Origin of the sequence: Burkholderia sp. AU16741 (genome assembly GCF_002223345.1) — a bacterium.
Lineage (GTDB): Bacteria > Pseudomonadota > Gammaproteobacteria > Burkholderiales > Burkholderiaceae > Burkholderia > Burkholderia sola.
In genome coordinates this window covers 1-54,344 of sequence record NZ_NKEZ01000012.1, presented here as the reverse complement: position 1 = coordinate 54,344, position 54,344 = coordinate 1, and the positions used below count along the sequence as shown (strand labels likewise).

Below are 54,344 nucleotides of genomic sequence, written 5' to 3'. Positions count from 1 at the left end.
CTGCAGTGGATTCGGCGAGGGGGGGACGCCACACATGCTGCCGCAGATCTTGCACTGACCCAGCGACAGATATACCGACTTTACAAGTCGATCAAAATCAAGATGGGTCGCGACGATATTCGCGCCTGTGCTCGCATGGCGTCCGACGCTGGTCTGATCGATCAAGTTGATTGATAAGACATAAAGGCGGCTAAAATCATGAAAAACAGTGATATAGCCATTACCTCTTACCGTCCGTTACGCTTCGTTCCGTGAGGTTTCGAGCGAATACGGAGCGGCGGAATGCCGAAAGGAAAGAGAGCCTGGATAGTGACGGCCCAGGGGTTGGCGGGCCTGCTGTTAGCGGTCGTTACGCCGATGGCGAGTCCGATCGACGTTGCGCAGGGGGCGCCAAGGCCCGAGTGGTCTATTGCGACGGCTTACCCAGCTGACACCGTTTCAGGGCAGGCGGCCGAGGATTTCGCGCGCCTGCTGAACGAGGCGGGCAAGGACGCTGCCCGTGCCGTTCCCCATTTCACCGATAAACATGGGGTTGCTGGGGTTCAGGATCGCATCAGCCGACAACCATTCGGTGTGCTTTTCGCCGGCGACTTGGCTTCCCGCGACGCAATCTTGGCGTTGTCGATTCGGCCATATGAGGTGAATTCCATTGCCGAGGCGCGCGAGATGTCGCGAGCGGCTAAACCGGCCTACCGGGCTGCCCTCGCACACCGAGATCTTGTCCTCCTTGCGGTGATACCGTGGCCACCGACTGGAATCTGGTCGCGAACAGCAATCGGTTCGCCGTCGGACTTGGTTGGCATGAGGATCCGCACATACGATGAATCGTCTCGGCGGGTGATGCAAATGCTTGGCGCCGACGTGGTTTTTCTGCCGATTCAGGAAGCACTCGACCAAATAAAAGCCGGCGGAGTTGATGCGGTAATGTCGTCCGGTGATGGTGCTGCCGGTCGAGCATATGCCGAAGTTTTGCCAAATTTCACCGCTCTCGGTTACGCGTATCCGGTTTCGTTTCTCGTTGCCAATAGGCACTTTCTCGACGGACTACCGCAGCACCAACGCGCCGTAATCTTCGCTGCCGGCCTGCAGACTGAAAAACACGCATGGGAGCGGTTGCCTGAGCGTGTGCGCCAGAACTACCAAGGCATGGCCGCTAGCGGTGTAACCGTTCGTGATCCCGCGCCCCGAGAACTTCTCGATGCGATTTCTCGCGCCGCTAAGGACGATAGTCGCAACTCGTTGTTGAGCGACTATGAAACGGCGCAGATGTTGACGCAGTTCCGGGCGTGCAAACCGCGGGCATGCCGAGCTTGTGCGGCTGTTGCTGATACAGAGGTAACCCGATGAATTCAGCGAGAAAGAGTGCGATCACCCTGATCGTGGTCGCTGTAGGTTATGTCCTCGCCGTCATTGTTGGGACGGGTGGAGCTTCAAATTCGTCTTCGATGACCACGCTCACCGTCGAAAACGGCGGTTCTCGATGCGAGTACGACAACGTGTACATCGGTGATGGTGCATTGCGTATTCATAAGCACTGCAGTCGATTTGATCAAGAGGGGCAGTCCAATGCGCAAGATTGATTTGAACATCGACCTTGGAGAGGGGAGCGGCAATGACCTTGCATTGCTCGACTACGCGACGTCAGTGAACATTGCGTGCGGTTGGCATGCGGGCGATCCGTTGACGATGAGGACCGTCGTAAAAGCGGCCCTGAAGCGCGGAATCGCGGTGGGTGCGCATCCGGGCTACCCGGATCGAGAGCACTTCGGCCGCCGATCGATGGAACTGACATACGAAGAGATTTACGCGGGCGTGCAGTATCAGATCGGTGCACTGGATGGAATTGTGCGAGCGTTCGGGGGACGTGTGGCACACGTAAAGCCCCACGGGGCGCTATACAACGACGCGGAAAAGAGCGTCGCGGTCTGCCGAGCAATCGTTTGCTCCGTGCGCGACCTGGATCCGTCGCTTGTGATTTATGGGTTGGCGGGTGGCCAGCTTGTTCGCCTCGCCCGCGAGCTCGGCATGCACGCCTGTGACGAGGCCTTCGCGGATCGTGGCTATGCGGCCGATGGACGCTTGCTGCCGAGGGCCGAACCCGGCGCAGTCATCCATGACGTCAACGAAGTGACTCGCCGAGTGAGTGATTTGATAGAAACGGGTACGGTGCGAGCGCGTGATGGGAATCGAATCAGGCTATCGCCTCAGACCTTATGCCTGCATGGTGATGGCGAGCACGCGATCATTTTTGCGCAGACAGTGCACGCGGCACTGCGCGGCGCGCCTCCCAGGCAAGTCAACTAGCTGTCACTATCCAGAAGTTTCTGGAGACGCTTCGCAACAGTTTCAAGCTCATTGACGGTCAAAAGATTTGGCAACGAGATTTGCTGTAGCACCTTCGCCAGTTGCTCCGTGCTTAGCGGGGCTGGCTTCGCGGGCTCGCCCGATTTACGGGCCAGAGAGGCGCTAAGTTGAGCAACTAGCTCACCATTCAAAGAGCGGCCGCTTTCCTGGGCCGCCTCTTTGAGCTGAAGGTAGACGGACCACGGGAGTCGGAATTGGGAGCGGTAAGTGTCATCCATAGGTGGAGTATTTGACACTACGCAGACACCATCGTATAGTGACGCAAAACATCACTCGGAGTGACTAATTTCATGGAGGATGTAGTGCGGTCGCAATGTCGATTGCCGGTAGAGGTCGACCGATGGCTCAAGTCACGGGCTAAGGTCGAGGGGCGATCCAAGAATGCGCAACTCGTGAGCGAACTGAAAAAGTTGATGGCCGCCGATTTGGCGAAAACAGAGACGGCGAACGACTCCGAGAACGGAGGGAGTGCTTGAAGCGGTTGATGTCGGTGTTGGCGCACTGACATCAACCTGACCATTACGCAGTAACTGTGAGGAAAACAGGAATGGCTACGTCCATTGTAGCGCATTGGTCCCGTCGCGCGACCAAGGTAAACCTGCACGCGTTCGCTGTTGCGGCCGCACTGCTCGCGCCCGCCGCGCCGGCGCACGCTGACGGCTGGGGCTGTCAGGTAATGCTGTGTCTCTCTGACCCCCGCGGCCCCGAGCACGAGGGCGAATGTGTGCCTCCCATCGAAAAGCTCTGGGACGAACTCAGCCATGGCCACCCGTTCCCGACCTGCAACCTGATGGAAAGCTGGGACGCTCTGCCCGAGGAGTTTCGTCGCGCCATTCCGGACGATGTTATTCAACTGGTGAAGTCGACCACGATCACCGGGGGCAACAGTGGTGCGAGCGGCTCATTCTGCCCGTATGACCTGATGTACTACAGCAACCTCTACGGGCCAGCTTGCCGCGCCCACAGCGTTATACAGGTCAAGCTCAACGGTCAGGTCTTTACGCGTGTCTGGTGGAACATCGTCGGCGGCCTCGGCACGAAATCCAGTTCGCGCACCGAATACTTCGGCGGCGGCTCGACCACCCCCTTCTACGATCCCGCCGAAAGCGCGAAGCGCTGGATCGACGACCAAGAGAACAACCGTAGCGGCATTGGGAACAACGGCTCGCCGTCGCCCTGGTTCGGGCTCGGCAACCTTCACTGACTGATCCTCCTGGAGGACCAAGCCATGTCACTGACCACCGCAGAACAACAAGCACTCCTAAATGCGTCGTTCGAAGGCGCGGATGCCGTCGATGCGCTGACCGAAGTCCTGCGTCTGGCGCACCCAAATGCGTTTCATACGCAGGATTCGCTGAGCATGCGTCGCTTTTTCGATCAACCGAAGAATGACCTGCCGCATCGGGGCTATGTGCGCGCGTGTGTGACCGGATCGGAGAAGCGATAAGCATGGCGCGCCTCTACATCGCCGAGAAGCCGTCTCTTGCGAAGGACGTGATGGCAGTGCTCGACGACCGCCCGTTGCGCAATGGTGCGGCCTACAAGGTTGGCGACGACTTCTTCGTGCCGCTGAAGGGTCACATCTTGGCCCAGGCGATGCCCGATTTCTATCTTCCTGACGATGTCCCGCTCAACAGGAATGGGAAAAAAATCTGGCGCGCGAGCGATCTGCCAGTTATCCCTTCGACGTGGGTTCTGGAGCCGCAAGAGGAGCATGCGCCGATTCTGGAAGCCATCCGCCAGCTGCTGACCAACGTGGACGAGGTTGTGCATCTGGGCGACCCGGATGCCGAGGGCCAGCTGTTGGTCGACGAGGTACTGGAATACTTGGGCAACACGTTGCCGGTCAAGCGGCTGCTGGTGAACAACAACAACCCGAACGAGATCCGCAATGCGCTCGCGAATCTGCGCGACAACGACGAGCCGGAATTCCGTGCTTGGTATCGCTGGGCGCTTGCGCGTAGCCGATACGACTGGCTGTTCGGTTTGAACTTCACGCGAGCCGCAACCTGTCGCGCGCAATCGCTTGGCTTCGATGCGTTGCTGAGTGTCGGCAGTGTGCAAACCCCCGTGCTGCAGATCGTGTTCGAGCGCGACGACAAGATCGAACGCTTCACGGCGACGTCGTACTTCCTGTTGTCTGCGCAGCTGCAGCACGCGAAGGGAGCCTTTATCGCGAAGTGGCGGGCCGCTGACGATCAACGAGGCCTGGACGCGGACCGACGGCTAGTCGATTCCGACGTCGCCGCCGCGCTCGCGCAAAGCCTGACAAATGCCCCGGCGTCGGTGAGCGCATTCGAGCGCAAGCCGGCGCGCGATTTGGCGCCGCTCCCGCTGTCGCTGAACGAGCTGACGGTCGAGGCGTGCCGTCGCTTCGGTTGCACGGCGGCCGAAGTGCTGGAGGCCGCCCAGGAGCTTTACGACCGCTACAAGCTTACGACCTATCCGCGTACCGAGAACCGCTACCTGGCCGAAGCGCAGCACGGCGAGGCGCCCGACGTGCTGGCTGCGCTCGCCGCGAACCGCACGGATCTCGCCCCGCTCGTCGATCGCGCGGATCCGACGCTGCGCTCGCGCGCATTCGATGACAAGAAGATGGAGGGCAACCCACACCACGGCATCGTGCCGACGGCCCGCCGAGCGGACCTGAGCACGCTGACGCCGCTCCAGCACCAGGTCTATGACCTGATCGTCCGCTACTACCTCGTGCAGTTCTATCCGGCCGCGACGTTTATGCAGACGTCGATCGAAGTTGAATCCGCCGGCAATCGCCTGATCGCGGGCGGTCGCACGCCCGTTTCCAGCGGTTGGCTTGCGGTGCTGAAGCCGTCCGAGCCTGAACCGGGCGACGACGTGCAGATGTTGCCGGAGCTGGCGGTGGGTGACCAGCTGCTGGTGATCGACGTTGACCTGCAGGCGAAAGAAACGCGGCCGCCCGCGCGGTTTGATGAGGCCGCGTTGATCGACGCCATGATCGACCTGCACAAATACACGGACGATCCGGCCGCCAAGGCGCGCCTCAAAGCGGGCAAGGGGATCGGTACGAGCGCGACACGCGCCGAAATCATCGCAGAGCATCGCGAACGCGGCTTCCTGGTGCCTGTGAAGGGTTCAAAGACTCGCTTCATGACCAGCCCGACCGCCCGCGCGCTGCTCGCCGCATTGCCGGAGCCGGTCAAGGATCCGACGGTAGCCGGCATGTTCAAGATCGCGCTCGACGCAGTGGCCGCCGGCGAAATGACGTTCGACGCGTTCATGCAGCGCAGCGAAAAGATGGTTACGCGGATTGTCGGAGTGATCGCGGAGGCGCCCATGCAACTGCCGGGCGCGAAGCCGTGCCCGGTGTGCAAGACCGGCCACTTGCGTCGGATCAACGGAAATGACGGCCCCTTTTGGGGGTGCTCGAACTACAAGGCCGAGCAGCCATGCAAGGCGTCATATCCCGATGCGAACGGCACACCGAACCTCGCGCCGAAGCGCAAGAAACCGCGAGGCGGTTTCGCGATGGGCGGCTGGATCTAACAACAGAGAGAGGGCATGCAATGAACAGGATTTTCGGATTGATTCGAGCAAGCGTGCGAGCGCTGCTGATCTTCATCGTCGTGACGGCGATGTTTGGCGTCGTGTACTGGCTGATCGAACGGCGCTCGATCAACGACCTGGTCGGCGCTGGCCTGGTGGCGTGCGGTTGGTTTGCGATCGCATTCTTGATGTGGAAGCGCGGTTGGCCGCGCGATGACGCGGAGTGGTGAGATATGGGCACGAATACAAAGTGCATTCATCGGGTCGGCAGCGCCATATGGATCACGTTGACCTTGCTTCTCGAACTCGGCTGGGGCGCATTGGTGTATGCCTTGCCGCAGTTAGTGCCGGACGTGCAAGTCTCGCTGCTCATGGCCCTTGGAATCACCGGGATGCTTCTTATGGTGACGCTCGCTGGCGCCATCGCGATTCCATTTCTCGTGTTGATCGCGGTGGACGAAGGGATTGCACGGCTGTGCACGGCACCGGAAAAGGAGCGCGCATGATGCCCGTCGACTTCGCGATGCTGGCGCAACAGTGTGCGCCGTCCGTGCATCCGACCACCCTGCAGGCGGTCGTCAAGACGGAATCTGGTTTCAATCCGTATGCGATCGGCGTGGTTGGGGGCCGTCTCGCGCGTCAGCCGCGTTCGCGCGATGAGGCGGTGGCAACCGCGCGTGCGCTCGAGGCGGCTGGCTGGAATTACAGCATGGGACTCGCGCAAGTCAACCGCGCAAACCTTCGCTTCTACGGGCTCACGTCCGAAACCGTGTTCGACCCATGCGCGAATTTGCGCGCAGGCGGCGCCATCCTCGCCGGCTGCTACACGCGTGCAATGGCCGGTGGCCGCGTGCCGCAAGACGCAGTGCGCGCGGCGCTCAGCTGCTACTACAGCGGCAACTTCACGCGCGGCTTCAAACGGGATTTTGGCGGCACGAGTTACGTGCAGCGCGTGGCCGCGAACGCAACGAGCGTCGGCGCCAGTGGGACGGTCGTGCCACCGATCGCAGTCGTACCGGACGGTGTGGCCCCAGCTTCGCGTGGCGCAGCGCGGCCGGCGCGCCTGCGACGGGCCGACGATTCATCTACAACCGGGGCCGATCGTGGCCGCGAGACAGACCATCACCCCGCCTGGGACGCCCTGGGCGATTTTTAACGGAGCATCCGATGAAGATGAGTTTCCCTAAAGCCACACTGAATCGAGTCGCGGCAACGCTGCGTCCGAGTGTCGTAGTGCCGGCGCTGGTCGACGGAGCTGCACCGCAACGCGTGAGTGCCGCCCGCCGCGTTGCGGCCGGCGTTGTCATGTCGGTAGCCGCGCACGCTGCATACGCCGGAGGCGGCCTGAATGCCGGCACGCAAGCCGTCAGTACCTTCACAACCTGGTTTTATAGCCTTGCTGGTATCGGTGCTGGCGCCTACCTGGTTTGGCAAGGTGTGCAGTGCTGGAGCAACAAAGCGGACTGGATTCACGATTTCGGCGGCGGCATCGCGAAGGTGGCGGGTGTCGGCTCCGCTCTCGTGCTGGCTGGCTGGGCTTTTGGTCTGTTCGGCTGATCGCCATGGAAGATGAACGCACGCTGTATCCGTCCTATGCGGGCCTGAACCGTGTCGCGATGATCGGGGGCGTCCCGATGTTTCCGGCGCTGATCATCGGGTGCACCTCGCTGATCGCCAGCATGATCGGCGGCTTCGTGCTCGGTCCAGGCGGCCTGTTGATCGGCTCGGCCGGCGTGCCGATCTTCATGTTCTTCCGGTTCGTCTGCGAAACGGACGACCAGGCGCTGCGCCTGTTCTGGCTGGAGTTCCGCTGCTGGTTCGATCGCCGACGCGTGTCGGTATTCGGCAAAACCTACACGCTTGCGCCGATGCGTTATGGCCGTGACGTCGGCGTCTACACACGCTCGTTCGCGCGTGGCAAGGATCTGGAGCGCTTCGAGGCGCTGCGTCAAAGCCTGCTTACGCAGGTACAGGAGGATAACGATGAGTAACCGCCATACCATCCCGCACGCCGGCGGTGCCGTGAGTGTGTGGCCGGTCGAGCTGGGCCACACGATGGTCATAGGCACCACCGGCGCGGGTAAGAGTACCAGCGCCGCGCTTTACGACATGCTGCGCCTGACCGAGACGGAGTTTGGCCTCGTTAAGGGGCAGCCCGATACCGGGGCAGCAGGAGACGAAGCATGCGCGTAACGAACGATCTGAACCGACTCGTCGCAGGCGCGGAGGATAAGCTGCCGCGTATTGGTCGCCCGGTGTCGGTGACCACGACGAGCATCGACAACGGCGGTGCGATGATGGTGCTGCGCGTGAACGGCGTGCCGTTCGAATCGGTCAGCCGCGGCGAGATCGAGGCGCGCTACGACAGTTGGAATCGCCAGCTGGCCGCGATGACGCTGGAAAAGGGCAATCGCCTGTCGCTGTGGAGCACGTTCCGCCGGCGTCGCGTGTCGTTTGGCGACGAGTACCGCTTCTACAACCCATTCATCCAGCAAGCCGTCGACAAGTACCTACAGCGTTTCCGTAAGCACCATCATTACGAGAACAGCTTCTACATTAGCGCGATCCTGCAGGGCGACGACCTGGACGAGTCGGTGCGTGAGCTCGAGGAACTGGGCGAGTCGTTGACGAAGTCGCTGATCGCCTACGATCCGCAGCCGCTCGAAACATACGAGCACAACGGAATCCTGTTCTCGGAACCGTATCAGTTCATCGGCGAGCTGGTGAACGGCATCGACGAGCGCGTGCCGGTTACGCAGGCAACAGGGCGAGATCTGATTCCGACGTCGCATCTGCATTTTCATTACGACACGGTCGAGATCCGCACGGACCGCTCGACTCGCTTTGCGACCTGCTACGACCTGAAGGATTTCCCGAAGGCTGGATGGGGGCAAACGAATCCGTTGCTGACATTGCCGGTCGAGTTCACGTTCACGCAGAGCTTTGGCTGCCTGAGCACCGCCGAAGCGATGGACGCGATTCAGGCGCAGATCAACAACCTGGAGTCCGTCGAAGACAAGGCCACGCATCAGATCAGCGAGCTGAAGGAAGCACTCGCGCTGATCGCCGGCCGCGATCTCGCGTTTGGCGACTATCACGGTGCGCTCATCGTATATGGTGATACGGCGGAAGCGGCGATCAGCAACGGTGCGTATGTGACCAGCCGGGCGCTGAACGATTGCGGCTTCAAGTTCGTGAAGGCAACTGCCTCGGCACCGTACACGTATATGAGCCAGGTTCCCGGATTCAAGACGAAACCGCGGCCAATGCCGAAGTCGACCCGTAACCTCGCGTCGTCGTTTTCGATGCATACGTATTCGGCGGGCAAGGCTCGCGGCAATCCGCTCGGTGACGGCTCGGCACTCATGCCGGTGCAGACGGTTGCGAAGAGCTTGTTCAGCTTGAACTGCCACGCGTCGCGCCTCGACGAGAACAGCGTCGGCGAGAAGGTTGCCGGCCACACCCTGATTCTCGGCTCGACCGGCACCGGTAAGACGACGCTCGAGACGATGCTGCTCGCCTTTCTCGAGCGGTTCGACCCGAAGATCTTCGCGCTCGACCTCGACCAAGGCCTGCGGATCTTCCTCGAGGAGATGGGCGCCATCTACTACACGCTGCGCGAAGGTGAGCCGACCGGTCTTGCGCCGCTCGGCCTGCCCGATACGAAGCGCAACCGCGCGCATCTTTACGACCTGGTCGGTGCATGCTGCCGCGACGAGAACGGCAAGCTGAGCGCGGACGACCAGCGCCAGATCAAGCATGCGGTCGACACGGTCATGTCGCTGGACAACATCGAACACAAGACCTTCAGCCGCTTGATGGAGTCGATCCCGGATACCGGCGAAGAAAACAGCCTGTGGCTGCGTTTGAGCCAGTGGTGCCACGCAACTAACGGTCGATTCGCGTGGGCGCTGGACAACGAACCGAGCGCGCTGACCAACATCGCCGATGTGCGTCGAATTGGCTTTGACGTGACGGACTTCCTGAAGAAGGGCTATGCCGCCACGGAGCCGGTGCTCGCACACCTGCTGTACTTGAAAGAGCAGATGCAGCGCAAGGGCGGCCTGCTTGCGACGGTGATCGCGGAGTTCTGGCTGCCGGCCAGCTATCCGACCACGCAGGAGCTGATCCGCAAGTCGTTGAAGACCGGCCGGAAGGCGGACGAATTCCTGATCCTGGATTCGCAATCGCCGGAGGACGCGATTCAGTGTCCGGTGTTCGCCGAGATTCGAGACCTCACGGCCACGAAGATCTACCTGCCGAACCCGGATGCAACGCCGGACGGTTACAAGCTTCTGAACCTGACCGATCGTGAGTTCCGGACACTCAAGGCCCTGTCGAAGGAATCGCGCACGTTCCTGATCAAGCAGAGCAACCAGTCGGCGTTCGCGACGCTGGACCTGGCCGGCATGAACGACGAGATTGCGGTCCTATCCAGCAGTCTCGACAACGTCGCGATCTGGGAAGAATGCACGCGTGACGCGCATGGTGATACGGATCTGCGCATGCAGCTGTTCCAGGCACGTCGCAAGGGCAAGCGGGACCGCAAGCCCGAGGCCGAGGCCGCGCCGGCGGCGGAGGTCGAGTGACGATGAAACGCGATCAATTGGAGATGCTGGAGCTGCGACGCGTGTCGGCGATCGGGCCGGCGACTAGCGAGCAACTGCAGCAGTGGGCATCTGAACACGATCGGGTGTGGGATCGAAGAGTTCGCAACGGCCGAATCCTGATTGCGATTCGATTAGTCAGTCTCGTTGGGCTCGGGGTGGCCTCGGCGTGGCCATGGAAAAACTGGACTGGCCTCTTGGGTCCGGTCTTTTGCGGCTTGGTAGCAACGGTCCTGTGGCGGGCTTACAAGTCCCCGGCCAATGAACGTCCGTTCAATCCGTATCTGCCGATTGAAGTTACGCCCGCCGATCTTCAGGACCGCAACGCCGATTTCCCGGTTGCGCTGGCTTATCTCGACGCGATCCGCCATCAGCGCCGCTCGATCGTACCGCACGACCTCGACGTGCTGGAGATGGTTCGGCAGCAACAGCAGTCCCACGAAGGAGCATGACGATGAAACTCCCAATCAAGCGTCTGATTTTTACCGCTGCGCTTGGAGTTGCCACGGCCGCGCATGCGACCGGCCTTCCGGTTGTCGATGATGGTGGAAGAGCGCAAGTGGCGGCGGCGATCGAGCAGGTGAAAGCGTTGCAGGCTCAGCTGCCGGCGAACCTCGGGGCGCTGCCGTCGACCTACGCGGCAGCGGGCAAGGCCGCGTCGGCGCCCGATCAAGTAATGGTACAGCGGCGCACTGAGCGCCCGCGATATAACCGGAGAACAGGACAATGAAAACCATCCGAAAATTTATCTGCGCTGCAGCGATCGCCGCATTCTGCTCGACCCAGGCCGCGCACGCGCAGGGCATCCCCGTGCTCGATGCGTCGACTCTCGCGCAGGCGATCATTACCGTGCAGCAACTCAAGCAGCAATACATCACCATCACGAGCCAGTATCAGTCGATGATTGGCAATCGCGGCCTGGGCGACATCCTCAACAATCCGTCGCTGCGCAACTATCTGCCCGATGAATGGCAGTCGGTCTACGACGCAGTGAAGAACGGGCAGCTGAATGGCATCAGTGGCGCGGCCGACAGCATCCTGCGCCAGGAGGGATTGACTGCGTACACGCCAGGCCAGACCCGGTTGAATAACACGCTGGCCGCGAACAAGGCGATGGTGGAGCGCGCGTATCAGGCGTCGATCGACCGGCTGAACAACATCCAGCAGCTGATGCAGCAATCGAACTTGACGCAGGATCCGGCGGCGAAGGCGGATCTGCAGAACCGCTGGTCGGCGGAGATTTCGTCGATCAACGCGGACAAGATGCGTCTCGATCTGGCGGCAAAGCTGCAGGACGCCGAGAAGGAGTTTGCGCAGCAGGCCGCGCATCGTGACATGCAGCGTCGCCTGCATGACGAACCGATCGACCAGTAAGCCAGGAGCGCGGCCATGCAACTGACAATCTTTACCGATATGTTCAATGCGTTCGACAAGGACGTGCTGAACACGATCAGCACTGGCTCGGCCAAGATGATCTCGTTGATCAGTCCGCTGGTCGCTGCTGGCTTCAGCCTCTACGTGCTTCTCATTCTGGTGTCGTACTGGCGAGGCCACGAGAATCAGCCAATCGTGGATTTCCTGCTGAAGATGGCAGCGTGGGCCGCCGTGCTCACGGCGGGGATGAACATCAGCTACTACAGCGAATACGTAGTGCCGTTCTTCAACGGACTGGGCGACGATCTCAGCCGCGCCTTGATGGGGGGGAACGATCTCAGCAACGGCCTCGACACGCTGTTGAGTCTCTACTTCGACGCAATCAAGAGTTTGTACGAAGGACTCAGCATTACCGACATCGGCCTCTATATCGAGGTATCCGTGCTCGCGGCGTGCATCATTTTGGTTGGTGTTCCGTTCCTTGCTATCGCCGCCGCATACATTATCCTCGCGAAATTTGCGCTGGGATTACTGCTCGCGCTCGGCCCGGCCTTCGTTGTCGCGGCGCTGTTCCCGGCTACACGGCAGTTCTTTCAGAACTGGGTGGGACAGTGCTTGAACTACGGCATTCTCGTCGCCTTGTTCGGGGCACTCGGCGCAATCGAAGTGCGGTTCATGACATCGGTGCTGCCGACGAGCTTCAGCGCGAAGGACGTCATGCTGACCTACGCCATTGAGGGAAAGATCGTCGGCGCCGGCTTGGTGTTCATTGTCGTCTCTTTGAGCATGCCGTCTCTGGCCTCGCAACTGGCTGGTGGCGTTGGCATCTCGTCGATGGTCGGTAAGATCGGCAACGCGGCCAGTGCCGCCATGAAGGCGATGAAGTTGATGGGCGGAGGCCGAGGTGGAGCGTCGGCGCCTAGCAACTCGCTTGGCCGCGCATGATCTTGACAACTACCAGGAGAGGGTAATGAGGGCACTTCGATTCGTGACAGCAGCAACGATGGTCATCGTGACGCTGACGCAATTCGGTTGCGGAAAGAAAGACGGCGAGGAGTTTGTTGGCAACTGGGAGAAGCTCAGCGGCCGCGGCTCGCCCCAGATGGTGATCAGCCGTAATGGTGATGGGAACGACTTCTACGTCGCAAGCAAAGTGCCGAATCTCGCCGCAGAGAGCGCGAAAGATGCGTTCAGGTTGCAGCGCTCATCGGCTCTTTATGCGGACGGGAAACTGATGGTGATGGCCGGCGTGCCCGTAGCGCTGACGATCGATAAGTCATCGGGGCACCTCGTGGCCCCTGGTGCCGAATACCAGAAGAAGGGCAATTAACAACGGCTTGTCCGCCAGCTTGTGCGTTTCCGGTACGAGCTGGCGAACCAACCATAGGAGCGAAACATGAAATTCATCGTCGTGCTTTGCAGCGCCGTCCTGCTTGCGGCGTGCTCGTCGGTGCCAAAGCCGACGCAACCGAGCGGGCCGTGGATGCCCGTGAACCATACGACACTGGGGAACGCACAATGAAGTGGCCAAAGAAGAAATCGACTGAGGTGCAGGGCATGCCGGCCGCGGTTGTGGCCGATGGCAATTATGCGGCGATGCTGCAGAACCTCGCGACCAAACTTGCCGAAGCCGATCCGCGCGAAATGGCGCGCACGTATTTCAAGCAGGCGCTCGCATTCGAGAAGTCGAAGCAAAGCATGCAGGAAAACATGACGAAGATCGCATGGCGCGTCGCGGGCGGTGCCATGTTCGTCGCGCTCGCTTCGATTCTTGGTTCTGCAGCATTAGTACAACTAAAGAGACCAACTCCGCCCGTGATCATCAAAGACAACACCGCGACGGGCGACGTGCAAGTGATCGACGTTGCGCGTAGTGGCTCGGTGACGTTCGGCGAACTCGAAGTGCGCAAGGCGCTGCGGGACTACGTGAAACTGCGTGAAGGCTACGACTGGTACACGATCCAGGATGCGTACGACACCGTGACGCTGATGAACTCGCCGCGCGAGCAGACGCTGTACGCAGCGCTTTACGGCCGCAAAAACTCGCCGTTGAACGTGCTTCAGGACAAGTACCGGGTGATTGCTCAACCTGGTGCGATTACGTTCGTCGGGACCACTGCGCAGGTCTTCTTCTCGAAGAAAACCATTTCGCTGTCGACGCAGGGTGGTGCTGCGCCTCAACCGCCCAAGACCGAATACTGGGTCGCGACGATCACGTACGAGGTGGGTGATCTGCCGACCAAGAGCAATGAACAAGTGCTGAACCCGATCGGATTCCGCGTCACCAGTTACTCGGTCGACCGCGACTGGACACGTAATGCACCGGACGGCGCAGCAATGATTCCGTCGGCCGCGACGTCGCCAGAATCGGCGCCGGCGAACACGCAAGGAGGGGCCAGCCGATGAATGCTCAATTCCGGAAAGCGGTAGCTATGACGTCGGTTGCCGCCGCCACTGCGTTTGCGATGGCTCAGTCGGCCGTCGCCCAGGTCGTGCCGGGTGCGTGCGGTAGCGACCCGCACATCGTTTGCGCGGTGTATGACCCGACCGAGAGCTATCAGATCGCCTATCGCCCAGGTGAAGCGACTGTCATCGAGTTCGAAAAGGGCGAAAAACTCGACGGCGGTGGCATGGGTGACGGCAAAGCGTGGACTGCTGGCCCCGCCGGCAACGGCTTTTTCTTCAAACCGAAAGCCGTGAAAGCGGGCACGAACCTGATTCTGCTGACGAACAAGCGTCGTTACGTGCTGAAGCTGGTTCCGGTAGCCAAGCACGACGAGGCGGTTTGGTCGTTGACATTCAATTACCCGGATACGCGTGCGACGGCGTCGGCGGCCGCTGCAGCGCGTTCGATCGAAGCGCGCGCGCTGCTCGAGCAGACCGGCAACGCGGCGTCGACCAGCAATTCCGACTATGACATGCAGGGCGACACGGCGCTGGCCCCGACTGCTCTGTGGGATGACGGTCGATTCACGTATTTCGAATTCAAGACCAGCCGTGACCTCCCGAAGATCTATCGCGTGTATGACGACGGCTCTGAAGGTCTGGTCAATCCTGATGACGTGCGCGGACCGGTGCTAGTCGTCCACGACACGGCTCGCCGATTCAACCTGCGCCTGAATGATGCCGTGCTGGGCATCCGCAACAACGCATATCGACCAGACGGCCAGCTGAATCCGTCGGGTACCACGATTCCCGGCACGGCGCGGCTCGTGAAACACAAGGAGGCGAGCGGTGAATAACGACATGAACCAGAATGCCGTTCCGGCGCCGGTGGAACCCACCGGTATCGGTGAGCGTGGTGTGCCGGGCGTGGGGCGCACGAAGCGCAAGAGCCCGTTTCGGCTGCTGCCGATTGTGATCGGACTCGTGCTGATTCTCATCTTCGGCGCGGTCGCGGTCGGTGTTGCGATAAAGCGCTGGACGGCGCAGCAACATGCGGAGTCGGAGGCCGCGAAGGTTGAGGCGGCGAAGGACAAGCCGTCCGACGATCGCCATGATTTCGCGGGCGACCAGGCGAGGATCAGAAAGCAGCAGGCCGAGGAGGCTGCGGCCGCTGCCGCAGCGAGCGAAGCACTCGCGAAGCCCGCGCATGCCGATGCTGCCAGCGCCGCGTCTGTACCGGCGACCACTGCGGCCGGTGGCACAGGGGCGGCGGTGCCGGCCAGTGCAGTCGAGACGCCCGCGATGCGCAAACTCGATGGCGACGTAGTGCTGAAGTTCGACGACCAGAAGACGCCCGGTGGTACGAATGCCCTCGGTGGCGGCGGTTCGAAGGTCGAATACGCAAAGGATGGCCTGGACGCGAAGTTTCGGGCGTCGAAGCTCGACACGGTCAAGGCTGAGCTTATGCCGTCCCGTGACATGCTGCTGATCGCGGGGACCACGATCCCATGTGTACAGAACTCGAAGATCGTCACCGACTATCCAGGTATGACGACGTGCGCCGTGTCGAAGGACGTGTATTCGGCGAACGGCAAGGTGCTGCTGATCGAGCGCGGTTCGGAAGTGCTGGGCGAGCAGAGACAGGCGTTGATGCAAGGTCAGGCCCGGATCTTCGTGATCTGGACGCGCCTGACGACACCGGCAGGTGTGAAGGTTCAACTCGACTCGCCGGCGGCGGATGCACTGGGCGGCAGCGGCTTGCCTGCCTATGTCGACACGCACTTCTGGACTCGTTTTGGTGGGGCATTGATGGTCAGTCTGATCGGCGACGCCGGCCAGGCTCTGTCGAGTCTCGCCTCGAACTCGGGTAGCGGCGATAACCGAATCCAGTTCAACAACACGTCGAGCGCTGGCGAATCGGTGGCGGCCGAAACGCTGAAGAACACGATCAACGTGCCGCCGACCGCTTACTCGAAGTACGGATCGGTGACGACGATTTTCGTTGCGCGCGACGTCGACTTCTCCGACGTGTATGAGCTGGCCACGCCCTGACTCGGACCGACATCCCTTCATCGGAGTGCTCATGAACATGCGATATGACGACAGCGTCACGGTACGCAGTCACCTCAAGACTCTCGGAATCGGCGAGTGGCTGAAGCGGCCTGGTGTAACCGAGGTCGCGATTAACCGGCCCTATGAGGGCTGGACCGAGACGCGCGATGGCTGGCAGCGGCATGACCTGCCGAATGCGTCGTTGGAGGCGCTGCTTCAATTCGCGCCGGCGCTTGCGATCTACAACAAGGCAAAGCCCCCGCTGTCGCCGGCCGAGCCTGAAAAGCCGGTGCGCCTGCCTGACGGCGAGCGTGGTCAGATCGTGATCCCGCCGGCCTGTGAACCTGGAACCGTGTCGCTGACGATGCGTGTGCCGAGCTCGACCCGGTTTGCGGTTTCTGAGCTGGTGGATAGTGGGTTCTCGTCGAAGTTTCGCGATGTTGTCGGGCATGCGGTCGATGGCGCGGTCGCCAAGTTGGACACGGGCGATGTCGACGTGCAGAGCGCGACGCCCGTGTTCAATCCGGCGCAGGCGCTTGCGGCGCCGGCCGTCGTCACGCTGCAGCGCTTCGAGCTTGAAATGCTCGACGCGCTTGCGCAGCGCGACGTTGAGCGCTTCCTGACGCTGGCGATCCTCAACCGCCTGAACATCGTGCTCGTCGGCGGCACGGGGTCCGGCAAAACCACGGTCACGAAGGCGCTCGCTGACCTGGTGCCGCCGGAGACTCGTGTTGCGACGATCGAAGACACGCACGAGCTGCCGCTACCGTACCACCCGAACCACGTGCATTTGTTCTACAGCGAATCGCTGCCGGCGCGGCGCATCGTGAAGGCGACATTGCGGATGAAGTTCGACCGTGTGTTCCTCGCCGAACTGCGCGGCGACGAGACGTGGGATTACCTGACCCTGCTGAACACCGGCCACCAAGGAGGGATCACGACCGTGCACGCGAACGATGCGATCGCCGCGCTGTCGCGCATCGCCACGCTTGTGAAGCAGAGCCCAGTTGGCCAGACGTTGACGTGGGATCACCTGATGCGCGAGGTGAAAACCACGATCGACGTCGTGCTTTACATGGAAAACAAGCAACTCAAGGAAATCTACTTCGATCCGGTCACGAAGTGGAAGCTGCTGCGGGGGCTGGCATGAACGCGCGCGTGGAAGTGAGTGGGCTTGAACGGCCGCCGCACGCGGCCGCGGACTGGTTAGCCGAGCGGATTCCGGCGCTGTGCGACGCGAATGGGGCGCTGCCGTCGCAGGCGATCCTCGCGCAGGAACTGGGTGTGAGCCGGGCGCTGCTGCGCGAGGCGGTTAGCCAGCTGGTCGCGCGTGGTGTCGTCGACGTGCGTACGAAGGTGGGCTCGCGCGTGGTCGACGAGAGGCAGTGGCAGATCGTCGATCGACACGTTGTCAGCTGGCGTTTGGCTCGTGCGACGGATCCGACCTTTGTGGCGGACATCGCGGCAATTCGCGCCGTACTTGAACCGATCGCGGCCGCAGACGCTGCCCGGCATGCGAGCCCGGCGGAACGCGCCCGTATCACGATCGCGTGTGCAACCCGGCTCGCCGCGACATCGCGCGCCGATTATCTCGATGCGCGCCACGAGCTGCATGTGGCGCTTCTCGCGGCCAGCGCCAATCAAGTCCTGCAGCAGCTGACGTGTCTCGTACCAACTCCGGATCACGCGATTGATCCGGACGCTGGCGCACCGTCGATCTCGGACGGTGAGCGCCAGGCGCTTGTGTTGCTCGAGGCGGCGATCCGCAACGGGGACGCCAGCGCGGCACGCGCGGGCATCGAGCGGCTGAACCGCTGGGATTTGCCATACCCGGTCATGGGTGGGGAGGCGCAACGATGAAAGCTCGTCTGATTGTGGCCGTGATCCTGAGCGTGGTCAGTGGCGCAGCCGTGTTGGGCGCCGGCCGTCTTCTCCATCTCGACGCGATGACTGATCCCGTCGAAATCGCCGCCGTGATCGGGCTGATGATGGCGCTATGCATGCTGTGGGCAGTATGTGCGAGCGCCGTTCTGCTGAAAACGGCGACGACGTTCGATCGCGTCGTTGCTGGCGGCTTGTTCGCGCTGGTGGCGTTGACGGCGCTGGCCGTAGCAGGCCAGTTTGCCGGCGCGACGGTGTTCGCCAAACTGGAGAAATTGCCGGATTCGGTGATCGGCATCTGGACGCTGCGCGACTACTGGCACTTTTACGGGGATGTAAAAGGCGTGAAGCGCTCCCTGCAGATCGCCACCGCGGCGTCGATCCTCGTGCCGCTTGTCCCGGTCGCGGCGGTAATCGCTGCGCTGGTGATGAAGCCGAAGCGCGACTTGCACGGCGACGCCCGCTTTGCCTACGGCTACGAAATCCGCCGCTATGGCTTGCTCGACGAAGCGAACGGCCGCACACGTAAGAAAGGTGATTACCGCGATCCGACGATTATCGTCGGCCGGTACAAGGGCAAGTACCTGACGTTTCGCGGAACTGAATTCGTGATGGTTGCCGCGAAAACGCGGTCGCAGAAGGGCGTGGCCATCGTGATCCCGAACTTGCTCACCTTTTCGGATTCGGTTGCCGTGCTCGACGTGAAGGGCGAGAACTTCGACCTGACGTCGCGTTATCGGCAGGCGTGCGGACAGAAGGTGTTTCGCTGGGCGCCGTTCGATCAGCAGGGTTACACGCATCGCTGGAATCCGCTGTTCAAGATCGCGAAGAGCCCGCCCTTCGTGCGGGTCGGTCGCCTGCAGGCGATCGCAGCACGGCTGTATCACACGGCCGACGCGCGCAACAAGTTCTTTTACGAACAGGCAGCAGACCTGTTCATGGGTCTTGCGCTGTACCTGATGGAAATGACTGGCGACTGCACGTTCGGCCAAGTGTTGCGGCTCGCGACGACGCCCGACAAGAAGGTGCGCGAACACCTGACGGAGCTGATGCAACACGAGCCTCAGAAGGGCGTGCCGCTGTCGGGCGACTGCCTGGGCGCACTGTCACGCGTACTGGCGTCGCCTGACGAGACGATGCTGAACATTGTCGCGACGTTCAACGCTGGCCTGCGCCTGTTCAGCAACCCGATCGTCGACCAGGCGACGAGCGCGTGTGATTTCGAACTAGATCGCGTGCGTCGGGAGCTGACGTCGATCTACATCGTGATGCCAGTGCGCGAAATCGCGGTCGCAAGCCTGCTCGGCAACCTGTTCTATACGCAATTGATCGAGGACAACCTCGACGTGCTGCCGGGCGCGGATCCAACCATCAAATTTCAGTGTCTGGCCATCGGTGACGAGTTCACCGCGCTCGGCCGGATCGAAGTGCTCGACAAGGGCAATGCGTTCATCGCGGGTTACTGGATTCGCCTGCTGACGATCCTGCAGTCGCAGGCGCAGCTGGAGCCGAACGAGCTGTACGGTCCGGCGGGCGCTCGCACGCTGATCACCAACCATGCCGTGTTGGTCGCGTATGCACCGGGCAACCAGCACGACGCAAAGGAACTGTCGGAGACGCTCGGCACGTTCACCGAAAAGGCGACATCGAAGAGTCGCAATCACGGCCGCAACACGTCGACCGGAACGAGCACGTCTGACCAGGGCCGTGCGCTGATGCTGGACCAGGAACTGAAGCGCATGGAGCAGCACGAGGAAATCGTGCTTGGCTTCCAGCGGCCGATCTTGTGCGAGAAGGCGACCTATTACAAGGATGACTTGTTCATCGACCGCATGCGCTCGGTCAGTCCAATGCTGGCGGCAATCGATAAGCGCCTGCCGACCGAAGACGAGATCAAGGCGGCTTGGCAGGCCGGGGAGCTGCGCGCCACTGGCATTCCGCTCAACAACCCGGAGACGTACCACGCCGCGCTGTCCGCGAAGGCTGCCGGCGAAATCCGGCTCGCGCGGCAGGCTGGCGCGAAGCCGCTGACCGCGGCCGAGCTGCTGGCACTCGATCAACAGAAGCCGGGGCCGCTGGCGACCGACATGGCGCTGGCCGGTTTCGAGGCCGATTTGGCCGAACTCGGCATGCTGGTGCGCGACGACGTTCGCGAAATGCTGGCCGGCATTCGGTTCGATTTCAACCCGGCAGCGACGGAGGTTGCTGCCGATTCTCCGATTGAGCCGGCAGCGCCGGCAGACAACGAAGTGAAGGAGGTGGCGCATGGCTGACGAGAAAAAACCGAAACGCGAACGGACATATCTGGATGTGCCGTTCAAGGAAAAAGACGCGGCGAACGAGCTGGGTGCGAAGTTCGATCGCCGCTCGAAGAAGTGGTACGTGCCGGGTGGCACTGACGTCGCGCCGTTCGCACGCTGGATGCCTGTGAAGGAAGTGAAGGCCGGAGAGCGGGCCGCTGACGCTGCGCGTGCGGTGGAATCGGATACCAACGAATACGGCAGCGAGGCCGATTTCGAGCGCGAGGCTGTTCGCCTGAGTGACTTGATGGGGCAACCGATCGAAGAGGCACGCGAGTTCGTCCGGGAATCGGTGCGTGGTGCCGAGGAACGGGCCGCGTTGCAGGCACGGGACCAAATTCAGAGCCAAGGCGGTTCCGCATTCGATGCGATCGACGCAGTGCGCGCAGCGGTGCGCCTGGCGCGGAATCAGTATTTTGCGGAGCGTCAGCACCTGTATGCGCCGGCGCAGAGCGCGCAGCAACCTCCGGCTACAGCCGGGCGTGTCGCTCGGCGCGGTCCGCGCCAGGCGCCGGCCCGGCGTGCTCGTCCGGCGCTCGACGATGCGGCGCTTGGCCGCCGCTACCGCGAAATGATTCAGTCGATCGCGACGACGGTCACACTTCGCGGCGATGAAGTGAACCGCACGCTCGCGCTCGAGCATCGGCTCGAGTCGATTCATCGCGACGCGTGGCGCAAGTCCAACGACGCTGCAGCCGGTGATCGCGCGATCGGCGAGCAGATCCGCACGCGCACGGGCTTCGCCGCCGACGAGTTGCCGCCGCTGGCGGCCGAGGCGCTGAGCAAGCTGCGCGCCGAAGCCGAGTTGAGCCCGATTGAGGTCGACGAGCGTACACCCGTGCGCGATGTGACGGAATCCGACCCGGTGGACGATGAACAGCAGGTCGAACCGATCATGGGCGAGCCATCACATGCGCACCGTCATCGCGAGCCGGAACGCGACGACGGTATTGCGACGTTCGCGGACATCGCCGAAGCGTTCGAGCTCGATGAGGCGATGCGGGAGCGCGCGCCCGAGGCAGGCCAGGAGATAGGCGAACTGGGGCCGGTCTCGCAATCGGACGGCGAGACCGTCACGTTTGCTGATGTTGGCGAGGCCGCGGCGGTTGACACCGCGCCGGGCGATCGCACGCCGTCGCCGGCAGAGCCGGTCGTCGCGCAACCGGCGCCGGCTGTCACGTCGGAGGGCAGGACCGTGACGTTCGCTGGCGTGACCGATGCAACGCCGATCGACGACGCGATGCGCAGCCGCGGGCTGACGGCCGACGTGGTATCCGTGACCCAGGACACCTCGCGATCGACAGTTGGCGCAACGGTGGCGAACGAGCCGGACGTCCAGCCGGGCCAAGCCGTCAACGACAAGTCCATGAATGTGTCGATCCAGCCTGGTCAGGTCGACACCCAGATCAAGCGCACGCAGTCGGACGCCAGAAACGAGCCGGACGCGAAAAATCCGGTCAACGATCCGGTGCGTCCGGAGCTCGACACGGTGTCGCCGCAAGACCTGCAGCGCATCGGCGCAGTGCGCGCCAGCGAGCGCGCGGCAGCCGAAACGCTGCTGCGCGAGCAGAGTAGGCCCATGCCGAAGGCGGAGGATGTTGCCACCGGTGCGCCGGCGGCCACGGTCGACGTCGACGCCGGCGAGAACCAGATCGACGTCGATCCGTCCTTGCGCAAGCCGATTACGACGAGAGACGGCTACACGATCCCGCCGCAGATCGCATCGCGCTACATGGTGAAGGAAGGGCGGTTCTGGAAGCTGGACGGCATGGGGGCAAAGCCGGGAAGCGAGCCGACGACGAAGCCACATTTCGAGGACGTCGGCTCGCGCCTGAAAACGCAGCAGAACGATCGGGGGACGATCGCCGACATGTTGGCCGTGATGAAGGCGAAGAACATCGATTCGATCACGGTGAAGGGCAGTGAGACGTTCCGGCGCAACGCATGGATCGAGGCGTCGCTCGACGGCGGCATCGAGGTCAAGAACTTCAGGCCGAAGGAAGCGGACTTCGCGTTGCTCGAGGCGGCGAAGCGCGAACGCGCGGCGCTCACGATCAAGTCCGGCACGTCACCCGAGCCGACCGTCAGCCCGAAAACGGATACGACGCCGAAGGCTGAAGCCGCGCCTGCCACTCCAGCGACGCCGGCGCGAGCCGCCGTGGCTGATGTGCCGAAGGTCGCGCAATCGCAGGAGGCGGCGGCCAAGCCGACGGACTCGCTGTCCGGCGAATTACTCGAGCACGGCAGTGCGCGATACCAGCACCAGAAAGACGCGTCGTACTCGTATTTCGTGCGGTATCGGGACGATGCTGGCACCGAGCAGACGGTCTGGGGCGTCGATCTCAAACGGGCGATGGAGGTCTCCGGCGCGAAGGTAGGTGATGCCATTTCGCTCAAAAACCTTGGCGAGACACCCGTCACAGTTCAAGCGCCCGTGCGTGATGAAGCGGGCAAGGTGATCGGCACGGAGCCCAAGGACGCTATTCGTAACGCGTGGGAAGTGACGCGCACGTCGCCTGGCCCGGCACCAGCGGAATCCAAGGCGCCAGAGCGCGAGTCGTTGACCGTCGCGCAGATGCGCGAGCAGCTGAGCAAGGTCATCGAGAAGATGCCCGCCCGGCAGCGCGCCGAAGTGCTGAACCGATTCGATGCGCGGATGCAGGCCGGCACCGAGGTAGAAGCGCGTATTGCGCGTGGCGAGCTGAGTCGCGATGCGGGTGCGGCCGAGATCGACAAACGTGCGGCCGAGCTGCATGCGGCATGGACGGCACCGAAGGCCGCGCCGACCACAAACCCGTCGAACGGCCCGAAACAGGAACAACAACCGACCCGTGGCCAAACGCCGAGCGTGATGTAAGCGCCTGGTCGCACCTATCTACACGAGGAATCTGAAATGAGTTTGAGCTTTGCAACCGTGAACTGCACAGGAAACGTCGGTAAGACCACCTTGACGCGCGAGCTGCTGGCGCCACGGCTGCCGCATATGTCGGTGCGCCAGATCGAGTCGATCAACACCGACGACTCGGCCGGCGCCAAGGTCGAAGTGATGATTGCCGCGCGCTTCGACGAGCTGCACGAGGAGTTGATGCGGGGCCGCGAACTGCTGGTCGACATTGGTGCGTCGAACGTCGAGGAATACCTGAACCGCCTCGACTCGTCCGAAGGTGCGCAAGAGGACTATGCGTGCTTCATCGTACCGGTCGAGCCGGAAAGCAAGCAGCTGAAGGACACGATCAAGACGATCAACATGCTCGCCGATCTCGGTGTGGAGCCCGAGCGGATCCGCGTGCTGCTGAACAAGGTCGAGCTGGTCAAGAGCGAGGCACGCGAAATCACGCTGCGTCGTCACTTCGGGCAGCTTTTCGAGCTGCACGAACGGATGGGGTCGTTCGTGCTGAACGAGGATGCGCTGGTCCCGAAGAATGACGTGTTCACGCTTGCGGCGGCGGCCGGCCGCACGATTCACGACATCGCCACGGACGGCGTCGACTACAAGGCGCAGCTGGTCGACGCGAAGACCGGCGCGGAGAAAGATCGCCTCGTGAAACTGGTCAGCCTGAAGCGTAAGGCGCTGTCGATCGAGCCGTTGCTCGACAGCGCGTTCAACGCGCTGCTGGCGGGAGTCGTTGCATGAGCGACCCGACGCCGCAATCGGATCGCACGGCCAAGGCCTCGGAGCGCCTTGGCCAGGTGCTCGCCACGATGCCGGCGTCGAACGAGCTGGCGGTGCTGGCCGAGATCCTGATCGAGCAGATGAAGGTCGTGGACGCACAACACCACGTGGTCACGCTGATGGAATCCACCGACCAGAAGTTGACCGCGACCGTGCAGGCGTTGCGTGATGAGAACGCCCAGCTGACGAAACTGGTCACGCAGGCGCGTCAGGCCTTCGTCGGCGAAGTTGCCGCGAAGGCCGCCGACCAGGCGCGTCGCGCGGCGGCCGCGGAAGTGGTCGACGCGCTCGCCCAGTTGCGCGTCGCGGTCGAATCACACGATCGCACGGCCCGTCACATTGCGTCTGGGAGATCCGTTCGTTCGCCGCTCGGGGCGCTTGGCTCTTTCGCCGGGCAGATCGCCGCCGCGTTTTGTGCAGGCGCAGCGCTTGTGTGGGCGGCCGGCCATTTTTTCGGCATCTAGTCCCCAATACCAACACGAAGTCTTTGAGAGGAGAGTTCATTCATGAACGGCAAACAGCTGTTTCTCCAAGTGTTCATCCCGATGCTGGTTGTTGTTGTGCTGGTGGGTTTTGCGATGCTCTATAAGCCTGCCGCGCGGCGCACGTCGACCACCAAACCCTTCGTACTGACGGACTCAATCGTGTGGGAAGTCCGACTGAACGATATCCCCGTCACGACGATTCGCGAGCATGTCGTCGCCGACGTTCAACGCCAAATAGATCGCCAATGGTGGCGGGGTGCGCTGACCGCGATTAGTGAGTTCGGTACGTTCGTGCGATTGGCCATCGTCAGCGTCGCCGTCGCGCTCGCGATCGAGGCGATCATCATCGTCCTGAGCATTCAGGGTGAACCGCTCGGTGCCGGGCATGCGCTTCACGCGCTATTTTCCGCGTCCGAAGCGAAACTGGCGGGCGGTTGGACCATGTTCTGGCAGTTCGGCGCGATGATCGCGTTCGTTTATTTCGTCTTCGCGTCGATGTTCGGCTGCCGGCGTCGCGCACACGATTACGTGGTCGAAGGGTGGTGGGAAGGTGTTCGCCGTGCCGCTCGTGTGCCGGGTACCGGCGACCTGTCGCTCGTCCTGACCGAACCGGATCGGCTCGCGTGGCGTAGCCCTCATCAGGTAAATGTGATCGACCGCTCCGCACGGTAAGGGGACAAGATCATGTCGAATCGTCGAATCCTTCGCGCTGTCACGCTTGCCGGTCTGCTTGTCGTTGCCAACTCGGCACGCGCGTTCGATCTCACTGCCCCATGGTCGTCGATGACGAGCCGGCCGGCAGCGGCCGGTCGAACCTGCAGTTCGGAAGTCGGATTTTCGCCGGAGGGCAGCGCAGCACGTCTCGTCGCCGACGTGCTCGATCGGGCACGTTCGCGCGTGCACTTAGCCGCCTATACGTTCACGTCACCCGACGTCGTGCGGCGGTTGATCGCGGCGAAGCGCCGCGGCGTCGACGTCGCCGTGATCGCCGATGCGAAGGAAAACACGGGCGGCCGCGGTGCCCGATCTGGCCAGGCTGCGCTGAATCTACTCGTCGAAGCTGGCATTCCCGTCCGCACGGTGTCGGCATACGCGATCCATCACGACAAGTACATCGTGGCCGACAGCGAAACGGTCGAGACAGGGTCATACAACTACAGCACCGCTGCTGCGCGTCGTAATAGCGAGAACGCGGTGGTGATTGCCAATTGCCCGTCGCTCGCTGGTGCGTACGAGGCTCACTGGCAAAGCCGGTGGTCGCAGGGCGAGCCGTATCGCTCGTCGTATTGAGACACGAACTGTAGACCGGTGAGTGAACGATGAGCAACGACGACCTCAATGTATTGACCGAACCGAAGCGCCGCGGCCGCAGGAAGGCTCAGTCGGCGCTCGGCAAGCCGGTCAGCACGCGGCTCACGGAAGAACAGTGGCAGATCTTCAATGACAAGGTCGAGCGCTCGGGCATGAGTTCATCCGAATTCCTGCGCGACTGCATCCTCACGAACCGCACGCAGATCGTCGAGCGGCCGCGGGTGACCGTCGAGCGCCAGCGGATCATGTACGTGATCAACAAGACCGGCAACAACCTCAATCAGCTGGCCCACGTGGCGAACACGGCGCGGGTGTCCGGCCACCTGTCCGAATCCACGTTCGCCGCGCTGGTCGACGAGCTGGAAATGATTACGCAACTACTGAAGGCGCACCTCCATCGTGTTGATTAGGGTGTCCGGCCGCCACGACGGCGTCAAACAGTATCTCGAGGAAGGCCGCAAGGTCGGCCGAGAACTCGATCGCGATGACCTGGACGAGCGGGTCGTGCTCGTCGGTGATCTCGACCTGACTGACGCGGTGATTCAGTCGATCGACGCACCACCGAAGGTTGAGCGCTACCTGTCGATCACCCTGTCGTTCAAAGAGGATCACGTCGATCGCGGAATGCTGTTTCAGATCGCCCGCGATTTCGAAGCGTTCGCGATGCACGCGTACCGTCCGGACGAATACAGCTTCTATGCCGAGGCGCACTTGCCGCGCGTCAAGAGCTATGTCGACCAGGCGACCGGCGAGCTGGTCGAGCGCAAGCCGCACATCCATATCGTGATTCCGAAGCTGAACCTCATTTCGGGTCATACGCTGCGCCCGTTCGGCTTCGACAAGCACAACACGCATTTCATCGACGCGTTCCAGGAACACACGAACGCGAAGTACGGGCTCGCGAGCCCGAAGGACAATCGCCGTACGCTGCTGACTGACGCGTCGGAAATGATCAGCCGCTATCGCGGGGATCTGTTCCGCGCGAACAGTCGGGAGCTGAAGGAGCAGATCCTCGACGCAGTGCTCGATCGCCAGATCGAGAACCATGACGACTTCATGGCGCTGTTGCACGAGCACGGTGCCGTGCGCATGCGGAACGCCGGCCGCGACGACTCGTATCCGAACGTGAAACCGGCCGGCGCTGAGAAGGGTGTGAACCTGAAGGAATACGTGTTCACGCCCGCATTCATCGAACTGCCGACCACCGAGAAACTGCAGGCGCTGTCGGCCGACGCTGCGGACCAGTACGAGGATGGCGTCGCGCCGCGCCGCACGCCGGACGAAGTCACAGCGTTGCTCGATGAATGGTACGGGTCGCGCGCGCGCGAATTGAAATACCTCAATAGCGGTAGCCGCCAGTACCAGCGCTACCAGGAATCGTCCCCCCACGACCGCCAGCTGATGCTCGCGGAACTCGAACGCGGCTTTTACGCACAACACCTAAAGGCACATCATGACCGAGCAGACGACACCCTCCCAGGCCTCGAAGGACATCTTCGACGAAATGGAAGCGCATTTGAATACGGCCCCCAGCCGCCCGACGCCTTCGACGAGTTCGACGCAGGCGCACGAGAACTCGACGTCAATGCCGCCGAGTGGGAGTCCGACTGGAGCGCCAGCGATGCGCCAGGGCGCTTCGCCGATGGATACGACGACCTCGATGCACAGTTTGACTTTGTCCCAGCTGAGTCGAGCCCGGCGGCCGAACCCTTCGACGGTCTGCGAAACGTGCCCGGCCGCCCTGTGGACGGCATCGGAAGTGGATCTGCAGTGCTACTGCCGGATCATGCGCTTCACCAGCTGGAGCCAGATGGCGCCGTATCCACGGACGGCATGCGATGGCATCCAGATCGCGATGGAGAGCTTGCAGCGCAACGAGTAAGCGGCCCGACGCCGGACGAGCTGGATGCCTATCACCGCGCGCTCGAGGCGCATTACGCCTTCGGCGACCCGTTCGACCAGCTGCCCCCGATGCGGCCGCCGGCGACGCAGGTGCCCACCGGCATGTCGCCGCCCGATTGGTTTTCCGATCGCCGGCCGGATCCGTTTCTCGATCCATACGACGTGCCGTTCCATCTCGATGCCACCCGGCCGATCGCGCCACGCTCGCTCGAGATCCCGGCCGACGTGGCGCCCTATCGCTCGCGCCGTTCACGGGCGGGCGACGACGCATTCAACACGCCGCGCCACACCGGCCGCGTGTCTGACAACGTCTTGTCGCAGTTGGCGCGCGATCGCCGCCAGCGCGACGACGTCGCGGGCCAGGCCGGCGAGTTTCGCGCGATCCGCCAGGGTCTCGATGCGCGCCGGCTGCTGGCCGAGCTGTCGCACACGCATGGCGTTCGGCCGGCCAAATACGTGGTCGTCACCGGCCGCGACGGCGCCGATCGCATTCGCGCGGGCAAGCGCGCGCTGAACGTGTCGGACTTCCTGACGAAAGAGCTGAATCTGTCGTGGCGCGAGGCCGCGCCGATGTTGCGCGCGGTGTATCAGCGCCAGCAGGCGGGCGAGCCGATTCCCGCGCCACGCGAGCTGCCGCGCGCAGCGCTCTGGCGCGAGTATTCCGTCGCGCGCGAGGCGCATGTCGCCGCGCGCAGCGACGCGTGGCTTGCGCAGCGCGCCAGCGAACAGCAGCGCCGCGGCGAGATCCGCTCCGCCTTCGAGACAAAGCGGACCGCCATCAAGCAAGACGTGCGACTCTCGCCGGCGGACCGGCGCGCTGCGACGTCGCTGGCGCGCGCTGAGCAGCTGGGCCGTGACGACGCGCTGCGAGAGTCGATCGCGCTCGAGCGGGCCTCGCTCAAGGCGCAGTTCGGTCCTGCAGGCGGCCCAAGCTTTTCCGACTGGTTGCGCACCCGCGCGGAGCAAGGCGACGAGCGGGCGCTCGAGGAGCTGCGCCGAACGGCTGGACCTGAGCGGTCGTCGGCCGACGTTGACGCGGGCGACGAAGCGTTCAACGTGATTCGGCCGAACACGCCTCGGTCGCACGACCAGGACGAACACAACGCAATCATTTTCCGGTCGCCCGATTTGTCCTGGTCAGTCAACGAGCGCGGCCACGTCACCTATCGGCACGACGGCCGCGACGTTGTGCGCGATCGCGGCAACAGCGTGCAAGTCCTGCAGGCCGACCGGTCTGCTTTTGAAACCGGGCTGCGCCTGGCGCAGAGCAAGTTCGGCCGCACGCTCGAGCTCGCCGGCGACGACGCGCACCAGCTGGCCGCCGCCAAGGTCGCCGTCGACGCAGGACTGCGCGTGCAGTTCAGCGACGCGCGGCTGAACCGCGCGATGGACGACTATCGCCATGCCCGCGTCGACCAGCATGTGCGCGACGTCCTTGGCACGCCTAGCGCCGGCGCGCCGGGCAATCCGCAGCCGCGTCCAGAGCGACCGGCGCCGGACCAGCCTACGCCTTCCGACAACAGCAAGCCGACCCTCTGATGCACGATCACGATCGGCCGCAACCCGTAAGCGCCTATACCGCCACCGCACCGCTCGATGCCGAGCCGGTGCCATCGCACGCGCCCGCTCTGCGCGGCGGCCGCCCGCGCATCCTGACTGAGATGCAGAACCGTCTCGATGCGTACCTGAACGATCCCGACCAGCACCTGCCGACCCTCAACGCAGCGAACGGCAGCGATCGCCAACAGCGCCTCGAGCGTCGCGTCGCCTGCGTGCAGCTGCTGCGCGCGATGCTCAAGTATCTCGACTTGGCCAGCCTGCGCGTCGGCATTCCGCAGCGCGACGGTGGGTTCATGAACGTCACGATGTCGTTCCTGGCCAAGCACGCGTGCCTGCCCGTGCGTCGGGCTGAGCGCGCGATGCGCGATCTGCTGCACGCCGGGCTCGTCACGGCCCAGCAGCGCGCCGAGCGAACGGAAGACGGCGGCTATCGCGGCCTGGCGTCACTTCGCCAGCTGCCGGCGGCGCTGTTCGGCGCATTCGGCATGTCGAAATGGCTGCGCCACGAGCGCAGCAAGGCCGTGATGCGCCGCTATCGTGCTGCGGCCGCGGCCGCCAAAACTGAACGCGAGCAGCTGCGCGACAGCCGCGCCGAGGCGCAGGCCTCGCTCGCGCTCAGCGGAATCGCACAACGCCTGCAGCGTCGACGCACTGCGCGCGCGCCGGCGGCCGCCGACACGTCGACGATGGCAACCGATCGCGGCGAAGCGATCGCACGCCGTATCGGCATACTGAAAGCCCTTCATCCCGACTGGGATCGCGAACGCTGCTACGACGTCGCCTGCAGCGAACTCGAATAGCGGGCCGCGCCCGCATCTTCCACCACCGCTGATCCGGTTGCCTGGCGCTGACGTCCAAGCGGGCGCCGGCGCGCGTGTGCGCGCGATCGGTCCACGGCCAGCCCGTTCGTCGTTTCACGATTGCGTCCCACAGACTGCCATCGAGGCGACTTATCCACAGATTTGAGCTGCGCACTGCGCCGATGGGTCATGTGCACGCTATTAATTGTCGGGATGAACAGCGCTTAATTGTCGGACCTTAATCAGCGCAGTTTTATCAGTACGCAGGGAAGTCAAATCCACGCCCCCGCAAGCGGGGGCATGCCCGGCGCTACGCGCCTTGACGGCCCCCAACGGCGGGGTGACTCAAGCGCACGGAGGGCGTGGGCGCAGCACGGCCAGCGGTCCGTCACTCGATCTGAAAACCAGCTTGCCAGGATGGGGGCCGCGCTCGTGTGGTGCGCCGGCAACATCGCGCAGAGCGCGATGTTGCACCGCCGGCGGAGCCGGCCGGGTTCTCCAAGGGGCATCCCCTTGGAGCACGGGATATGGAAAGGGAAATGCGTCAGCATTTCCGTTTACATATCTGTCGTGCCTGGGCTTCCAGCCGACCGCCCGACGATAGGTCATTGCCGGATCAAAATGGATCGCTTTTGGATCACTTTTGGATAGCTTGCAGATAAGGGGGGATCAGAGGTTGATCGTTCTTGGTGCATCTTTCGATCATTCGCGGCATACTGATGCCGATTCTTTCCACAGGGAGCGGTCAGATGGACGCCCAAATCTCCGCACAACGTGCACAGCGGCTCGATGCGCTGTCGGCCGCGTCTGATGGCCGGTCGAAAACCGCCCAGCTTCGCGACGTGTTCGATAGCGTCGAGCGAGCCATCCGCGCGGGCGTCCGGTATACGGCGATCATTCAAGACCTTGCCGCTACCGGCCTCGAATTCACCTATCAAACCTTTGCTCTGACCCTCAAAAGAATCCGGCGCGAACGCGGCATCGTGGCTCGCCCCTCGCAGGCGGCACGCCCAGAAGCCCGCCCGGTTGTCAGCCGGACGGAAGAAGCGCCGCATCCGTCGCCCGCACCTGTTGTCGCGACTGCCACTGATGCCGGGGCCGCTCCGGACACGGCGACGCCGGTTCCCGCTGTACGCGAGCGACGTGTGATTGCGCCGGTCGGTGCCAAGCTCCCTGACGACTGGCTCACTGCCGATCTGACGCGGGAACAAAAGCGCCTGTTGACACCCGACCAGCGCCGCGCGCGCGCGGACGCCGTGGTTAAAAGCCTGTGGCCGAATCCTTTCGATCCGCCCAAGGACGAAAACCCCGCCTAAGCGGGGTCGTCTCGGGTTGCTGCGGATCGGGGCTCAGCCCTGCTTGAGCTTGCGCATGCCTTCGCCCAGCACCCACAGCGCACGGTTGAGCTTCACGTTTTGGTCGATCCCGGCCACTTCGCGGGTTCGCATCGTGCGGCCCGTGGCCGACCGGCCGCGCAGCCCGCCCCGGATCATGTTTTCCTGAATCCGGTTGAACGTCGTCCACAGGTCGTCAGCGCGATCCTCGGTCCGGCGCGCGCGCAGCAGTTGATCGGGCGTAATCGGCGCGGGCACGTCCGCGCTCGGTTCGTACTTCAGCGACAACGCGGCTTCAGCGAGCAGCGCTTGTTCCTCCGCCTTCAGCGTCACGCCCTGCATGCCTTCCTTTTGCTCGCGAATCAGGTCGAAGCCGTCGAGCACGTCGTTAGCGCCCTGGATCACGTTATGCACGATGTTGCCTTTGTGCGGCACGCGGATATCCGACAGCGTGTCGCCGCAGACCATGCCGTTCTTGCAGACGAACCGGAACATGCCGGCGATCATTTGATAGCTGCTGGTGCCGTCGTGGCTGTTGAGCAGGATGATTTCGTTCGCTTCCGCGCCGTTGATCTGGCTGGCGTGGCGCAGGCGGATCATGTGCTTCGTGTGCTCGCGCTTGCCTTCGTCACGCACACGCGTTTGGCACACGAAGAACGCCTCGAAGCCCTCTTTGCGCAGGCCGTCGAGCACTTCGATGGTCGGGATGTACGTATAGCGCTCCGACCGGCTGGCGTGCGCCTCGGTCGCGAGGATCGACGGCGCGACGCTGGCGATCTGGTCATTCGACAGCGGCGAATCCGAGCGAAGCGACGGGGCGTGGTGGGCGAAGCTGCGAGAAAGGCGGGTAATCGACACGGTTTTTCTCCGGATTGGGACCGCTGCGATATGCTGCGGCCATGTCGATATATTAGGACATAATGACCGTTTAAACAAGAAAAATATCCATTCGAAAATGGATATTCCGCCCGTCGCCCAGCGGCCGACAGGCTCTTAGGTCATCTGGATCAGGCACCCCCTTGCGGGGGCGTCTGCGTTGTTCAGGGCATCAATCCGCCCCTTCCTCGGACGCGTCAACGCTCGGCTCGCCGGAGTCCGTTTCCTCGTCGTCCTCCCAATACCGCGCCGTCTGTCGGTTCGTCAGCACTTCCGGCAACCAGCCGCGATCTGCGAGCCGCAGCTCGGCGGCGGCCGCCGCTTCGCCCTTCTTCATGCTTTCCAGTGGCGCGGCCGCTTCGGCCGATACGGCTTGCGTCACCACGTCGATGATGCGCTGCTTCGAAACGTGGTTCAGATAGCTGGCGCGCGTCGGCTTCCAGTACGCGGCCATGTCGAGTTCGAGCGTATCGGCCAGCGCGTTCACGTCGTGCGGGCTGTCCCAGCGGCTCAACCCATTGACGTTCGCGGCGACGCAGAATGCGAACAGGTTCGCGAGCACGTCCTCCGAGCACGACAGCAGCCACGGCAGCAAGCCGTTAAGCTTGGTCGGCAGCATGGCGCGCCACTTCTGGCGCTGGCCGTCGATGAACTGCCATGCCGGACTGTCCGCCATGTCGTCGGCCACGCGCAGCAGGCGATCATGGGTGGGCGTGAACTGTGCGTCGAGCGCATCGCGCGAAGCCCCCGTGTAGTGCTCCGAGAACACGCGCGGCACCATTGCGAACATCAGATAGGCCAGCGCGACGGTCGGCTTTTTCATCAATTCGGCTTGGACGGCAGCGGTGCGGTGCGCCGTCAACCGTTCGCACAGCGTTTCCCCGTGCAGCGGCTTGGCCTTCTCGGGCGTGATCCGCTCGGCACCGGCGACGCCCGCCTCTTTCACTGCGGCTTTCTCGCTCGGCTTGACGAGTCCGCGCTCGATCTGCAGCCCGCCGGTGTAGTCGAGCCAGATATACGCGCCCGCGCGCACCTTCTGTTCGTCGGTCCATGCGTTGCGTCGCTCCGCGTAGGCATCCACCGCCTCATCGGCAGCCTGTGAAGCTTCCTCCAGTGCTTCGCGCTTCGCGTCGTCGTCGTCCCCTTCTTCCGCGTCGTAGTACGCGTTCAACGCCGTTTGCGCCTCGTCGCGGGCCTTTTCGAGCTTGCGGAACTCGGCCTTTTCCTTGCGGGTGAACTCCCGCTGCTCGGGACGCAACCGCCCATACTTCGCCAGTTGCAGGCCATCGCGCTGCACGTTGGTTTCGACCCATGACCATCCCTCCGCGCCGACGTCGACCGCAACCGCGCTCAGCTTTTCCACGGCGAGCCGGTTGAGCAATTCGAGATCGTTGATATAGCCGTTATTCTTGGCATCGCTGAACAAATCGCGACGCACGTATCCGCCTGCGGATTCATAGGCATCCAGCCCGACAAACGCGACGAGCGGGTTATCGCTGGCGTGGGTTTCCTCCTGCGTGATAACCCGGCGAATCTCGTTCGCTCTTTGTTGCCACGGTTGCTTGGCGTCGAACCAGATTCGCTCTTGTTGTTCGTGGTTGTCGCTCAACGCGAGCGCGCACACCTGGTCGTAGGTCATGCCATCGTCGCGAAACACGTCGAGCAACTTCGGTGCGACGCTCGCGAGTTTCAGCGCGCGCCGCACGTCTCGCTCTGCGACGCTAAAGCGAGCCGCAATATCCGCGATGGAGCGGCCTTCCGCTGCCAGTTGGCTGAAGGCCTCGCACTGGTCGGCGATGTGCATGCCTTCGCGCTCCGCGTTCTCGATGAGCGACACTGCCAAGGCCTCGCCAATCGAAACGATGCGCACCGGGATCAGCGTGTCATCGGTCGCGCGGCCTTCGCTCTTGAGCAAGTCCAGCGCAGCCAATCGACGTTGACCCGCACAGACGCCATGCCCGCCCGGCTCGTCCTCGATGTAATGCACGACGAGGTTTTGCAGCAGGCCCGTCGACGCAATGTCGTCGGCCAGTTCGCGAATGCGCGTCGGCGGCTTCTTGCGCGCGTTGCGCGGCGACACGCGCAGCGTGCCGAGCCGCACATACTGGATCGGCGCGAAGGCCTCGCCATTGGGAATCTCAATCGTTGCAGTTTCAGTCACGGGTTTTCTCCGGTTAAGGACCGTAGCACGACGCCACGGCCACAAAACCAGTATAGGACATTATGACCGTTATAGGGGAGAATAAAAATAAAATATCTCTTGCTTGTACGGTCTTTATGCCCTAATATATCGATATGGCCGCAGCACATCGCAGCGGTCCTTAACCGGAGAAAACCCGTGGAACAAAACATTGTCGAGATTCGTTCGGAACTGGTCGTCGAAGAACAGCGCATGCACTTCCTGCCGCACTACTTCGGCGCACGCTACCTGCACGGCGAGGCCTTTGTATTCGATTGGGCGCGTCGCCTTTGCTCGTCGTACAACGGCAGCCACTGGCAGTTTTTCCGCGTGTCGAATGGCGCGTTCTATCTCGCCCCGGAGATGGCCGCGCCGGTATCGGTACGCTGGAACCTGAACAGCTACGAAGGCACGATGGGCGTCGAGGCATTCGGCATCGTCGTCACGCTGTTCGCGTTGTGCCATATGGGTGAGACGTTCGCGGAAGACGTCTATTACGACCGCTTCCATCTGCTGCGCGAGTTCGCGGCAACGCATCCGGAGGCCCGGGAAATTTTCCGCGCCATTGACTAACTGACATGCGGCGCTCGGTCCACCGACCGGGCGTCCACTGTGCGAAGCCGCACGCACGCTGACACCCTCCTCCTTGCGAGCTTGGGGTCAACGGTACGAGGTGGGTTCGCGCGCGCCGTCGCGCCCGAATCGAGGGCCACGGGGACCCGCGCGGAGCGCGGGGAGAGGCCCGGCCCGGAGCAGAGCGGAGGGACGATTCGGTGAGGCCTGCGCGGACCACCGCGGGGTCGTCAAGCTTGGTCCGCGATCGCGAAGTGATCGCGGGTCAAGCGTGTTTCCTCCACGGCGAAGCCGTGGGGGCTGGAATGGAGGACGAGGTTATGCGCATCGCAGGTATCGAAGTGAAGTTCAACCCGCCCGATCCGCGCCTCGATCGCGTGTGGGGGCTGCGCCCGGATCCTGGCGGTTGGGTCTTTCGCCTCTACGATGAGGCCGGCCAGAAGCTGGTCGGTGGCGCTGTGCATGGCGCCGACCAGGCGGCCCGCGATCGCGCGGCTAACCGCGTGCTGGACGATGCCCGTCGCAAGGGCTTTACCCACTATCGAATGGTCGACGCGTCAGATGCGCCGACACCTCTCTAACAAGAGCTGCAACCATCGGAGAAAGATCGTGGAAGACATTCAAGGAAAACCGCTCGAGCGCGGCGCAATGTATGTCTGCGTGTTCTTACTGGAGGACGACGCTGGCACCCCGACCGCCCACTATGAGGAGCTGGTGCGTTTTATCGGATACGACGTCCAGCGACCGGTTTTCGCGGATGCGGATACGTGGGAGGAAGTCACCCCGGATTTTGACGAGCTGCGGCGCCAGGAAGCGTCGGTCGTCGATCCAGCGACGGAAGGCTGGCCGGAGTTCAGTGAGTAACAAGTTTCGCCCGTAGACGGACGGGCTTCATTGAAAAAGGAGAGACAATCATGATCCAATCGAACTCCAGCAGGCAGAATGTCGGCCCCGTGTTGGTCAGTTGCCGGGCACGGACCTCCCGCCTGAGTGTTCCTCTGTCGTCGCCAAATTACGCGCACACGCACACGGCCAATTTCAAAATTATTGAGGCAAATGATGAGCACTACACCCCACATCGAAATCAGGCCCGAGTGCCTGCAACCTGCAGCGAACTGGGCGTCGCCTACCGGCGCTGAGATTCAGGAGGTCGTGCGCCGCACCGGCATGAGCGGCCGCGCAGCGACCCGCTTTCTCGGCCTGGCCGACGGGGATGGCCGACAGATCCGTCGATGGGTCTCCGGTGACTCACCGATCCCCTATTCGGCTTGGGCGCTGCTTTGCGATGCTGCAGGCCTCGGGCAGATCTGGCGCGTCGATAGCGACGTCCTTTAATCAACTATCGATGCATAGGATTAGGAATTGTGAAAACTGCCGCCATTCTGATTGGCACACTCTTTTTGATTGCCGTTGTCGTGCTAGGGATCATCCCCATGATCTCTTGATGCAGGCGCGAAGCTCTCAGCCTGCTTATACGCGTGCGATGTTAGGCAACGATGTTCAAGCGGACTGACACAGGAGCGTAACGATGAGCGCAACACCGTACTCGCAACTCCAACCCGTCGCGGACAACATTTCGCCGAAGCTACGCGACGAGATCCAGCAGCTGGTCGACGCGAAATACGAGGTCGACGAGATCGCCCGCCACGGAACAGCTGGCCGGCGCTTGACGACGCCGTTTCATGACGGCAGCTACGGCCCGCGTCACGGTACAGATTTTTTCCAGACGGTTTTGCCGTTCAGCAAGTTCGAAGCGTGCGGCGAATCGTTCAGCGCGCTCGTACCGGTTTCGCAAACCATAGGCTCGAGCTGCAGCTGGACGACACGCTCGGTGCCGGAGGCCGAACGCCCGACCCTGCTCGCCTGGCTGCAGGATCCAGCACGCGCCACGCCGGATGACGCCGACTACATGTGGATCAAGCCGCTCGGCCTCTTTCTCGCACATGAAGGCAAGAACCGCGTCGGCTTCTTCCGCGATATGGGTGCGCAATGGATCCCCGCGCACGTAACGCCCTACGACTACCCGGCCGCCGATAGCCTGGCGATCTACAGGGCGCAACACACGCATCAGACCGTCTATTGGCTCGTGCTGGACGGCCAGCTGCTGGAGCCGATCAACCATCCGGACTGGGCGATACCGGTCCTGCGCGCATACGGTGTGCGAGAACATCATCAGTGGCCACACAATTTCCCGACGGTCGACCTGACCGCTGCCGCGCTCACCTCCCGGCTGGTTCATCCAGTCACCGGCCGGCCAGCGCCGCTGGACCTCGAGCTGGTCCGCGAGAAGGAAGCCTACGAAGCGGAGGAAATCTCGTGTTCGTTGCTCGACGTCGAGCCATTCAGAATCCCGTGGGACTTTCTTGGCGCAATGGCCTGCATCGGCATCGGTGCGATCGTGTTGCTCGGCATCCTGCCGGAAGAGTGGCCGAATTTGCGAATCGTTACCGGCATTGTTGCGGGTATCGGCATAGGCGGGATGCTGACGCCGCTGTGTAAGCTGTTCCGGCTACCACGCAGACTCGTCGATCCCTACGCAAGCCTGCGTAAATTCTCGCCGCGTGAACGTAGAGCCGCCGGCATCCGCTGAACCGCACCATCGCACTCGCGCGTCGCGGGCAATGTAGTCGGCCCGCGACGAGTGACTGAAACTCAGACGGCGTTGTGTTGCACCTCGGTCAAATTGCTAAGCAACCGAAAGAAGTCCGCGCGCGTTGCGCTCGTCAACCTGGTCGTCGCGGCAATCGCACGCAACGTCTCTGCTGCTTGCGTCGGCGACAAAGCCGACGTGAACGGTGCACGTGTCTCGGCAAAATACACCTTGGCGCTTTGCTCGGCGGCATCCAGCACTTCGCGCACTTCCAGGTAGCGCGGCCGTCGTGCAGCGGTCAGGAATAAACCGTCATACACAAAAAAATTTCCATCGACCGATTCTGTCAGCGCCACCAGCAACGGCAGGTTGCTATCCGGCCCATCGCTATGTGCGAAATCGGCGTCGGGCTTTGTGGGCGACGCAAACAGCGTCACGAGCGCGATGTTCGGATCGGCGATCGCACCGAGCAGCGCCTGCGCATTCTTTCCCGTGTTTTCGGGTTGCCAACGAGTGACGCTCATACCTGTGTTCTCCGTGGGTGGATGAATTTCTCGCGTGCGAGAAACGCTATCAGCGATTCACGACATAGACCGGCTTCGCCGACATGATCAACAAGAACTGTCCGATTAGAACCAAGGCCATTAGGGGTAGCGAAACCCAGGCCAGCGCCGAAAACAAGCCAAGTTGAACAACGGACCCACCGATCCCATAAATGACATCCGTCCGCCGGATGTTCACATACACGAGCCAACACGCAACGGCGGCACCGAGCGCCATGAGCGCGATGCCGTTCAGCGTGTCGCCATGGCTGATCTCCGCGGAATGCCGCCAGTAATTCCCAGCGATCAGCAGAACCAGCGCGGCGGCCGTTGCGTAAAACGCAGGTTTGGTGAAAAACGCGTGGCCGAATTTATCCAGACAGTGCTTGTTAAATTTCAAGACGCCAAAGACGATTGCCGCAATAGCGGCGATGGCGATAATCAGTTTGATGACCAACATGCCCGAGGCCCCCGCGGTATTATTTGTCAGACTATTATAAGGCGAGTTTTCCGGTGTTCCGAGCTTCATCGGAGCTACCCGGTAGAATGACCAGGCATCAATTCACCAAACGGAGTGATCGAACACGATGGCAGAATCCACCCGCACCTATGCTCAAGCCAAAGCGGAACTCGAAAAACTGCAGCAGGAAGCTGAAGCACTGCGCCAAAAGGAACTCACCGCTGTCGTGGCGGAGATCCGCGAAAAGGTTGCCGAATACGGTTTGACGGCAGAGGATATTTTCGGACGCAAGCGCAGCGGTAAGGCTTCCGCGCCCATCGCACCGAAATATCGGCATCCGAAAACCGGTGCGACCTGGAGCGGTCGAGGCAAGCCACCGGCATGGATCGTCAACGTCAAGAATCGCGATCGCTTCCTGATTCAGGAATAAGCGTCGACCCACTCAAGCGTCGCGGGCAAGGCGCGTGGTATCTCACCGCCTCCCGGCGCAACCGGGGCCTCTCCGGCAACACGTAGATCGACGTCGTTTCGAGCGACGCGTGGCCGAGCGTGCGTTGCTCGACTTCGAGCGCGATGGCGGCGCAGCCACTGTTAGCGCATTCCACCCGCGCCCGCATCACCTGGGCCCTACCGACTCGCTTCTCTGACTCTGGATCGGCACGGCTCAAGTTTCTGGCTCTCGTGCCGTTGAACAGTTTCTACGGATGTTCGGATCGGCCGATGTGGTTTGCTTCGCATCGACCGACCACGGACACAGGTCTCAGAAACCACAGACCAGCTTGCATTGATAGACCGGCTTCCCATCGGGGCCTATTGTCACACTACACTCGGTGTGACAATCGGCATCGAGCGGCACCACGCCGTTGTTGACGAAAGCCTCGTGAACGTCCGCGCTCAACGCTGCGAGCTTATCCTGAGTTTGCTTCTGAATTTGCTGATCCACGTTGGTCTCCTTGTTTGTGAGGGCTCGAACGAGCCCTTATCAGCATAGGAGAGATTCGGTAAAGCTGCCCTGTCTTTTTCTGACAGGAAAATTCGCCGCTACACGCGGCACTATTTAGCCGGGAGGCTTTGGAATGGTTTCGGTCTGGGTGAAGAAGCTAGCGAACGGTACATTCGAGGTGATCGACCAGGTCACGGGTCAGGTCTACGGAGCAGTCGAAGACACGCGAGACGTAATCGATTTTGTACGTGAGAAAACTGGGGATTTGGACGTTCTCTACGTCGACGGCCAATGATCGGAAAACGGAATGACCCTTGGGGCATTCTCGATCCGCTTGCCCGCATTGCGGGTACTTCGCGCATTGCGGCGCGGGCAAAGGGATACGGTGCAGTTAGTGCAACACCGCAAAGTGCCATAGGACAACAACATGCAAACGGTTTTTGCAATCTCTACGGTGATCTTCGGGGCATTGTCAGCGTTCTGTTGGAGCCGTTCGGCTCGAGTGAAAATCCCGACCGGTTGGGATACGAGCGTGCAGCAATCGGAGGCGTTCTCCAAGGCGGCCCGATATAACGCCGGCGGCGCTGGGTTCGCAGCGGCTGCTGTTGGCATTCAAGCGCTTCAGTCGCTTCTCACCATTTTTCACCTCGTCGGGTAAACAACATGACTGGCTTCGAACTGGATGGCTTTCTATCGGATGAAGTCGACGCTTACCAGCGGCACGTCATCGAGCAGTTCCCTGTCGTGGTCGGCGAGTCCATCGCTGCTTCGCGTGCAGCCATGGCCCAGCTGAGCGCAATCAGACTTGTTGACGCGAAGCTATCGACCTTGGTAGCCCTTTCGTTGTGGTCCCGATGTGTTTCTACCTGCCAAGCGTCAATTTTGCTCGGTCACAGAGGCATGGGGACCGATGGGCTCACGTTGCTGCGGAACGCCTTCGAGAGCCTGTTTCACTGCGGTGCGCTATTGGCAGATGCATCGGTCTTGGCAAGACTACGCGCAAAGGACGACTACGAAAGACTCAAACAGGCGACGGCGATACTGGGTCACGAGGACACGGTGAAGGCCTTGACACCGGAATCGAAAAAAGCGGTGGAAGCGTTCGTTCAGTCGGTACCCACGTCGAAAGATCTGATCTCGGCGTTCGACTGTGCGAAGTTGGCCGGACTGGAGGGGCTGTATCACACCGCTTATCGTACGTTGTCGTTGAAGGCTGCCCATCCGTCGCTGACAACGGCGGGGTATGCGTTCGGCGAGCAACTCACCGATTTGCGCTTCGGACCGTCGACAGACCATCTGGACGAGGTTTTTGGACTCGCTAGAGACTGTCTGAACATGGGACGAGGGATCGTGGGGAAGGCGTTGACGGCGCAAGCGTAGGAGCGCGGCCGTGGTCGATGAGGAACCGATCCCTCCTGGCGCCTAGGTTCGCTCCAGCCCATCCGCGAGTTCGTCCCAAAACTTGATCGTTGCCGCGCCGTAAGCCTTGATGTCCGCCACGGTAAGGTACAGGTCTTCACCCGACATCGGCCGATAGAGGCTCCGCGTGACATGGAACGGCATGGCAGCAAGCTGTCCATTCCCGCGCGTGGCGTCGAAGAGTTCGGGGCGTTGAGCCTTCAGGATATCGGCCGAATCGCCATCGGCATGCTTCACCGTGTTCGCGACAACACGCAATTGGTCGATGCACGACCAGCTCGAAAATTGGGAGAGGTCGAGGCCCTTTTCCGCAAGCCTCTTTCTCAGCACGGATAGCTTCAAGAGCGCATTGCTGTGCTCTTCGGCCGGCTGCAGTACTTCTTTGCGGTGAAACGCCAGCAGTTGCTGCTCCCACGTGTGATAGAGCATCGGGGCAAACGAATTGACAAGCGCCTGCCGGATCGCATCCATGCCGGCATAGTAATCAAAGCCCGCTTCGAACGCCGCATCGGCGAACATCGATCCGTCGGCACCATCGGAGTCGATCGGCACCGACACGAGTTCCTGGTACGTCTGTTCTTGAAGCGCGGTCGCTTCGGCGTCGATACCGTCAAAGGACGGTAGCAGGCGCTGCTCAAGCACCTGCAAAGTCCGTTCGAGATGCGGCTTGAAGGTCGTCCCAAAATAGCGACGCCAGAACTTGGCGTTGTGCATAGCATCGTTCTCCTCTTGCTTCGCCCCGCGGTCCCGCTATTGTGACTGCACGAGGCGCGCATGGTATTTCGCGATTTCCGCCCGGCGGCGCTTCTCCTCGGCCGTCACGTAGACGGACGTCGTCTGCAGCGACGCGTGGCCGAGCAGCTGCTGGACGACGTCAAGCGGCACGTCGGTCGCCACCGACTGCGTGCCGAACGTGTGGCGGAATGCATGGGGCGACAGGCTGGCGAGCCGCCGGCGTTCCGGCTCGCTGAGGTCCGGGATCTTCTCGAGCAGCTGTTCGATCGCCCACTGCACCAACCCGCGCGCACCGCGCACCGAGTATCCGGCTGTCGCGGTCACCGGTTGGCCATCCCCGCCCTCGCGCACAAACTTCTCGCGCGCACGCGGGGTGTGCGGAATCACCAGCGGCGCCACCAAGGCGATGCCTAGCGGCGCCCCGCCGTCGTACGCGTCGAAATCCAAGCCGCGATCCCGCCAGTGGGCGCGCAGCGCGTCGACGCACGTCGCGCTGATCGGCACGAATCGCTCCTTGCGCCGCTTGCCGACCACGCGCAGTTCCCACGTCGCCGGGACGTCGCCGTCGGCAGGATGCAGCTCGAGCGCGCTCCTCGATGCAGCGGCCGCTTCGGCAATGCGCAGGCCCGCATCCCCCATCAGCAGCAGCAACGCGCGCGCGGCACGCCAGCGCGACACGTCCGGTCCGGATCCCTCGCTCCAATCGGCCAGCACTGCCCGCGCTCTCGCCCACAGATCGAACGGCAGTGCTCGGCCGACCTGCAGCCGCTTGGCGCGCTTGACGGGTTTCGGATCCACCACGGCCATCCACGGATTGCCCGCGAGATACCGCACCTTGACGAGCCACTCGAAGGCCGCGCGGATTGCACGCACCGCGTACAGCTGGCTGTCAAGCGACAGGCCGCCGGGGGCAAACGGCCGCCACCGACCCGAAGCCCGAGACGCGGGTGGACCGGTAAACGCGGCCGACGGCGCGGCGAGGAACGCCTTGTATGCCTCGCAATCGTCCACCAGGAGCGCCGACAACGCGACGCCGCGTTCAACGACCGCCCACAGTAGCAGTCGCTCGAGCTCGCGCCGGTATGCGCGCTGCGTCGCGTCCTGACCGGCGTAGCGGCTCAGATAGGCGCGCACCGCCGCGAGATCGTGCCGCGCCTGAATGTACGGGAACAGCGGCGAGCGGTTCGCGCCCGTCGCGCCGGACAGCGGATGCGGGAGCGTTAGCCGCTCGAGCGGCGCCAGTTGGCCACGGGCCGGCTCAACTACGTCGCCAGCCGCGACCAGCGGCTCGCCCGTGTCGACGTCGTCGTCGACCGACACGCCGATCGTCAACGCATGTCGGCGTAGCCATGTGACCAGCACCCTCGCCCGGCCGGCGCCAATGCGCGGCACCGATCGCCACCAGCTGCCGCCGCGTCGGTTGCAGAACGCGACGAGCTCGCCGAGTGTCTGGACGCCCTCGCCGGCCAGCCGCTGCGCCACCAGTGGCCGAAACCAGCGGCCGACCGGGTGATCCGCCGCCGGCACCGCGGCCGCCCATGAACCGGCCGCCTGCTCGATCATCTGCAGGGAGACGGGTGTCAAGCGCGGTTCGCCATACTTCGCAATCGACGCCTGCAGGTGCGAGACGAGTACCGCCGATCCTTCCTGCAGCGCGCGCTCGACCAGGTCGTCGCGCATCGTGCGTAACAGGCGCTCGACCTCGAGCGTCTCGGTGGTCTCGCTGTCGAAGTAGAGGCGCGCGATCGTTGCGATCGACAAGCCCTTCACGCGCGCGCGCAGCGCCGTGAATTCGGTGCGGCTGTAGGTGCGCAGCGGTGGAAGCGTCAGCTGCTGAGGTTGGTTTGCCATCGATCAGGCAGCCGCTGCGCGGGCGCGCGGCTTCCGCGGCTGCGGCGTTGGGAAGAACGCGGCCCACTGCTCCGGTGTGGCGCGGTCGATGATCTCGATCGCGATCGCCCGCGCGGCGTCAACGGAGCCCTCTGTGATTCGGCCGACGCTTCGACCGGTCTCGACGTCGGACACCGAGAACAGTGCAGGCATCGTTGGCTCCGACAGCGTGCTGCGATGCACGGCCCAAGTCCGGCCCCGATGCTCGAACGCCACGCCGATCGTCTCGGCCCAGCGATCGTCGTGCAGCGCGACGTGGAACACGATTCCGTCGACGCGAATGGGCGCGGGTTGAGTAGACTGTTTTTTGGGGCCTGCAGGTGGCATGACGTTAACTCCAGTCTGGATCAGGTACGTCGATGAAATGCATCGGCGGGTCGCCGTGAATCAGCGCAAAAAAGTCGCCGGGCGCCGGCGGGTGTTCAATGAAGGGGCGCTCGACCGCTGGCGCGGGAAATGCCACGTCGATCAGCTGGCCGGCCGCCGTGCGGACGAGCGAGTGCGCGGCGAAGCGCACTTCGTGACCCAATTGGCATTCCGGCATCCACCCGCGCACCGCCTGATCGGCGGGATGGAGCAGCAGCCAGAGCATCACCTGCTCGTGGCAGTGATTGCTGCGCGGCGACCAGCCTGGCAGACGATCCGCGTAGTGATTTATCGGAAGCGCATCGGCGAACTGGCGCGCCATCGCAGTGCCAAGCACGGTACGAAGCGTCTCGAGGGCGGTTTGACGATCCGTCATGGGAGCACCCCTTTGGCGATTAACCAGTTCCATTGCGCGTGCAGCAGATCGCGAAGCTCGCTGTCATTCAACAAGAGGTACGCACCGGCAAAAGCCGCCTGAAGTCGATCGAGTGGAGTGAAGCCTTCCGCATCGCGGACCGCAGTTTTGCCATTGCGAACCGCCGTGAGGACCGCGTCAACGCCATCGCGGAACCACGCGATCGCGTTCCGGTCGTGTTCGTCCAGCGGCATCATCAGGCTGTTGCTGACGATGTAATGGCGAACGTGTCGGATCTCGGGGTACGTCATTGCATGGTCTTCGGCGGCGCAGGGTCGCCGCCATGTTTGTGCCGATCGATCAGGAAAATCGCGGCTGCAGCGCAGGTGTTCTTCGACAGCACGCCGAACGCGGCATCGAGCGGCGCAAAGTGGCTGGTCGCACCGTGCGCGGTACCGAAGTGCGTGCGCAGTTTGGCCGCTCCTCCGCAGATCGACGCCACGCCACCGAGCAGCTGCTTTAAGTCGGGCTGCAGTTGCGGCAAATCAGGCAGGCCCAGATTCTCAATGCAGGCTTTAAGCAGCGGCGACAGCGACTTGTCCTTGGGCAGCGGGACACCGCGTTCGGTCAGGATCGCGCTACAGACCGACTCCAGCATGGTGGTCGCACGCGTGAGCGCGTCCGCTGTGTCCTGATGCGTGGCGTCAAGGGCCGCTTGCCAGTTCTTGGTGACGGCTTCATTGTTGAGCGCCGCCAGGCTCGTGGTCATTTCGGATTCGATTTCACCCGAATCCGCCTCAAGAATGCTATCGAGTGCCGCGTGCGACTGGTCGACTTGGCCCTGCCGCTTGTTCAATTCGGCCCCGAGGTTGGCTAACAGCGATTGCAGCTGCTCGGGCGCCAACAACCGATTGAGCCACGTTTGCGAACAGTTGGCTAGCGGCTTCGACCGGTAACTGCGTTCGTCGTCGGCGGTCCCCATCACCTGGTCTTGCATATCGTCATCGGTATGACGGTAGAGCGCCCGGAGTTCCTCACCGTCGTAGCACAGACGCCCATAGATGCCCTCACCCGGCGCATCGAATTCCAGCATGGTGTCATCGCTGCTGGCGTAGATCTGGCCTTCGCCGAACGCGGCGTTCAGATCGGCCCCCAACTGCATCGCCTTTTTGTAGAGCGTGGCTTTCTTCGCCTGAATCTCTTTGTGCTGGGCCGCCAGCGCCTGGATCGTCTTTTTCATCATGATCAGGCGGTCGCCGAGCGCTTCGCATAGGCCAGCGCTTCGAAGCGCGCGCGATCCGCGCGAACGTCGGCCGCCGGCATCGGGTCGAGCGATGCGACGAGCGCGTCCCACAGCGCGAGTGCGCCACGGGCCTCGCCTACTGCGAGCCCTAGGCTGTAGGTGCCAATCTCGCACGCAGCGGCACGTTGCATTGCGTCGCGGATCTCGCGCTCGGCGCGTTTCGTGATTTGTTCGTAAGTCAGACTGGTCATCAACGGTCTCTTGGTGGTGTAGTCGGCGCTCGGGCGTGTTGAGCCGTCAAAATCCGTATTGATCGTCGCCCCAGCGCCGCAGCACCTGGTAGTCGTGTTCGGGCAATACGATCAGGCCCGCCTCGGCGGCCTCCAGCATGCGCTCCATCTGGCCGCTCAGGATCAGGTTGCCGTGCAGGCCGTAGAAGTACCAGGCGAACCGGTGGCCGATACGCTCGTCGAATTGCGTCAGCTTGCCGGCGAGGCTGTAGACGTCGAGCTTCGCGGTGTTCTTCAGTGCGGCGATCTTGCGCGTATGGGTCCAGCGCGGCACGAAATTCATGTCGCGACCGCTACCGCTGCGCGGGTCGGAATAGTCCTCGGTGCGGAACACCCACCGCTGACACACGCGCTCACCGGCACGACCGGCGCTCGACGCGGCCCAATCGTCGAAGAATCGCCGGCCGCGCCATTGCTGGTTGTCGTAGCCCGGCGCGAGATCGCGCACACTGATCACGCGCGATTCGCCCGTGTCGACGTTGCGCTCGACCAATTGCCGATCGCCGTCACGCTGCCGACGCTCGTTATAGGTCGCCTCGGCCAGTGCCGAGAAGTGCTTCATGTCGATCACGACCTCCAACCGATAGCGCGGCGCGCCGAGCGTGCGCCGCTCGAACCGTTCGACTGGCATGTCATGCCACCCCGAGCGCAATTCATGCACATCCGGCAGGCGCCAGGGCCTGGTGCGTGGAAACGCTTCGCGCTCGACGAATTCCTGTTCTTCCCACACCTCGATCTGCACGAAATTGTCCTGGTCGCCGCCGCGGTCGTACACGAAGTAATGCAACAGCGGCTCGACCTCGACCAGCTGATAACCGGCATCCTCGTGCGCGCGCAACAGCTCCTCCACCGAGCCGTGATGGGCGTCGAGTTGCTCGTCGATCCACGCGTGATAGTCGGCCGCGATCTCGCGGCCCTCGGCGTCGATCAGGCGCGCTGGCCGCTCGCTGAACTCGTCACGCGTCACCGCGTAGCGCGCGCCGCGATAGTCGGTGCGGGTCGCGCATGCGGTCAGCAACTCGGCATGCTTCGGCACCACGGGCGTCGCCGCAACGATCGTCGCGAGCACGTCGGTCTGCAGTTCATATTCCTTGCGCATCGGAGGGCTCCTGATTTAACGGCGCGGTGCGCGCTGCTCGAGGTGGATGACGTTGTTGCGGGCGAACCGCACGCGCTCGCCGATATAGAACCCGAGGTATTCCTGACCGGCACCATCGGCGCCGACGAATTCGATGACGAAGGCGCCGTAGCCCTCTTCGTCCGCCAGGCCATCGTGCACGCGGTCCATGCACACGGTCGCGCGCAGTAGCGGGCCGACGATCGGCTGCAGCTCGACCACGTCGCCCCGCTCGATGGTGTCGCGCCGCGCATCGCGTACCGTGTCCCAACCGCGCGTCGAGTCGGTCACCACCTCGAAATCGATCGGATGGCGCGCGCCCCACACGCGCAGCAACAGGTTCCAATACGCGAGCGGCATCTCGGTATCGCCGGCCTCCCAGCGTTGAAACTGACGTTCCGTGACGCCCAGCAGATGCGCCATCTGCTCTTGGGTCCGCCGGCTGCGCAGGCGCAGTGCGCGCAGCGTCGCGCCATCGCGATCGCCGATGTTCAGGTGCTGGGGTGTGGTCGACATGGTCACTCTCTCGTTGCACGACAAAATGTCGTCCTCAAATTCTAGCACGACATTTTGTCGTGTCAAGCCAGCGATCAGGAAACGAGTGCTGACAGCGTGCTGAGCACGATCGCGACGGCGGTCAGCCGCGCGGCGATCTGATTGAGTCGACCCATCTCCCGATTGGCTTCCACCACCGCGTTCCAGTTCGCCTCGGTGATCTGCATTTGGCGAACAGTCGACCAGAGCAGCTTGAGATCCGTCTCGACGGGTTCGAACTCCAACGGGTCGTCAGGATCGTCGGAGTCAGGCTGTGTCCGCTTGAAGTCGACCTGGGCCGACCGATACCAGACCCCGGCGCCGGCCACGCCAAACACGAAGCCGCCGACCGCCAGTGCAATTGCCAGATTGCTGCTCATCGAGTGGTCTCCTGCTGGTTGAGATCCGCGCTCAGGCCGGGGCCACCGGCGCTGGGTTCGTGACAGGGGGGACTGCCGGCAGCGTGCCGGAACTCAGCAACGCGGCCGAGCGCTGGTCGAGGTCGTTCGGTCGCACGGCCATGCGCAAGCGCTGGCACCACTGCGGCCAGCGCGAAAACACCAGCCGATCCAGGAAGTAGTTCGCCAGCGTCGCGTGCTCGACGCACAGACGCCAGTCCGCATACAGTCGTGAATCGGGTCGTGTCGGGGGAGGCGATCCGCGATAGGCATTTGGGTCCGTTGCGTCAAAATTCACGCTCATCAAGGCTTCGTGAGAAGCCCTGCGCGCATCCATGCCTTCCTCGAACGTATGGTGGACGATCTGGCATTGGAACAGGTGGCTGTACAACCGCGCGTCGATGTCCGACAGCTGACCGATCGCCGAGGTGTGCAGCGCGAACAAGCGCGGCCGCCATTCCTCGAGCTTCCTCATCGCATGAAAGGCACGCGCCCCGGCTTGTTGCACCTCATCCAGGGCGTCGATTTTTTCAATCTTGTCTAACGCCGTTTCTATGCTCATGCCGGCCGCGACCAACTGCACAAGGTCAGGCAGCACCATGCTGGCCGCAATGCGGCGCTCGCGGCTGCGGGCGGAGACGGCCACGATCCACGCGCCGGCCACGCCGAGCAGACCGCCGGTCGTCGCGCCGATCAGGGTCTGCCAGTGGTCGAGCAGGTCCAGAAAGCCGTCCGGCGCGGCGGCGGCCACGGGCACCGGCAGGCACACCTGCGCAGCGGTGGCGGTCAGTTGATAGAGGTAGGCGGTCATCTCAGACGGTGTCCTCGGTCGGCGCTGTATCGATCGGCTGATGCACGTCAGCTGGCGATGCCATGGGCGGTCAGGAACTGTTCAAGGCGGGCGAGCACGCGGGTTCCGAAGCTCTGCATCTCCACTTCGGTGCCATCCGGCCAGCGCACCCACCGCTCGCCGCTGGCGTTGAGCGCCACGGTGTTGAATGGGGCGCTGCCCAGGGCGCCGCTCGCGCGATGCGTGGCGGGGTCCGGCCGACCGCGATCGAGCCTCATGTGCTTGGCCTTGTTGGACACGTCCCGACACAGCTGGATATCCGGCTCGGCCAGCAGCGCGGATCGATCGGCCTCGGCGACGGTGCCTTTCAGGTAGTCGGTCACCGAATGTGCGGTGACGAAGAAGTTGAACACGTGGTCGATCGACGGTTCGCGCGCCAGGCGGTCGAGCTCGCGCCGCGCCTTGCGCAGCATCGCCGCGGCGTCCGACAGTTCGAAGAAGCCCATGGGCGACCTCTCGGGAAGGCCCGCTCCTCGCGGGGCGGGCCAAGGTTGAACAACCTGCAGCGTGACCGTATCGGAGACCGGCACGATGCGCCACAGGGACACGGGTCGCGGCCGCTACGCCGCGGCGCTCACAGGGCGCTGCAGCCGCGCAGCTGCGCGAACAGCAGCAGGAGCAGCAGGAGCAGCAGCACGGACACCGCCCACCCCCGCACGTCATTGGGCATCGAACACCTCGCCACGTGGGTCCGTCCGGGTCGCCCGCCGGCCGGTGTCGGGGCAGGTCGCGCATCGGCCTGCTCTTCGTATAGGACGGCGCGCCGCGTTTTCGAGGCCGCGTGAGCAGAAAATCGCCAAACCTAGGGAAAGTACCTACTCCGCCCCCAACCCGGCCAGGGTCAAACCGCACTTTGGGGATTCTAGGGCATTAAATGCAATGCCGCTAATACGAGTTATCGGCATTGACGGCGCGCCACAAAAACCCGGCCGCAGCCGGGTTCGCCCGTCGCTCAGGCCCGCATGATCAGGTACGCGGCCACGAGCGGCAGGTGGGCCGCGGCGATCGCCGCCAGCGGGTGAACCAGCCCGTAGATCGCCGGCCGCGCGGCGGAGAGCCCGCGGTCGACGCCACTGCGGCCGCGACGCCCCTGCCCCACCCGTCTTCCTTGAACTGCCATGCTGTCAGGTTCATTGCCGAGATCCTCTGCATTCACACGGTAGATTCCTTCGTACCGGCCGCTCACGCAGCGGGCTCGCCGTCCGGCAGCTCGGGGTCCGGCAGGTACGACACCTGGCCAGGCGGGATGATGAAGCTCGGCAACCAGTCGTCCAGGGCCGTACACACGCGCTCGTAGGCCGCGTCGAGCCCGGAACCCTCCGGTGCATTCGGGGCGTCCGGAAACAGGCGCCGGCCGATCTCGATCATGTCGCCCCAGAGGAAGCCGTACCGCCCTCGTTCCAGCATGGTCCACAGCGCATCGTAGCGCTCGGCCTCAAGGGACATCAGGCCGACCGACATCGCGTCGGCGATCCGGAATTTCATGTAGCCGATGCACCACTCGAGGAACATCTGCTGAACAGCCGTCATCGGCGTTGTCACTTCGCCATCTCCTTGGCCACGCCCACGTGTCGCGGCACGGCGATCGGCCTACCTGATGCGCCCGGCGGTCGGCCGGCGCTTATTGCTCGCCCCGGGACGCGTAGATCGTGCACACGATGCACGCGGCGAACGTTACTCCCGCCGGTACGCTCCAGCCGAGCGCGAGGCACCCGACCGTCAATGAAAAGGCAAAAAGCGCCGCACCGCCGAATCCGTTCATCCCCGCTCCTATTCTGTTCCCACGCGCCCGGTCGTGCGTCGGTGGCGCCCATCCTGCCGCCGGCGACCGCCACGCCACGTTACGTCGCCGGTCGCAGCCAGTTTTCGACCGGCAGCCCCGCGACACGGGTGAATTCAGCCGTGTTGTCCGTGACCAGCACGGCGTCGACGGCCAGCGCATGCGCGGCGATCAGCATGTCGTTGCCGCCGATCAACTGGCCTTGCTTCTCGAGCTCGGCCCGCAATCGCCCGTAGCAGCGGTCCGCGTCGGGCTGCAGCGGCAACACGGTCAGGCTCGCGAGCAGCTGCTCGACGCGCTGCGCGAGCGTTGACGAGCCGCGCTTCCAGACGCCGAACCGCAGTTCCGCGGCGACGACGATCGAGGTGCACACTTGCTCCGGCGGGGTTTCTCCGATCCGGGTGGCGCATGCGCCTCGCGGGTCGCGGATCACGTTCGACAGGATATTGGTGTCGAGCAGATACAGCGTCATTCGATGTCGACCGGTTCAGGGGGAAGGTCCTCGATGTCCGGAAAGGTCTCGTCCAGCGGGGTCCATTGGGCAAACAGCTCACGCAAGGGCGCGGCCTCCACGGGCTCAATGATCAAGCGGCGGCCTTCCCGGTGGATGGTGACCTCCGAGACCGGCAGTTCGAATTCGCGCGGGATCCGCACGGCCTGGCTGCGCCCGTTGCGAAACAGGCGCGCGTGGCGGGTGTCATGGGTTGGCATCAGGACGCCCCCTCTTCAATCGGGTTAGCATATGCCACAGCATATACAAGCCGAAATCTATTCGCAACTTTTGTCCTGCCGACGTCGCCACCCTCGTAATGTCATGCCACTATAACGTCACGCCATTGCGAATCGCACACGTTGTAGCATTACGCCGTTACGCCACTATAAAGCTATAACGTCATAACATTGCAGCACCATGCCGTTATAGTGGCCCGTCTTCGGGCGTCCTCCATACCCCGCACCTCTATACATCTACAGCGTTACGCCATCACAGCACTACAGCACTACAGCACTACAGCACTACAGCACTACAGCACTACAGCACTACAGCATCATGCCACCGAATCTCAATTGCAGCCGAGTCTGCAGCGTCATACCTCTATAGCACCACGGCATCATGCCACTACAACGGTACGGACTCATAACATCATAACGGCATGGTGCCATAACATCATAACGGCATGAATTCACGACGTTATAGCGGCATGCCTCTTCAACATCACGGCAAGCGATCTCGGTGCCGATCCCGGACTATAGTGCTATGCCGCTATAGCGCCACGCCATCACGCCATCACGGCTGTACAGCCTCATAACTTTGCGATGGTGTAATGCTATAACATTGTGACGGGACGAATCCACAACGCTATACCATCATAACGTTACAGCGTCACGCCGAGAGGTGTCGGTGCGTCCCGAGCTACAGCGCTATGCCTCTATAGAGCTACGCCACCATGCCATCGCCGCGGGACAGCTTCATAATTTCGTGATGGTGTGACGCTATGCTGCTATGGCGTTATGACGGCACGAATTCACGACGTTATGCCGTCATACCTCTGCAGCATCACGCCGAGAGGTCTCGGTGGCGATGTGTTGCTCTAGTGCTATACCTCTATAGCGCTACGCCATCATGCCATTACGGCGGCACCAACTTCCTGATGCCGTGATGGTGTGATGCCATACCGCCATGACGCCATAGCGTCGCGGATTTGCGACGTTACGCGGCGAAGTAGGTAACGAACGATTCGTCGTGCGGTTCGCGATGTTATGATGGCATGCAGCTACGGCGTTATGCCTTCATGACGCTTTAATGCTCTGACGGCGTAGCTCTACAACCGCATACAGCTATAGCGCTATAAGGGTAAAACTATGAAACCAGCAAAAGGCGTTGACGATCTGGCGTCTCGCTTGCGCACCGCAAGTGAAGCACCTCTTGTGCAACCACCCGTCAACGAGCCGTCCGGCGGCCCGTCGCCTGCAGCGCCGGCTCAGAGCATCCCGGTGTCGGTATCCACCGATCCTCGTGAACAAATACCCGCAGCCAAGAAAGTCGCGAAGAGGGCAGGGGCAAAAGAAGTCATCGACACGATGGCGTTGACATTGCGTCCTACGCGAACGCTGCACGCGCGTTATGTCGCAGCCGCCGCTAAACGCAGCCAGGAACTCGGACGAATGGTGTCCGCGCAGGAAATCATGCTCGAAGTACTCGAAAAGGGGAAAGTATGAGCAATATCGTTTATGTCGGTGGTCAAAAGGGTGGTACGACGAAGACCACTACGTCGCATTTGATGTCTCTCGGTGCCATTCTCCGTAAGCAACCTGCGGCATATGTCCTGACGGATCCGCATCGACGCGTAAAAGAACACGGGCGACCGTACGGCGTACTCGATGGACGGGACGCCGCTCATCTTGCCCAGATCCTGACAGCGAGCCAAATCACCAAAAATGGATGGCTCATCGTCGATGGCGGCGGCAACCGTCCTGCTTTTGACAAGGAGATGGCCGCGGCAGCTCACCTAACGTTGTTGCCGTTCCGCGCCTCGGAGGAAGATCTCGAGGCGGTCGCGCTTGATATGTCCGCTATGCCCGGTGCAATTGCGTTGCCGTCTGCATGGACAACCAATAAGCACGCACAAGCCTCGGCACAGCGCTATATCGATGCCTTGGAAAAGGCATTTCCCGGACGGGTGCTTCACAAACCAGCCTGGTTCGTCAATTCTGCGGCAGAGCTCCTCGGCGCGACGCTTGAAAGCCCCTCAACAGCCGTCCGAAACGCTGCGCGACATTGCTTCGATATTCTGTCCGCTGCATTTGCGCAGCACGGAGTGCCCGCCGAAGTACCTGCTTGATCGGGAAGTTGCAGCGAAGCTGGGACGCCGCTCGGTGTCGTCGGGCGTTGCTCGGCGCAAAATTGCGCCCTGCGGGCCACGCCTCCGTATTACTTCGTCTGGCAATCCTAGACGTCATTCGCTAGGGGGGCGCGAGTGGTCCGGACCGTCTCCGACGGCCGCCCCACACGCGCTGGGGTTGGGGCAACGATGTTCGAGGTGATCTCTGGGGAGAGGGTGAAGAAATTTCACAGAGAAACAACACCTGTGGTTGCCTTTAAAAGACAACCCCCTTTAAAACCTTTAGCTTCCTGAGACCCTTATCCGGCGAGCGTTTCACGGATGATCGGTCATCCTTTATGGGGTAAAAGGTCAGGGTCCGTGGGGCGGTTCGGTCGTAGTTTATGGGGTGGGGTCATGTTTTGTGGGGCAGCGTGATTTTAACTTAAGACCGGGCCTCAACTAATTGAATACAAAGGGATATCTCCGAGGCTTAGACGGAATCGGATGGCCGCAGGTCGTACTTTGTGGGGCAAAAAGTCATGATTTGTGGGGCGGCTCAGTGGGCCTATCGAAATGGCTCCCTTATCGCGCCTCAAAGGTCATGGTTCGTGGGGGGATGCCGACTAGTGAGTTGGCGCACACTTCCTGCTAAGTCTTTGAAACCATTGAGTATTTTCTCACCCGATTGGAAAGGTCATGGTTTATGGGGCGCCTATGCGTCGGCCTTGGTCGCTTCAGGTCATGGTTTATGGGGCTTGCTCTTGCAGCAAATGTTGTCGCCCGAGAGGTCGTGGTTTATGGGGAGCGTGGGCGGCCCCGTTCTGTCCGGCTG

The 54,344-nt window shown here is 62.6% G+C and carries 67 protein-coding genes (1 of these 67 running past the window's edge); 45 read left to right on the top strand and 22 right to left on the bottom strand.

Features of this window, described 5'->3' with window-relative positions; genetic code table 11:
• The 4 genes from CFB89_RS33600 to CFB89_RS33590 form a co-directional block, all read left to right on the top strand.
• On the top strand, positions 1-174 hold the end of the coding sequence (locus tag CFB89_RS33600; RefSeq protein ID WP_089471799.1) for a hypothetical protein. The gene continues 855 nt to the left of window position 1, outside the view; only the last 174 of its 1,029 coding nucleotides appear in the window; the start codon falls outside the window, past its left edge; the stop codon is at positions 172-174.
• 108 nt (positions 175-282) lie between these two features.
• A complete protein-coding gene (dctP, locus tag CFB89_RS33595; RefSeq protein ID WP_089471798.1) occupies positions 283-1,347 on the top strand; it encodes a TRAP transporter substrate-binding protein DctP in 1,065 nt (354 codons plus the stop codon).
• On the top strand, positions 1,344-1,580 hold the full coding sequence (locus tag CFB89_RS34705) for a hypothetical protein (protein WP_144030198.1): 237 nt from the start codon (positions 1,344-1,346) through the stop codon (positions 1,578-1,580). Before dctP ends, CFB89_RS34705 begins: the two co-directional genes overlap by 4 nt.
• Complete coding sequence (locus CFB89_RS33590; protein ID WP_089471797.1) at positions 1,567-2,304, top strand: 5-oxoprolinase subunit PxpA; 738 nt, start codon at positions 1,567-1,569, stop codon at positions 2,302-2,304. Before CFB89_RS34705 ends, CFB89_RS33590 begins: the two co-directional genes overlap by 14 nt.
• Here the strand turns inward: CFB89_RS33590 and CFB89_RS33585 are convergent.
• The gene (locus CFB89_RS33585) at positions 2,301-2,582 is read right to left on the bottom strand and encodes an Arc family DNA-binding protein (RefSeq protein ID WP_089471796.1); all 282 of its coding nucleotides are present in this window, start codon (positions 2,580-2,582) and stop codon (positions 2,301-2,303) included. The two genes, CFB89_RS33590 and CFB89_RS33585, sit on opposite strands and share 4 nt — an antisense overlap.
• Before the next feature lie 329 nt (positions 2,583-2,911).
• Here CFB89_RS33585 and CFB89_RS33580 point away from each other — a divergent pair, with 329 nt between their 5' ends.
• From CFB89_RS33580 to CFB89_RS33445, 31 genes are all read left to right on the top strand, one after another.
• Positions 2,912-3,568, top strand: coding sequence for a hypothetical protein (locus CFB89_RS33580; RefSeq protein ID WP_089471795.1), 657 nt, complete (start codon positions 2,912-2,914; stop codon positions 3,566-3,568).
• 24 nt (positions 3,569-3,592) lie between these two features.
• The gene (locus CFB89_RS33575; protein WP_089471794.1) at positions 3,593-3,811 is read left to right on the top strand and encodes a hypothetical protein; all 219 of its coding nucleotides are present in this window, start codon (positions 3,593-3,595) and stop codon (positions 3,809-3,811) included.
• Between the two features lie 2 nt (positions 3,812-3,813).
• The gene (locus CFB89_RS33570; protein WP_089471793.1) at positions 3,814-5,886 is read left to right on the top strand and encodes a DNA topoisomerase; all 2,073 of its coding nucleotides are present in this window, start codon (positions 3,814-3,816) and stop codon (positions 5,884-5,886) included.
• Positions 5,887-5,906: 20 nt separating this feature from the next.
• Complete coding sequence (locus CFB89_RS34700; protein WP_144030197.1) at positions 5,907-6,116, top strand: hypothetical protein; 210 nt, start codon at positions 5,907-5,909, stop codon at positions 6,114-6,116.
• A 3-nt stretch (positions 6,117-6,119) separates the two neighbouring features.
• Entirely contained in the window at positions 6,120-6,392 is a 273-nt protein-coding gene (locus CFB89_RS33565) for a hypothetical protein (RefSeq protein WP_144030196.1), read from the top strand.
• Positions 6,389-7,042 (top strand): lytic transglycosylase domain-containing protein, encoded by a 654-nt coding sequence (locus CFB89_RS33560; protein WP_089471791.1) that lies wholly within the window; start codon positions 6,389-6,391, stop codon positions 7,040-7,042. The genes CFB89_RS33565 and CFB89_RS33560 overlap by 4 nt, the downstream gene beginning before the upstream one ends.
• A gap of 11 nt (positions 7,043-7,053) precedes the next feature.
• Positions 7,054-7,443: a hypothetical protein gene (locus CFB89_RS33555; protein WP_089471790.1), complete on the top strand. Its 390-nt coding sequence runs from the start codon at positions 7,054-7,056 to the stop codon at positions 7,441-7,443.
• 5 nt (positions 7,444-7,448) lie between these two features.
• Positions 7,449-7,877 (top strand): VirB3 family type IV secretion system protein, encoded by a 429-nt coding sequence (locus CFB89_RS33550; RefSeq protein ID WP_089471789.1) that lies wholly within the window; start codon positions 7,449-7,451, stop codon positions 7,875-7,877.
• Positions 7,870-8,079 (top strand): hypothetical protein, encoded by a 210-nt coding sequence (locus tag CFB89_RS33545; RefSeq protein WP_089471788.1) that lies wholly within the window; start codon positions 7,870-7,872, stop codon positions 8,077-8,079. Before CFB89_RS33550 ends, CFB89_RS33545 begins: the two co-directional genes overlap by 8 nt.
• Positions 8,070-10,475, top strand: coding sequence for a transporter (locus CFB89_RS33540; protein WP_089471787.1), 2,406 nt, complete (start codon positions 8,070-8,072; stop codon positions 10,473-10,475). Before CFB89_RS33545 ends, CFB89_RS33540 begins: the two co-directional genes overlap by 10 nt.
• Before the next feature lie 2 nt (positions 10,476-10,477).
• Entirely contained in the window at positions 10,478-10,945 is a 468-nt protein-coding gene (locus CFB89_RS33535; RefSeq protein WP_089471786.1) for a hypothetical protein, read from the top strand.
• Positions 10,942-11,223: a hypothetical protein gene (locus CFB89_RS34695; RefSeq protein ID WP_144030195.1), complete on the top strand. Its 282-nt coding sequence runs from the start codon at positions 10,942-10,944 to the stop codon at positions 11,221-11,223. The genes CFB89_RS33535 and CFB89_RS34695 overlap by 4 nt, the downstream gene beginning before the upstream one ends.
• The gene (locus tag CFB89_RS33530; protein WP_089471785.1) at positions 11,220-11,867 is read left to right on the top strand and encodes a type IV secretion system protein; all 648 of its coding nucleotides are present in this window, start codon (positions 11,220-11,222) and stop codon (positions 11,865-11,867) included. The genes CFB89_RS34695 and CFB89_RS33530 overlap by 4 nt, the downstream gene beginning before the upstream one ends.
• Positions 11,868-11,882: 15 nt before the next feature.
• The gene (locus CFB89_RS33525) at positions 11,883-12,812 is read left to right on the top strand and encodes a type IV secretion system protein (RefSeq protein ID WP_089471784.1); all 930 of its coding nucleotides are present in this window, start codon (positions 11,883-11,885) and stop codon (positions 12,810-12,812) included.
• A gap of 25 nt (positions 12,813-12,837) precedes the next feature.
• Entirely contained in the window at positions 12,838-13,197 is a 360-nt protein-coding gene (locus CFB89_RS33520) for a hypothetical protein (protein WP_089471811.1), read from the top strand.
• Between the two features lie 66 nt (positions 13,198-13,263).
• The gene (locus tag CFB89_RS35620) at positions 13,264-13,389 is read left to right on the top strand and encodes a hypothetical protein (RefSeq protein ID WP_256979847.1); all 126 of its coding nucleotides are present in this window, start codon (positions 13,264-13,266) and stop codon (positions 13,387-13,389) included.
• The gene (locus CFB89_RS33515) at positions 13,386-14,273 is read left to right on the top strand and encodes a virB8 family protein (protein ID WP_089471783.1); all 888 of its coding nucleotides are present in this window, start codon (positions 13,386-13,388) and stop codon (positions 14,271-14,273) included. Before CFB89_RS35620 ends, CFB89_RS33515 begins: the two co-directional genes overlap by 4 nt.
• Positions 14,270-15,109 carry a TrbG/VirB9 family P-type conjugative transfer protein gene (locus tag CFB89_RS33510; protein ID WP_089471782.1) on the top strand — a complete coding sequence of 280 codons (840 nt, stop codon included), beginning with the start codon at positions 14,270-14,272 and terminating at the stop codon, positions 15,107-15,109. Before CFB89_RS33515 ends, CFB89_RS33510 begins: the two co-directional genes overlap by 4 nt.
• Positions 15,102-16,304, top strand: coding sequence for a type IV secretion system protein VirB10 (gene virB10 / locus CFB89_RS33505; protein ID WP_089471781.1), 1,203 nt, complete (start codon positions 15,102-15,104; stop codon positions 16,302-16,304). The genes CFB89_RS33510 and virB10 overlap by 8 nt, the downstream gene beginning before the upstream one ends.
• Before the next feature lie 31 nt (positions 16,305-16,335).
• Entirely contained in the window at positions 16,336-17,454 is a 1,119-nt protein-coding gene (locus tag CFB89_RS33500; protein ID WP_089471780.1) for an ATPase, T2SS/T4P/T4SS family, read from the top strand.
• A complete protein-coding gene (locus CFB89_RS33495; RefSeq protein ID WP_089471810.1) occupies positions 17,451-18,164 on the top strand; it encodes a FadR/GntR family transcriptional regulator in 714 nt (237 codons plus the stop codon). The genes CFB89_RS33500 and CFB89_RS33495 overlap by 4 nt, the downstream gene beginning before the upstream one ends.
• Positions 18,161-20,458 (top strand): type IV secretory system conjugative DNA transfer family protein, encoded by a 2,298-nt coding sequence (locus CFB89_RS33490; RefSeq protein ID WP_089471779.1) that lies wholly within the window; start codon positions 18,161-18,163, stop codon positions 20,456-20,458. The genes CFB89_RS33495 and CFB89_RS33490 overlap by 4 nt, the downstream gene beginning before the upstream one ends.
• Positions 20,451-23,342 (top strand): DUF5710 domain-containing protein, encoded by a 2,892-nt coding sequence (locus tag CFB89_RS33485; protein WP_089471778.1) that lies wholly within the window; start codon positions 20,451-20,453, stop codon positions 23,340-23,342. Before CFB89_RS33490 ends, CFB89_RS33485 begins: the two co-directional genes overlap by 8 nt.
• A gap of 36 nt (positions 23,343-23,378) precedes the next feature.
• Entirely contained in the window at positions 23,379-24,119 is a 741-nt protein-coding gene (gene stbB / locus CFB89_RS33480) for a StbB family protein (protein WP_089471777.1), read from the top strand.
• Positions 24,116-24,622 carry a hypothetical protein gene (locus CFB89_RS33475; protein WP_089471776.1) on the top strand — a complete coding sequence of 169 codons (507 nt, stop codon included), beginning with the start codon at positions 24,116-24,118 and terminating at the stop codon, positions 24,620-24,622. The genes stbB and CFB89_RS33475 overlap by 4 nt, the downstream gene beginning before the upstream one ends.
• Before the next feature lie 42 nt (positions 24,623-24,664).
• Positions 24,665-25,315 carry a hypothetical protein gene (locus tag CFB89_RS33470; protein ID WP_089471775.1) on the top strand — a complete coding sequence of 217 codons (651 nt, stop codon included), beginning with the start codon at positions 24,665-24,667 and terminating at the stop codon, positions 25,313-25,315.
• Between the two features lie 12 nt (positions 25,316-25,327).
• Entirely contained in the window at positions 25,328-25,933 is a 606-nt protein-coding gene (locus CFB89_RS33465; RefSeq protein WP_089471774.1) for a phospholipase D family protein, read from the top strand.
• 29 nt (positions 25,934-25,962) lie between these two features.
• Positions 25,963-26,364: a plasmid mobilization relaxosome protein MobC gene (gene mobC, locus CFB89_RS33460; protein WP_006749850.1), complete on the top strand. Its 402-nt coding sequence runs from the start codon at positions 25,963-25,965 to the stop codon at positions 26,362-26,364.
• Position 26,365: 1 nt separating this feature from the next.
• A complete protein-coding gene (locus CFB89_RS33455; RefSeq protein WP_256979846.1) occupies positions 26,366-29,395 on the top strand; it encodes an LPD7 domain-containing protein in 3,030 nt (1,009 codons plus the stop codon).
• Positions 29,395-30,216 carry a hypothetical protein gene (locus CFB89_RS33450; RefSeq protein WP_089471772.1) on the top strand — a complete coding sequence of 274 codons (822 nt, stop codon included), beginning with the start codon at positions 29,395-29,397 and terminating at the stop codon, positions 30,214-30,216. The genes CFB89_RS33455 and CFB89_RS33450 overlap by 1 nt, the downstream gene beginning before the upstream one ends.
• 749 nt (positions 30,217-30,965) lie before the next feature.
• The gene (locus CFB89_RS33445; protein WP_089471809.1) at positions 30,966-31,532 is read left to right on the top strand and encodes a hypothetical protein; all 567 of its coding nucleotides are present in this window, start codon (positions 30,966-30,968) and stop codon (positions 31,530-31,532) included.
• Positions 31,533-31,565: 33 nt separating this feature from the next.
• On the opposite strand, the gene CFB89_RS33440 is transcribed toward CFB89_RS33445, so the two are convergent.
• Positions 31,566-32,408 carry a DUF932 domain-containing protein gene (locus CFB89_RS33440; RefSeq protein ID WP_089471771.1) on the bottom strand — a complete coding sequence of 281 codons (843 nt, stop codon included), beginning with the start codon at positions 32,406-32,408 and terminating at the stop codon, positions 31,566-31,568.
• A 190-nt stretch (positions 32,409-32,598) separates the two neighbouring features.
• Positions 32,599-34,587 carry a ParB/RepB/Spo0J family partition protein gene (locus CFB89_RS33435; RefSeq protein ID WP_089471770.1) on the bottom strand — a complete coding sequence of 663 codons (1,989 nt, stop codon included), beginning with the start codon at positions 34,585-34,587 and terminating at the stop codon, positions 32,599-32,601.
• Between the two features lie 177 nt (positions 34,588-34,764).
• On the opposite strand from CFB89_RS33435, the gene CFB89_RS33430 reads away from it, so the two are divergent.
• The 5 genes from CFB89_RS33430 to CFB89_RS33410 all read left to right on the top strand — a co-directional run bounded on the left by CFB89_RS33430 (position 34,765) and on the right by CFB89_RS33410 (position 37,768).
• Positions 34,765-35,178: an antirestriction protein gene (locus tag CFB89_RS33430; RefSeq protein ID WP_256979845.1), complete on the top strand. Its 414-nt coding sequence runs from the start codon at positions 34,765-34,767 to the stop codon at positions 35,176-35,178.
• Between the two features lie 305 nt (positions 35,179-35,483).
• Positions 35,484-35,759: a hypothetical protein gene (locus CFB89_RS34690; protein ID WP_179233583.1), complete on the top strand. Its 276-nt coding sequence runs from the start codon at positions 35,484-35,486 to the stop codon at positions 35,757-35,759.
• 28 nt (positions 35,760-35,787) lie between these two features.
• Positions 35,788-36,042 carry a hypothetical protein gene (locus CFB89_RS33420; RefSeq protein ID WP_144030193.1) on the top strand — a complete coding sequence of 85 codons (255 nt, stop codon included), beginning with the start codon at positions 35,788-35,790 and terminating at the stop codon, positions 36,040-36,042.
• Between the two features lie 195 nt (positions 36,043-36,237).
• Positions 36,238-36,513, top strand: coding sequence for a transcriptional regulator (locus CFB89_RS33415; RefSeq protein WP_089471807.1), 276 nt, complete (start codon positions 36,238-36,240; stop codon positions 36,511-36,513).
• Between the two features lie 193 nt (positions 36,514-36,706).
• Positions 36,707-37,768, top strand: a complete 1,062-nt coding sequence (locus tag CFB89_RS33410; protein ID WP_089471767.1) for a hypothetical protein — start codon at positions 36,707-36,709, stop codon at positions 37,766-37,768.
• A gap of 62 nt (positions 37,769-37,830) precedes the next feature.
• Here CFB89_RS33410 and CFB89_RS33405 read toward each other — a convergent pair whose 3' ends face one another.
• Together CFB89_RS33405 and CFB89_RS33400 are read right to left on the bottom strand one after the other, a co-directional pair.
• A complete protein-coding gene (locus tag CFB89_RS33405; protein WP_089471766.1) occupies positions 37,831-38,292 on the bottom strand; it encodes a hypothetical protein in 462 nt (153 codons plus the stop codon).
• Between the two features lie 49 nt (positions 38,293-38,341).
• Positions 38,342-38,839, bottom strand: coding sequence for a hypothetical protein (locus CFB89_RS33400; protein WP_144030192.1), 498 nt, complete (start codon positions 38,837-38,839; stop codon positions 38,342-38,344).
• Positions 38,840-38,897: 58 nt separating this feature from the next.
• Between CFB89_RS33400 and CFB89_RS33395 the strand changes: the two genes are divergently transcribed.
• A complete protein-coding gene (locus CFB89_RS33395) occupies positions 38,898-39,200 on the top strand; it encodes an H-NS family nucleoid-associated regulatory protein (RefSeq protein WP_089471764.1) in 303 nt (100 codons plus the stop codon).
• Between the two features lie 330 nt (positions 39,201-39,530).
• Here CFB89_RS33395 and CFB89_RS34680 read toward each other — a convergent pair whose 3' ends face one another.
• Entirely contained in the window at positions 39,531-39,713 is a 183-nt protein-coding gene (locus tag CFB89_RS34680) for a hypothetical protein (protein WP_144030191.1), read from the bottom strand.
• Positions 39,714-40,140: 427 nt separating this feature from the next.
• On the opposite strand from CFB89_RS34680, the gene CFB89_RS34675 reads away from it, so the two are divergent.
• Complete coding sequence (locus CFB89_RS34675) at positions 40,141-40,371, top strand: hypothetical protein (protein WP_144030190.1); 231 nt, start codon at positions 40,141-40,143, stop codon at positions 40,369-40,371.
• A gap of 5 nt (positions 40,372-40,376) precedes the next feature.
• Entirely contained in the window at positions 40,377-41,093 is a 717-nt protein-coding gene (locus CFB89_RS33390; RefSeq protein WP_089471763.1) for a DUF5677 domain-containing protein, read from the top strand.
• A 42-nt stretch (positions 41,094-41,135) separates the two neighbouring features.
• Here the strand turns inward: CFB89_RS33390 and CFB89_RS33385 are convergent, their stop codons facing one another.
• The 16 genes from CFB89_RS33385 to CFB89_RS33315 form a co-directional block, all read right to left on the bottom strand.
• Positions 41,136-41,846, bottom strand: a complete 711-nt coding sequence (locus CFB89_RS33385; protein ID WP_089471762.1) for a hypothetical protein — start codon at positions 41,844-41,846, stop codon at positions 41,136-41,138.
• A 36-nt stretch (positions 41,847-41,882) separates the two neighbouring features.
• Positions 41,883-43,718, bottom strand: coding sequence for a site-specific integrase (locus CFB89_RS33380; RefSeq protein WP_089471761.1), 1,836 nt, complete (start codon positions 43,716-43,718; stop codon positions 41,883-41,885).
• Between the two features lie 3 nt (positions 43,719-43,721).
• Complete coding sequence (locus CFB89_RS33375; protein WP_089471760.1) at positions 43,722-44,084, bottom strand: hypothetical protein; 363 nt, start codon at positions 44,082-44,084, stop codon at positions 43,722-43,724.
• Positions 44,085-44,088: 4 nt separating this feature from the next.
• The gene (locus CFB89_RS33370; RefSeq protein WP_144030189.1) at positions 44,089-44,499 is read right to left on the bottom strand and encodes a hypothetical protein; all 411 of its coding nucleotides are present in this window, start codon (positions 44,497-44,499) and stop codon (positions 44,089-44,091) included.
• Entirely contained in the window at positions 44,496-44,789 is a 294-nt protein-coding gene (locus tag CFB89_RS33365) for a hypothetical protein (RefSeq protein ID WP_089471758.1), read from the bottom strand. Before CFB89_RS33365 ends, CFB89_RS33370 begins: the two co-directional genes overlap by 4 nt.
• Positions 44,786-45,721, bottom strand: coding sequence for an abortive infection family protein (locus CFB89_RS33360; protein WP_089471757.1), 936 nt, complete (start codon positions 45,719-45,721; stop codon positions 44,786-44,788). The genes CFB89_RS33365 and CFB89_RS33360 overlap by 4 nt, the downstream gene beginning before the upstream one ends.
• Before the next feature lie 2 nt (positions 45,722-45,723).
• Entirely contained in the window at positions 45,724-45,972 is a 249-nt protein-coding gene (locus tag CFB89_RS33355) for a hypothetical protein (RefSeq protein ID WP_089471756.1), read from the bottom strand.
• Between the two features lie 46 nt (positions 45,973-46,018).
• Positions 46,019-47,110, bottom strand: a complete 1,092-nt coding sequence (locus CFB89_RS33350; protein WP_089471755.1) for a hypothetical protein — start codon at positions 47,108-47,110, stop codon at positions 46,019-46,021.
• A 15-nt stretch (positions 47,111-47,125) separates the two neighbouring features.
• Positions 47,126-47,644: a DNA-binding transcriptional regulator gene (locus CFB89_RS33345; protein WP_089471754.1), complete on the bottom strand. Its 519-nt coding sequence runs from the start codon at positions 47,642-47,644 to the stop codon at positions 47,126-47,128.
• A gap of 74 nt (positions 47,645-47,718) precedes the next feature.
• Entirely contained in the window at positions 47,719-48,042 is a 324-nt protein-coding gene (locus CFB89_RS33340; protein ID WP_089471753.1) for a hypothetical protein, read from the bottom strand.
• A 31-nt stretch (positions 48,043-48,073) separates the two neighbouring features.
• A complete protein-coding gene (locus CFB89_RS33335; protein WP_089471752.1) occupies positions 48,074-48,871 on the bottom strand; it encodes a hypothetical protein in 798 nt (265 codons plus the stop codon).
• A 47-nt stretch (positions 48,872-48,918) separates the two neighbouring features.
• Positions 48,919-49,356: a hypothetical protein gene (locus CFB89_RS33330; RefSeq protein WP_089471751.1), complete on the bottom strand. Its 438-nt coding sequence runs from the start codon at positions 49,354-49,356 to the stop codon at positions 48,919-48,921.
• A gap of 506 nt (positions 49,357-49,862) precedes the next feature.
• Positions 49,863-50,030, bottom strand: a complete 168-nt coding sequence (locus CFB89_RS35155) for a hypothetical protein (RefSeq protein WP_179233582.1) — start codon at positions 50,028-50,030, stop codon at positions 49,863-49,865.
• A gap of 62 nt (positions 50,031-50,092) precedes the next feature.
• Positions 50,093-50,452, bottom strand: a complete 360-nt coding sequence (locus tag CFB89_RS33325) for a hypothetical protein (RefSeq protein WP_256979844.1) — start codon at positions 50,450-50,452, stop codon at positions 50,093-50,095.
• A 299-nt stretch (positions 50,453-50,751) separates the two neighbouring features.
• Complete coding sequence (locus CFB89_RS33320; protein WP_089471749.1) at positions 50,752-51,162, bottom strand: type II toxin-antitoxin system VapC family toxin; 411 nt, start codon at positions 51,160-51,162, stop codon at positions 50,752-50,754.
• Positions 51,159-51,401: an antitoxin gene (locus CFB89_RS33315; RefSeq protein ID WP_059569609.1), complete on the bottom strand. Its 243-nt coding sequence runs from the start codon at positions 51,399-51,401 to the stop codon at positions 51,159-51,161. The genes CFB89_RS33320 and CFB89_RS33315 overlap by 4 nt, the downstream gene beginning before the upstream one ends.
• A gap of 1,149 nt (positions 51,402-52,550) precedes the next feature.
• Between CFB89_RS33315 and CFB89_RS33310 the strand changes: the two genes are divergently transcribed.
• Positions 52,551-52,907 (top strand): hypothetical protein, encoded by a 357-nt coding sequence (locus CFB89_RS33310; protein ID WP_089471748.1) that lies wholly within the window; start codon positions 52,551-52,553, stop codon positions 52,905-52,907.
• Entirely contained in the window at positions 52,904-53,530 is a 627-nt protein-coding gene (locus CFB89_RS33305) for a hypothetical protein (protein WP_089471747.1), read from the top strand. The genes CFB89_RS33310 and CFB89_RS33305 overlap by 4 nt, the downstream gene beginning before the upstream one ends.
• Positions 53,531-54,344: the final 814 nt, after the last annotated feature.

What these genes read in the sequence shown, in the direction of transcription:
- CFB89_RS33370 (WP_144030189.1), bottom strand. Translation starts at nt 44,499, where the DNA reads ATGACGGATCGTCAAACCGCCCTCGAGACGCTTCGTACCGTGCTTGGC.
- CFB89_RS34700 (WP_144030197.1), top strand. Translation starts at nt 5,907, where the DNA reads ATGAACAGGATTTTCGGATTGATTCGAGCAAGCGTGCGAGCGCTGCTG.
- CFB89_RS33560 (WP_089471791.1), top strand. Translation starts at nt 6,389, where the DNA reads ATGATGCCCGTCGACTTCGCGATGCTGGCGCAACAGTGTGCGCCGTCC.
- CFB89_RS33580 (WP_089471795.1), top strand. Translation starts at nt 2,912, where the DNA reads ATGGCTACGTCCATTGTAGCGCATTGGTCCCGTCGCGCGACCAAGGTA.
- CFB89_RS33445 (WP_089471809.1), top strand. Translation starts at nt 30,966, where the DNA reads ATGGACGCCCAAATCTCCGCACAACGTGCACAGCGGCTCGATGCGCTG.
- CFB89_RS33515 (WP_089471783.1), top strand. Translation starts at nt 13,386, where the DNA reads ATGAAGTGGCCAAAGAAGAAATCGACTGAGGTGCAGGGCATGCCGGCC.
- CFB89_RS33490 (WP_089471779.1), top strand. Translation starts at nt 18,161, where the DNA reads ATGAAAGCTCGTCTGATTGTGGCCGTGATCCTGAGCGTGGTCAGTGGC.
- CFB89_RS33310 (WP_089471748.1), top strand. Translation starts at nt 52,551, where the DNA reads ATGAAACCAGCAAAAGGCGTTGACGATCTGGCGTCTCGCTTGCGCACC.
- CFB89_RS33335 (WP_089471752.1), bottom strand. Translation starts at nt 48,871, where the DNA reads ATGACCGCCTACCTCTATCAACTGACCGCCACCGCTGCGCAGGTGTGC.
- CFB89_RS33375 (WP_089471760.1), bottom strand. Translation starts at nt 44,084, where the DNA reads ATGCCACCTGCAGGCCCCAAAAAACAGTCTACTCAACCCGCGCCCATT.
- CFB89_RS34705 (WP_144030198.1), top strand. Translation starts at nt 1,344, where the DNA reads ATGAATTCAGCGAGAAAGAGTGCGATCACCCTGATCGTGGTCGCTGTA.
- CFB89_RS33380 (WP_089471761.1), bottom strand. Translation starts at nt 43,718, where the DNA reads ATGGCAAACCAACCTCAGCAGCTGACGCTTCCACCGCTGCGCACCTAC.
- CFB89_RS33410 (WP_089471767.1), top strand. Translation starts at nt 36,707, where the DNA reads ATGAGCGCAACACCGTACTCGCAACTCCAACCCGTCGCGGACAACATT.
- CFB89_RS33400 (WP_144030192.1), bottom strand. Translation starts at nt 38,839, where the DNA reads ATGAAGCTCGGAACACCGGAAAACTCGCCTTATAATAGTCTGACAAAT.
- CFB89_RS33590 (WP_089471797.1), top strand. Translation starts at nt 1,567, where the DNA reads ATGCGCAAGATTGATTTGAACATCGACCTTGGAGAGGGGAGCGGCAAT.
- CFB89_RS33470 (WP_089471775.1), top strand. Translation starts at nt 24,665, where the DNA reads ATGAACGGCAAACAGCTGTTTCTCCAAGTGTTCATCCCGATGCTGGTT.
- CFB89_RS33350 (WP_089471755.1), bottom strand. Translation starts at nt 47,110, where the DNA reads ATGCGCAAGGAATATGAACTGCAGACCGACGTGCTCGCGACGATCGTT.
- CFB89_RS33530 (WP_089471785.1), top strand. Translation starts at nt 11,220, where the DNA reads ATGAAAACCATCCGAAAATTTATCTGCGCTGCAGCGATCGCCGCATTC.
- CFB89_RS33355 (WP_089471756.1), bottom strand. Translation starts at nt 45,972, where the DNA reads ATGACCAGTCTGACTTACGAACAAATCACGAAACGCGCCGAGCGCGAG.
- CFB89_RS33330 (WP_089471751.1), bottom strand. Translation starts at nt 49,356, where the DNA reads ATGGGCTTCTTCGAACTGTCGGACGCCGCGGCGATGCTGCGCAAGGCG.
- CFB89_RS33450 (WP_089471772.1), top strand. Translation starts at nt 29,395, where the DNA reads ATGCACGATCACGATCGGCCGCAACCCGTAAGCGCCTATACCGCCACC.
- CFB89_RS34675 (WP_144030190.1), top strand. Translation starts at nt 40,141, where the DNA reads ATGCAAACGGTTTTTGCAATCTCTACGGTGATCTTCGGGGCATTGTCA.
- CFB89_RS33415 (WP_089471807.1), top strand. Translation starts at nt 36,238, where the DNA reads ATGAGCACTACACCCCACATCGAAATCAGGCCCGAGTGCCTGCAACCT.
- CFB89_RS33565 (WP_144030196.1), top strand. Translation starts at nt 6,120, where the DNA reads ATGGGCACGAATACAAAGTGCATTCATCGGGTCGGCAGCGCCATATGG.
- CFB89_RS33495 (WP_089471810.1), top strand. Translation starts at nt 17,451, where the DNA reads ATGAACGCGCGCGTGGAAGTGAGTGGGCTTGAACGGCCGCCGCACGCG.
- CFB89_RS33555 (WP_089471790.1), top strand. Translation starts at nt 7,054, where the DNA reads ATGAAGATGAGTTTCCCTAAAGCCACACTGAATCGAGTCGCGGCAACG.
- CFB89_RS33360 (WP_089471757.1), bottom strand. Translation starts at nt 45,721, where the DNA reads ATGATGAAAAAGACGATCCAGGCGCTGGCGGCCCAGCACAAAGAGATT.
- CFB89_RS33365 (WP_089471758.1), bottom strand. Translation starts at nt 44,789, where the DNA reads ATGACGTACCCCGAGATCCGACACGTTCGCCATTACATCGTCAGCAAC.
- CFB89_RS33345 (WP_089471754.1), bottom strand. Translation starts at nt 47,644, where the DNA reads ATGTCGACCACACCCCAGCACCTGAACATCGGCGATCGCGATGGCGCG.
- mobC (WP_006749850.1), top strand. Translation starts at nt 25,963, where the DNA reads ATGAGCAACGACGACCTCAATGTATTGACCGAACCGAAGCGCCGCGGC.
- CFB89_RS33545 (WP_089471788.1), top strand. Translation starts at nt 7,870, where the DNA reads ATGAGTAACCGCCATACCATCCCGCACGCCGGCGGTGCCGTGAGTGTG.
- CFB89_RS33570 (WP_089471793.1), top strand. Translation starts at nt 3,814, where the DNA reads ATGGCGCGCCTCTACATCGCCGAGAAGCCGTCTCTTGCGAAGGACGTG.
- CFB89_RS33315 (WP_059569609.1), bottom strand. Translation starts at nt 51,401, where the DNA reads ATGCCAACCCATGACACCCGCCACGCGCGCCTGTTTCGCAACGGGCGC.
- CFB89_RS33390 (WP_089471763.1), top strand. Translation starts at nt 40,377, where the DNA reads ATGACTGGCTTCGAACTGGATGGCTTTCTATCGGATGAAGTCGACGCT.
- CFB89_RS33395 (WP_089471764.1), top strand. Translation starts at nt 38,898, where the DNA reads ATGGCAGAATCCACCCGCACCTATGCTCAAGCCAAAGCGGAACTCGAA.
- CFB89_RS35155 (WP_179233582.1), bottom strand. Translation starts at nt 50,030, where the DNA reads ATGGCAGTTCAAGGAAGACGGGTGGGGCAGGGGCGTCGCGGCCGCAGT.
- CFB89_RS33340 (WP_089471753.1), bottom strand. Translation starts at nt 48,042, where the DNA reads ATGAGCAGCAATCTGGCAATTGCACTGGCGGTCGGCGGCTTCGTGTTT.
- stbB (WP_089471777.1), top strand. Translation starts at nt 23,379, where the DNA reads ATGAGTTTGAGCTTTGCAACCGTGAACTGCACAGGAAACGTCGGTAAG.
- CFB89_RS33405 (WP_089471766.1), bottom strand. Translation starts at nt 38,292, where the DNA reads ATGAGCGTCACTCGTTGGCAACCCGAAAACACGGGAAAGAATGCGCAG.
- CFB89_RS33510 (WP_089471782.1), top strand. Translation starts at nt 14,270, where the DNA reads ATGAATGCTCAATTCCGGAAAGCGGTAGCTATGACGTCGGTTGCCGCC.
- CFB89_RS33525 (WP_089471784.1), top strand. Translation starts at nt 11,883, where the DNA reads ATGCAACTGACAATCTTTACCGATATGTTCAATGCGTTCGACAAGGAC.
- CFB89_RS33465 (WP_089471774.1), top strand. Translation starts at nt 25,328, where the DNA reads ATGTCGAATCGTCGAATCCTTCGCGCTGTCACGCTTGCCGGTCTGCTT.
- CFB89_RS33550 (WP_089471789.1), top strand. Translation starts at nt 7,449, where the DNA reads ATGGAAGATGAACGCACGCTGTATCCGTCCTATGCGGGCCTGAACCGT.
- CFB89_RS33585 (WP_089471796.1), bottom strand. Translation starts at nt 2,582, where the DNA reads ATGGATGACACTTACCGCTCCCAATTCCGACTCCCGTGGTCCGTCTAC.
- CFB89_RS33385 (WP_089471762.1), bottom strand. Translation starts at nt 41,846, where the DNA reads ATGCACAACGCCAAGTTCTGGCGTCGCTATTTTGGGACGACCTTCAAG.
- dctP (WP_089471798.1), top strand. Translation starts at nt 283, where the DNA reads ATGCCGAAAGGAAAGAGAGCCTGGATAGTGACGGCCCAGGGGTTGGCG.
- CFB89_RS33575 (WP_089471794.1), top strand. Translation starts at nt 3,593, where the DNA reads ATGTCACTGACCACCGCAGAACAACAAGCACTCCTAAATGCGTCGTTC.
- CFB89_RS35620 (WP_256979847.1), top strand. Translation starts at nt 13,264, where the DNA reads ATGAAATTCATCGTCGTGCTTTGCAGCGCCGTCCTGCTTGCGGCGTGC.
- CFB89_RS33475 (WP_089471776.1), top strand. Translation starts at nt 24,116, where the DNA reads ATGAGCGACCCGACGCCGCAATCGGATCGCACGGCCAAGGCCTCGGAG.
- CFB89_RS33540 (WP_089471787.1), top strand. Translation starts at nt 8,070, where the DNA reads ATGCGCGTAACGAACGATCTGAACCGACTCGTCGCAGGCGCGGAGGAT.
- CFB89_RS33500 (WP_089471780.1), top strand. Translation starts at nt 16,336, where the DNA reads ATGAACATGCGATATGACGACAGCGTCACGGTACGCAGTCACCTCAAG.
- CFB89_RS33305 (WP_089471747.1), top strand. Translation starts at nt 52,904, where the DNA reads ATGAGCAATATCGTTTATGTCGGTGGTCAAAAGGGTGGTACGACGAAG.
- CFB89_RS33320 (WP_089471749.1), bottom strand. Translation starts at nt 51,162, where the DNA reads ATGACGCTGTATCTGCTCGACACCAATATCCTGTCGAACGTGATCCGC.
- CFB89_RS34690 (WP_179233583.1), top strand. Translation starts at nt 35,484, where the DNA reads ATGGAGGACGAGGTTATGCGCATCGCAGGTATCGAAGTGAAGTTCAAC.
- CFB89_RS33485 (WP_089471778.1), top strand. Translation starts at nt 20,451, where the DNA reads ATGGCTGACGAGAAAAAACCGAAACGCGAACGGACATATCTGGATGTG.
- CFB89_RS33535 (WP_089471786.1), top strand. Translation starts at nt 10,478, where the DNA reads ATGAAACGCGATCAATTGGAGATGCTGGAGCTGCGACGCGTGTCGGCG.
- CFB89_RS33520 (WP_089471811.1), top strand. Translation starts at nt 12,838, where the DNA reads ATGAGGGCACTTCGATTCGTGACAGCAGCAACGATGGTCATCGTGACG.
- CFB89_RS34695 (WP_144030195.1), top strand. Translation starts at nt 10,942, where the DNA reads ATGACGATGAAACTCCCAATCAAGCGTCTGATTTTTACCGCTGCGCTT.